We start from the raw sequence: 45,364 nt of genomic DNA on the forward strand, positions 1-45,364 counted from the left end.
AACGCCGCTGTCGGGGTCGGGTTGGCCCTGGTGGTTGCGGCAACCGCGATCGGCTGGGCCGGCGCGGTATTCGAGTGGTACAGAGTCGAATCGGTGCTGTTGCTCACCGCGGGTGTCGCGGCGTTCGGCATCTACGCCGGTCTCGGCGGCGCCCTGTCCGGCCTGGGACGGTGGGGACCGTTTGCCACCCTGCTCATCGTTGACGCGCTGATCCGGCTGGTACTCACCGTCATTGCCGTCATCGCCGGATGGGGTTTGTTCGCGTTTTTGGTGATGACCATCGCGGGCACGATCTCGTCGGCGGTTGTCGTCCTGTGTCTGCGGCCGGCCCGCGCAGCGCTGGGTGCCCGCGGCGATGTCCCGGTCCGGGCATTGGCCCGAAACACCTTCACGGCCATGGCCGCAGCATTGGCCAGTGCGGTCCTGGTGATGGGCTTCCCGGTGCTGATCAAGCTGTCCACCTCCGGCGACCTCGACTCGGTGGCCGGTGCCGTGATCTTGGCGGTGACCCTGACCCGAGCCCCGTTACTGGTGCCGCTGAACAGCTTTCAGGGTGTTCTGATCAGCCGGTTTGTCGAGAATCGCGACCGGGTCACGGCGTCTCTGATGGCCCCGCTACTGACTGTGACCGGTGTCGGCGTGATCGGTGCGATCGCGGCGTGGCTGGTCGGGCCGTGGCTACTCGAGACCATCTTCGGCGCCGACTACCGACTCTCCGGTGCCACCATCGCCGCGCTGACAATCGGTGCGGTGGCAATGGCGGTCCTCACGCTGACCGGCGCGATGGCCCTGGCCGTCGGAGCGCACCGCCTCTACGCAACCGGCTGGTGGGTGGCCACCAGCGCAAGCGTCGGCCTGCTGTTCGTGCCTGCAGACCTCGAGGTGCGGGTCTCGATCGCCCTCATCGCCGGACCGTTGATCGGGATGGCCGTCCACCTGTGGGCCGCGCGGTCCACCTCAACCGACGACGTGTCGCACGAGCGTGGAGACAATCGGCCACTGCCTGCCGAGTAGCGCTCCGGGCACCAACGTCGCCGCATTCAGCCGTGAGGTCGGGTGGCGACGCGCGGCACGGGCCGCATCGGGCCAGCCGATCTCGCAACACCGCTGTGCCTCGTCCGAAAAGAAGGCGCGTTCCTCATCGAATCGCCTGCCGTCGACCGCCTGCAGTGAACTCACCGATTCGGTGTGCCTGCGGTAGGAAAAGGTGACGCCTTCGGTGAGGACCAGCGCCCCACCGGCCCGCGCGATGTCGAGGAGCAGGGCCAGGTCGAGCACGATCTCCAGGCCGGGCCGGAATCCGATCGGCTTCGCGACCGAGGTCCGCCAGACCAGGGCCGGGAAGTACGTCCAGTTGCCGCGGTACAGACTCGCGGCCAGCTCCTCACCTTGTAGAACGGCAGGCGCCTGCGGTGTCATACGGGCCTTCACCCGGTCACCCAGCGGGTGGACGACGGAGTCCTCGGCATCGATGACCTGCACGCCCAGTTGCACCACAGCTGCGGCGGGATGCGCGTCGAGAGCGGCCACCGCGTTGGCCAAATGCTGCGGCGCCATGACGTCGTCGCAGCCCATGAGGGTGAATGCAGGTGCCTCGACAAGGTCCACACAGCGCCGGAAGTTGCCGTTGACGCCGAGATTCACCTCGTTGCGCAGATAGTGCACGCGGGCATCGCCGAGCGACTGCAGCCAACGCGCGGGCTCGGGGTCGGGGTACTGATCGTCGACAACCACCAGCCGAAAGTCGGTGAAGGTCTGATCCAGCACGCTGCGGACCGCGGCTTTCAGTTGATCCACGTCACCGTAGAACGGCAACATGACGTCGACAGCGAGCACGCTCCGCAGCGTACAGCGGCGATACCGATAGACTGCCTATCGGCCCGACAGCGGTTGGGTTGTCCGGGACCTGGTTCGGTACCCGGTCGACGTGTGCGTGGAGGTGTGGTCATCACTGTCTCACCCCTTGCCACCCCGCCTGCGGCCACCGGTAATTCCGATGTCTGGCTGATCGTTCCCGTGTTCAACGAGGAGCCGGTGATCCGCTCGGTGATCACCGCGGCCAAGAAGACATTCCCGAACATCGTCTGCGTCGACGACGGCAGCAAGGACGATTCCGTCTCCGAGATCCGGGCCTCGGGCGCCGATCTCGTCCGTCACCCGGTGAACCTCGGCCAAGGGGCCGCGATCCAGACCGGTGTCGAATATGCGCGGGCACAGCCGGGCGCGCAGTACTTCGTGACGTTCGATGCCGACGGCCAACACCAGGTCGACGATGTTGTCGCGATGCTCGCACGGCTGCGCAACGAGCCGCTCGACATCGTGATCGGCACCCGCTTTGCCGAAGACCGCAGCAAGAGCGTCCCGCTGTTCAAGCGGATGGCACTGCGCACCATCGTCTTCCTCAGTCCCCGGACCCGCCGGATGGGTCTGACCGACGCCCACAACGGTCTGCGGGTTTTCAACGCCACGGTGGCAGGCCAACTCGACCTGATCATGAACGGGATGAGCCACGCGTCAGAGTTCGTCGCACTCATCGATGAGCACAAGTGGCGTGTGTCCGAACAGCCGGTCACCATCCTCTACACCGAGTATTCGATGGCCAAAGGCCAGTCGCTGCTCAACGGTGTCAACATCTTGAGCGACGGTCTGCTCGGTGGCCGGATGAGGCGGTAGCACCCAATGCTGGTCATCCAGATACTTCTGATCCTTGCCGTGCTCCTGATGGTCGGCTACTTCATCACCCGCCGCGGCAGTGCCCGGGCCTCGGCGTGGGTGAAGTTGATCTTCTTGGCATTCCTGGCCTTTGGCGTCTACGCGCTGTTGCGGCCGGACGATCTGACGGTGATAGCGGGCTGGGTCGGGGTCGGTCGTGGTACCGACCTGGTGCTGTACGGACTGGTGGTGGCCTTTGCCTTCACCACGATCAGCACCTACCTGCGGTTCCGGGACGTCGAGATCAAATACGCGCGGCTCGCGCGGTCGGTGGCGCTGCAGAACGCTGCGCGCGAGAACGACCACGAGCCACCGGACCCACCCGCCGATCCGGCTCAGTGATGGTGCGGGTGCTCGGCGCCCATGATGTCGTGCAGGATTCGGTGCACGATGGCATCGGCCACCACGCGATAGTGGACGGAACGACCGGTCTTCGTGGTGGTCACCCAGCCCTGATCCCGTAGCGCCCGTAGAGACTGCGATGCAGCGTTCTCGGTGATCCCGGCCGCCTCGGCGAGTTCGGCCACCACCGCCCCGGGATGTTCGTGCATGTGGGTGATCAGGCGTAAGCGGGTGGAATCAGACAGCAGGGCAAAGCGTTTGGCCCACTCGTCCACATTCTCCCGCTGGGGTTCACTCACGGTGTTACGATACTGCACACCGCACATGTGTCTATAGCGACATATGTCTTTCTAGACATATATGAGAGGGTTCCACGTTGGCCTCGCCGCGACGCCCGATACTGCTCATGACCGCCTGTGCGCTGATCCTTGCCGGATGTTCATCACCTTCGGTCGACGACACCGACCGCGTGGTACTCGCCGACAGCCAGGAACTCGGCGGCTACAACCCGATATCGGGTTACGGCGCGCTGGGCGTATCCCCGATCTACGAGGGCCTGTTGCGCCCTGAGTCGGTCACCGACACCGGGTTACCAGCACTTGTCCCTTCGCTTGCCGAGAGCGCCCCCGAGCCGGTCGGTCCTCGCCGATGGCGTTTGGCGCTGCGCCCGGATGTCACCTTTTCCGACGGCTCGGGGTTCGATGCGGCAGATGTGATCGCCACCTATGCCGCGGTCCGCAATCCGGTTGTCGCATCCGAGATCTCGGCCGGCCTGGCACCTGTCGTCGATGTCGCCGCCGACGGACCGGATGCCGTGACCGTCACCATGAACACCGACGCCGACCCTTCGCCGTATCTCCTGCTCGGTATCGCGCCGTCGGAGATGGTCGAGGATGCACCGGCGGCCGACTGGGCGCTGAACACCAAACCTGTTGGTACCGGCCCGTATGAGCTGGAAAGCCTGGACGCCGATCAGGCCGTGATGGTCGCCCGCTCCGACTACCGGGGGGCGCTTCCCCAGGTGACCACACTGGTTTTCACGCACAGCCCCGACGACAACAGTCGGTCCGCACAGATTTCGACCGGTGAGGTCGACGGCGGTCCCCTTCCCCCGAAGATGCTCGCCGCCCTCGACGGCCGCGACGGCATCGAGACCGTCGGAGTCCAGTCGGCCGATTGGCGCGGGGTGTCCTTTCCCAGCGGCAACGCCTTCACCGCCGATCCACGGACGCGGCTCGCCATGAACCACGGCGTCGACCGCGCTGCCATGATCACCGATGTCCTGGCCGGTCACGGTCGGCCCGCCAGCACCCCGGTGGCGGCCGTCTACGGGGACGCCTACAACCCGGATGCGGTGTTCGACTACGACCCGGCGCAGGCCTCCACGATGCTCGACGCTGCCGGCTGGCGGATTGCAGGGGCCGGGGATGTCCGCGAAAAAGATGGCGTCCAAGCATCATTCGAGTTGCTCTACAACGCGCAGGACACCCTTCGACGCGACCTTGCCGTCGCATTTGCCGCGGCCATGCAGCCGTTGGGCATCAAGGTCACACCCCGTGGCAGTAGCTGGGACGACATCGAAACCAGAATGGGCACTTCGGCAGTCCTGCTCGGCGGCGGAGATACGCCGTACAGCATCGACTCTCAGGTCTACAACACACTGCACACCCGGGTTCCGGATTCGTCGCCCTACTCCAACCCGGGCAACTTCACCGCCCCCGGATTGGACAAGCTCCTGGAGCAGGCCCGCGAATCGGCGACCTCGCCGGAGAACGACGCCCGGTACCGCGAGATCCAGACCATGTACATGACGCAGCCGTCGTCGGTTTTCCTGGCATTCCTCGACCACACGTACGCATACCGCGACCTCGGCTGGCAACAGAGCGCGCCAATCCTCGAACCGCACTCCCACGGGGTGACGTGGGGTCCGTGGTGGCGCATCTCCGCCTGGCAACGGTGAATGCGACACGGCGCCGGATGATCCCGGCGGTTCGCTTGCTGGGACTTCGCGCACTGATAGCGATCCCGGTGACCGTTGCGGTCTCGGCCGCGATCTTCCTGCTGGCGTCGCTGTCGCCATTTGATCCACTGGCCGCCTATCTGGGCGACAACTATCAAAGCGCCACCCAGTCGCAGCGACAGGCAACTGCCGATGCCTACCACACCGACCAGTCCTGGTACGGCGCGTGGTGGCAGTGGATTCGCGATCTGCTTCACGGCGATCTGGGGTGGTCATCGACCCAATCTCTGCCGGTGGCAGAGGTTCTCACCAGCAGGTTACCGTTCACCCTCGGCCTGTCCGCGGCCGCGTTGCTCGCCGCAACGCTCATCGCCGTCGGGCTCGGTGCGGTGGCCGGTATGCGCCGCGGTGGCCTCGTCGACAGGCTCTGCTCGGGTGCATCCGCACTGTTCGCATCGGTTCCGCCGTTTGTGGTGTCCCTCGTCCTGGTGTCGGTACTGGCCGTGGGGCTGCGGTGGTTCCCCACCTCAGGGGCCCGCGATCCCGGAGATCCGTACACCGCGTCCGGCATACTCATGCACGCCGTGTTGCCCTTTGTGGCACTGACACTTTCACAGATTCCGTGGCTGCTCCTCACCACCCGGGCGTCGGTTGTCGAATCAATCGGCTCCGATGCGGTCCGAGCCGCAAGGGCACGGGGCATCGGCGGCGCGGCCCTGATGCGCGGTCACGTTCTTCCGACCTCGGTGGTTCCGACCCTTGCCCTGCTCGGGACCCGGTTGCCCGAGGTCATTGCCGGCGCGGCCATCGTCGAGACCATATTCGGCTGGCCGGGCGTGGCATCGGTCCTGGTCGACTCTGCTGCCGCACTGGACTTTCCCCTGATGGCCGCGCTCGCGGTCGGCTCCGCACTGGCCGTGCTGCTGGGATCCGCATTGTCCGATGCCGCCGCGACGGCGCTGGATCCCCGGATCGGGATGGCGGCATGATCGCGCAGTCACTGATGCGGCGGCGGACGGTCCGGCACTGGCCGTGGTTGCTGCTGTCGGCTATCGCGGTGTTCGCCGTCGTGGTACCGATCGTGGCAGGCGAGCAGGTGGCCGACTTCAGCCGGGCACTACTGGCTCCCGGCGCCGATCAGCTACTGGGGACCGACCATTCCGGCTACGACCTACTCGTCCGAACGGCAGAAGGTCTGCGCATCTCACTGGCGATGGCGGCGATATGTGCCGTCGTCGCAACACTTCTGGGTGTTGCCATCGGACTCTTGTCGGTGACCGCAGGCGGCTGGATCGATGCCGTGGTGATGCGGGTCGTCGACGGATTCAACGCCCTGCCCCATCTGGTGGTCGGAATCGTCATCGCCGCACTGTGGCGCGGGGAACCGCTCGCGATCCTCGCCTCCATCGCCCTGACCCACTGGCCCGCCGTGGCGAGGGTCGTCCGCGCAGAACTGTTGGCGGGCGCCGAATCCGGCTGGGTGCACACGGCTCGTCTGGCCGGCGCCTCACGCCGGTTTGTGGCGCGACACCACCTCTTACCTGCGGTCGGCGGTCAGGCGTTGGTGGCGATGGTGATGTTGTTGCCCCATGCGGTGTGGCATGAGTCGACGCTGTCGTTCCTGGGTGTCGGACTGTCGCCGGATCGGGCCAGTCTGGGCACTCTGCTCGGGCAGGCACGCGGCGACGTGATGCTCGGTGCCTGGTGGACGTTGGCCGTCCCCGCCTGCGCGCTTGTCCTCACGGCTCTGGCCATAGCGGCCGCCGCCTCCGGGCTACGGCGGCGGATGGAACCACCACAGGGAGTGATCTGGTGAATGCCGGCGCTGATATCCGAGGCCTGAAGGTGCAGATCGCCACGCGGGGTGGTCGGGATTCGCCGAGTGTGACCGGCCTGGCCGGTGTCGACCTGACGCTGGCGCACGGGGAACTGACCGCACTCATGGGCGAATCCGGTTGCGGCAAATCACTTGTCGCGGTGGCGCTCTGCGGCCTCCTCCCACCCGGATGCAAAGTCAGTGGCGCCGTCGAGATCAAAGGCGAAGCGATCGCCGCCGACGACGAGAAGCGCTGGCGCCGGATCCGCGGGCATCACGTTGGCCTGGTTCCCCAATCCCCTGCCACCTCCTTCACCCCGGTGCGGACTGTCGGTTCTCAGATCGAAGAGTGCATTCGCGTCTTGGATGGCACCCGCAGTGCCATCGAATTGGCCGAACTGGTCGAACTTCCGGTTTCGGCGCTGGAGCTGTTTCCACACGAATTGTCGGGCGGCATGGCTCAACGTGCCGCGATTGCTGCTGCACTGGTCGGCAATCCGTCGGTGGTGGTGGCCGACGAACCGACCTCCGCGCTCGATCCCGACCTCGCCGCAGCGACCTGGAGACTCTTACGTTCGACCGCTGATGCCGGCGCAGCCGTCCTTGTCATCACCCATGACGTGACAAGCCTTTTCGCAGCAGACATCTGCGATTCCGTCGCACTGATGCGCGCCGGACGGATTGTTGCCGACGGTCCGCCCGCGTCGGTGCTACGCATCGACAACACCTATGTCAGCCAGTTCTTCGATGGAGTTGCGGTGTGAACAGCCATATCCTGCAGGCCAAGTCGATCTCTGTTCGATTCGGCGACCAGAACGTTCTGGAAAACGTCGACCTCGAGATGAGATCAGGCGAGATCACCGGCGTCGTCGGGCCTTCCGGAACTGGAAAGACAACCCTGCTTCGGGTGATGGCGGGTCTGCAGACGCCAGATTCGGGGACGGTCTCCTACAACGGCAGTCCCGATACGGCGCCCGGGTCATTGGCCATGCTCGACCAGCATCCGCGCCTGGTCTGCAATCCTCGCTGGACACTGTCGCAGATCATCACCGAACCTGCCGACATCGCCGGTCGCACTGTTGATCTCGTCGCGGTCGCCGAACGCGTCGGCCTCGATCTGCAATTGCTCACCAGATTTCCGACCCAGGTCAGCGGAGGACAACTCCAACGCGCCTGCATCGCACGGGTGCTCGTCGGCGAGCCGGCATTTCTTCTCTGCGACGAACCCACCGCCATGCTCGATCCCATCGCCACCACCGCCGTCGTCTCGCTCCTACGACAGCTATCCGAGGACGGCACGGCCATCGCACTCGTCAGCCACGACCATGCACTGCTCGATCGGCTCTGCACCTCGGCGAGAGTGCAGTTGTGAAGGCGCCGACCCAGTAGGTTCCTTCACAACTGCAGTCTCAACCAGGTGGAGACGGTGCTGCTACAGGCGTGCGTTTCGACCACACTGGTGCCCGTAACCTTAGCATTCACCTGCGGGAGGACCTCGAATGGTCAACAAAGCCGACTGGCAGCAACAACTGGAGCAGTTGGACCGGTCAGCGTGGCCGGCATTCCTCGATTCGAATTCCGGGCTTCCTGGACCACGGGGCAACATCGAGTTGGCGATGGCACTGGCAGAAGTGGCCGACAGCGACTGTGTCGACGACCTGCTCGGCAGCGGTGACGAGTACCGGATGTTCTGCGGCGCAATCTGCCTCGGCGCTCGCACCGCAGAAAATGAAGTGGCAACGCGCATGCGGGCTTTGGCCACCGACGACCGGTGGCGGATACGCGAAGGAGTCGCAATCGGTCTGCAGCGCCTCGGCGATACCGACTCGGCTGCACTGAAACTCATCGTCAACGACTGGGTAGACGATTCCGACCCATTGGTGCAGCGGGCAGCCATTGCCGCGATCTGCGAGCCACGCCTGCTGCGCAATCCGGTCGCTGCCGCGGCGGCGATCGACGCCTGCAAACGCGCCAGTGAGCATTTGGCGGCGCGACCGCTGCAGACACGTCGAGATCCAGGGGTACGCACTCTCCGGCAAGCGCTCGGCTACTGCTGGAGCGTAGCCGTCGCTGCCAATCCCCTACCGGGCCTGACCGAGTTCGGGAGCCTTGATGATTCAGACCCCGACGTCGCGTGGATCATCACCAACAACCTTCGCAAAAAGCGGCTCGCCCGCCTGCTGTGAACCGGACTCCCGACGTCGTAGCCAACGGTCGGTTCCGTCAGTGCCTGAAGGAATGCAGTGACGTCGCGTCGTAGCCTTGGGAGATTGCGCATTCGGTGAGTATGGGGAGAATCGCCGGCCAGGATACGACCCCTTGTGATCCGCACCACAGCTATGCTACTCATGAAACAGCGATACAACACACGTTTCATTGCTTCAGCCTGCACGGCCCGACAGGACAATCCGGAAAACCGGAGAGTTGTCGCTTCATGCTCGGCAGTGAGATCACCAACAGGCTCCGCATACCCACCGGGTACGGGATATGCAGCGGGGCCAGGTCTCGACACTGCGCAGAAAGGACACCACCCATGGACCAGAACCTACTCCAGCAAAGCCTGACACTGGTGGCCGCGGACGATCCCGACTTCACGGTTCGCTTCTACGAGCGTCTGTTCTCCGAACATCCTTCGGTAAAGCAGCTTTTCGGAGAAAACATCCGCCCACAGGCGGCGATGCTACAACAAGCGATAGTTTCCGTCCTGGACCATCTTGACGACCCGAGTTGGCTCCAATCGACCCTGGGATCACTCGGCAGGGTGCACGCCACACTCGGAGTCACACCGCAGATGTATGGCTGGGTAGCAACAACATTGATCACGACCATGGCTGACATCGGTGGCAGTGAGTGGACCGATGCCATGTCCGGGGCCTGGACAGAGGCCCTGGACGCGGTGGCCGAGATGATGCTCGATGCCTACCCGCCAGAATCACCTGGCGTTGAAACCGGCACTGACAACAAGCAACTACTCAGCAGTCTGGACCGGGAACGAAGGTAAGGCATGGAGATTGGGTGAGTGCCATCTATGCGACATCGTTGGTAGTTGAACTCGCCCGCATTGATTGACAACAATTCATGGACGAGAAAGGACCACTATGCTGCTTACGCTCTTTTACTTCATCGAATCCATCGACAACGCCCTCTGGGACCTCGCCGAGTCGGTGATTACTGGCAGCTCCGCCTAGCATCGACGTGCCGGTTGGCCCGCCTCGTACGTTGCGGGCCAACACACTCGTGTTCGTCGAGCACTTGCACGAACGGTGTTCGGTCAACCCCCACCGTCCTAGCCGACGGCATCCGGATCAGCCAGACCACGAAGGAATGCAGTGACGTCGTCGAAGTCCGGAAGCAGGCCGGACTGCCGCGCTTGAGCCAATGTTGGTGCGGTGGTGTCTTTGTCGGAGAGTGTGAAGGTCAGCGGACTGCCGTCGCGGGCTGCGCTGGGTAGGTTGAGGCCAAGTGCTGGGTCCAGTGGTGAAATGCCGTGTTCGCCGGTGGGGTTGTAGCCGGCCGAGCACAGGTAGGTGACCACCGAGTCATCTTCGAGGCAGACGAATGCGTGGCCGAGGCCTTCGCCGACGTAGACCGCTTTGCGGTTGGAGTCGTCGAGCAAGACACCTTCGGATTGGCCGAAAGTCAGTGAGCCCACACGGATGTCGACGACGATGTCGTAGATGGCGCCTTTGGGGCAGCTGACATATTTGGCTTGTCCGGGTGGGACATCGGCGAAGTGCACACCGCGCAGCACGCCGGCCGCCGAGACCGAAAGGTTTGCCTGTTGCAGGTCGAACGGGTGGCCGATGGCTTCGGAGAGCAGGTCGGCGCGGAACGATTCCATGAACAGTCCACGAGGATCGCCGAACATGGTGGGGGTGACGACAAAGGCACCGTCGATGGACAGGGTTTCGATCTGCATGATGTCAGTTTTCCATCTCGTCAGCGTTCAATTGTCGTCAGCGTTCAATTGCCGTCAGTGGTCTTTGCCGCGCTGCAGCAAGTCCAAGAGGTAGTTGCCGTACCCGGATTTGAGCAGTTTCGTTGCGGCGGCTTCGAGTTGGTTGTCGTCGATGAATCCGCGACGCCAGGCAACCTCTTCTGGGACAGCGATTTTCAGTCCCTGCCGTTGTTCTACGGTGCGCACGAAGTTCCCGGCGTCGAGCAGGGAGTCGAAGGTGCCGGTGTCGAGCCAGGCGGTGCCGCGGGGCAGGACTTCGACCTGTAGGCGGCCCTGGTCGAGGTAAGTGCGGTTGACGTCGGTGATCTCGTATTCGCCCCGTGCGCTGGGCTTGAGGTTGGCGGCGATGTCGATGACGTCGTTGTCGTAGAAGTACAGGCCCGGGACCGCGTAGTTGGATTTGGGGTGTTCGGGTTTTTCTTGCAGGTCAACAGCTTTGCCGTCGGAATCGAAATCGACAACGCCATAGTCTTCGGGGTTGCGGACCCAGTAGGCGAACACCGCACCGCCGTCGATGGACTGGAAACGGTTGAGTTGTTCACCCAGGCCGGCCCCGTAGAAGATGTTGTCGCCCAGGACCAGGGCCACCGAGTCGTTGCCGATGTGATCGGCACCCAATACGAACGCCTGCGCCAGACCGTCCGGCTTGGCCTGGACCTGATAGGTCAACGACAGACCGAACTGGGAGCCGTCACCGAGGAGAGCCTTGAACGCGGCTTCGTCATGGGGGGTGGTGATGATCAGGATGTCTCGGATTCCGGCGAGCATCAGCGTGCTCAGCGGGTAATAGATCATCGGTTTGTCGTATACCGGCACCAGCTGTTTACTGACACCCTGAGTGATCGGATGCAACCTCGATCCGGTTCCCCCGGCCAGAATGATTCCGCGCATGGTTCACACCATAGGGTGCGGGTCCTGTAACTGCCCGGAACTGACCCGGTCGGTAGGGTTGCACCAGCGAATGGAGGCAGCAAATGCGGGTATTGATCACCGGTGGCGCCGGATTCATCGGCGCCAATTTCGTGCACCGCACCCTGGCCACCAGGCCCGATGCACAGATAGTCGTCCTGGATGCGATGACCTACGCCGCCAATGCCCAATCATTGGAACCAGTTGCCGACCGCATCGAGTTCGTCAAAGGCGACATCGCCGACAACGGCCTCGTCGACACACTGGTCGCCGAGGCCGACCTGGTGGTCCACTTCGCGGCCGAATCCCACAACGACAACTCGCTGGCCGACCCCACCAGCTTTGTCCACACCAATATCGTCGGCACCTTCTCGCTGCTCGAAGCGGTCCGCAAACACAACGTCCGCTACCACCACATCAGCACCGACGAGGTCTACGGCGACCTCGAACTCGACGACCCACACCGCTTCACCGAAGCCACCCCCTACAACCCCTCGAGCCCCTACTCCTCCACCAAAGCCGGAAGCGACCTACTCGTACGCGCCTGGGTCCGCTCCTTCGGAGTACAAGCCACCATCTCCAACTGCTCCAACAACTACGGGCCCTACCAACACATCGAAAAGTTCATCCCCCGACAGATCACCAACGTCCTGAGCGGCATCCGCCCCAAGCTCTACGGCACCGGCACCAACGTCCGCGACTGGATCCACGTCAACGACCACAACGACGCCGTCTGGACCATCATCGACAAAGGCCAGATCGGCGAAACCTACCTGATCGGCGCCGACGGCGAAGCCGACAACCGCACCGTCATCGAAACCATCCTCGAACTCACCGGCCAACCCAAAAACGCCTTCGACTTCGTCACCGACCGACCCGGCCACGACCTGCGCTACGCCATCGACTCCACCCGCCTGCGCACCGAACTCGGCTGGCAACCACAATTTCTCGACTTCCGCGCCGGCCTGGCCGACACCATCAACTGGTACCGCGACAACCCCCAATGGTGGCAACCCCTCAAACAAGCCACCGAAAACAAATACGCCACCACCGAAAAAGTGGTTGAGTAGCGATCGTCAGGTATCTCGGCAATCCGCCGCGAACTGAGCTCCCAACTCAGACATGGTTGCGTGGATACAACGCGCGAAATCGTCCCCCGAATCGTCGCTCAGCCACATTTCGAAACCGACCTTGAACACCGTGACCCCGACTTCGGCGAGCAGCGCGGCCGCGGTATCTGCGACACCTCGGGCGCGTAGCGCTTCGGCGATCGCCGACGCAAGTCTGGCAAGTTTGAGGAGTTCGCGTTCCTCCAAGCTGGAGTTCGCCGCGATGACGGCGGCCCGTCGACGTGCATCGTCCCGGTCGAGCAGAACCTCCCCGATGGCCTCGATCGCGGCGACCACCACATCGATCGCATCCAGTTCAGACGAGGCCGACGAGATCGCGCCGACAACAAAGTTCTGCAACTCATCGGACTTCCCGAACAACACCTCCCGCTTGTCCGCGAAGTGGCGAAAGAACGTGCGTTCGGTGACGCCCGCCCGCTGCGCGATCTCCAGCGCCGTCGTCTGCTCGAATCCGCGCTCGCCAAAGAGATCGACGGCAGCGCCGATCATGCGGCCGCGCGCGTCCGGTTCCCATCGTGCCATCGCAGAAGCTTAGCGATGTCAGCACCTGACATCATATGCTACTCTGATGACAGTTACTGACATCAGGCCCGGGAGTTCCGGACCATTGACAAGGAGAGATTCATGCGCGTATTTGTGACCGGGGCCTCCGGTTGGATCGGTTCGGCCGTGGTACCCGAACTACTCAACGCCGGACACGAGGTGGTCGGCCTCGCCCGTTCCGACACTTCCGCGGCAGCACTGGGCACCGCGGGCGTCGAGGTACATCGCGGCAGCCTCGACGACCTCGAGGTCCTACGCAAAGCAGCCGACGCCGCCGACGGCGTCATCCATCTCGCCTTCAAACACGATTTCTCCGACTTCGCGGGCGCCGGCCGCACCGAGCGCGCGGCCCTGGAAACGCTGAGCGAAACGCTCGTCGGCTCCGATCGCCCCCTGCTCTTCGCGTCCGGCGTTGCCCTCATTCGCCCGGGACATGTTGCGACAGAATATGATTCCACTCCGATGAGCGGTCCCGACGCACCCCGCGGCGGTGGCGAGGCACTGGCGCTGGGCTATGCGGCGCGAGGCGTGCGATCGGTGGCCCTTCGGTTCGCTCCCACCGTGCACGGCGACGGCGACCACGGCTTCATGTCGACGATCGTCGGGGTCGCACGCGAGCGCGGCGTATCCGGGTACATCGGAGACGGATCGAACCGCTGGCCTGCGGTGCACGTGCGCGACGCCGCTCGAATGACGCGACTGGCCCTCGAGAAGGCACCGGCGGGTTCGGTGGTCCACGGTACGGCGGAAGAAGGCATCACCGCGCGAGAGATCGCAAACGTCATCGGCCGTCACCTCGACGTCCCCGCGCTGTCGGTGGCCCCGGAAGACGTTGCAGCACACTTCGGTTGGATCGGAGCCATCTTTGGGCTCGACATACCCGCCTCGAGCACGATCACAGGACAGCTCTTGGATTGGACCCCGACACACACCGGGTTACTCGATGACCTCGAGGCAGGGCACTACTTCCGAAAGTAGTCGACGGTCGCCGCTATGCCTTCGGTCAACGACACCGCAGGCGTCCAGCCGAGTACCTTGCCGGCGTGTGAACCATCGATCGACGAATCCCGGACGTCGCCGAGCCGAGCCGGTTCGAAGGTGGGTGCGTCTGCGGCACCGGCCGCGGCAGCCACCATCGTGTGCAGGTCACGGTCGGAGGTCTGGACTCCGGTACCGATGTTGAACCGTTGTCCCCCACCATCTTCGGCGGAAGCCAACACAAACCCGGCGACCACATCGTCGACGTACACGTAGTCGCGGGTGTTGCCGCCGTCGCCGAACAACTTGGTCGGCGCCCCGGAGAGAAGATGCTTGGCGAAGATCGCGACCACGCCCGCCTCACCATGTGGATCCTGGCGTGGCCCATACACATTCGCGGGTGCGATGTGGGTGCAGTCGAGTCCGTAGAGCGACCGGTACATGTTGAGGTAGATCTCTCCGCTGACCTTGGCCGCGGCGTAGGGACTCATCGGCGCCAACGCAGCCGTCTCTGCCACCGGCAGATGCTCGGGTGAGCCGTAGATCGAACCGCCCGACGACGTGAAGACGATCTTGCGGACGCCCGCGAGCCGGGCCGCCTCGGCGAGCCGAATCGTCCCCAGCACGTTCACGTTTGCGTCATGCAGCGGATCGGTCACCGACGCCCGGACATCGATCTGCGCGGCGAGGTGGAAGACGACCTCCGGCTTGGCTTGTGCGACCACCTCATTGAGGTCGATTGTGGTGATATCACCTTCGATGATCGTCGCACCGCGCTCGATTGCGTCGGTCAGGTTCGCACGGCGGCCCCGCGAGAAGTCGTCGAGGACAACCACTTCGTGCCCCTGGTCGAGAAGCCGATCGACCAGCGTCGATCCGATGAAACCGGCTCCGCCGGTGACCAATGTGCGCATTACCGCGTCCCGTTCCGTACTTCCTCGGTGACCTCGTAGATGGTCACGTTTCCTTGGGAAAAGATCTTCCGCAAACCCGGCGCTCCGGTCTCACGGAGCTGCAGGTAGGGGTCTCCGAAGATGCCCTCTTCTGGTCGCGGAGGGCCCTGTTGGAACGACCAGTAGCTCGGCGGTGCGTCGATGACGTAGCGGATGTTCAGGTCGCGCACGATCTGATCGATCTCCGGGTCGCTGCCGATCTTTGCCACATTCCAGTGGAGATCGGCCTGACGCTCACTGAAATCGTTGGCGCGATAGAACGGGAAGAGCGGCGTCAGACCTGCCACCGGGTACATCCATCCGGTGCCCTGATCAAGATTGTTGAGGATCACCGTGTCGCGGGCATCCGGTTGCTGCGCAAGCCATTTGTAGGCATCGACGTCTTCGACGCCGATACGCAACTCGCTCCGGTACTGCGTGGCGATCTTGCCGTTGTCTGCGTAGCGCCAGACCCCGGCACCCAGGACCAGCAACAAGCCGACCATGGTCACCGCCGGAATCACCAGGACGTTGTCGCGGAACCGCTCTCGTCTGCTCAGCAGACCCGCCGCCCACAAGACCGCAACGCCCACACCGATTCCCGCGGCCGTCGCGGTGAACATCGACGCCACAAAGGTGAGTCGGTGCGGCGAATTGTAGAAATATCCGCCGAAGGTACCCAACAGCTTCGACGGCAGCCCACCGAAGTCGTAGATGGCATTTGCGGTGGTCGCGACGAACACGATCCACGCCGCAACCATGCCCCAGCTTCTGGACCACAACAACCAGATCAGACCAATTGCAGCCGGGATCAGCAGGTAGAACAGCGGATAGTCGTTCTCGAGCAAGTCGGTGCCCTGAAAAGCCGCGCGCGCCAGCGCATCGCCCGCGGTCGCGTCCGCTTCGCGGAACCCGTAGCCGGAGAGCTCGTTGTTGTCCGACATCTTGAGGGTGCCGATGATCACCGGGCTGATCAGCACCAGCGCCGATGCGCCGACCGCAGCCAGACCGGCGAAGTCGCCCAGTCTGCCGCGGACCGGCGACCACAGTCGCTGCAGGAGCCACCACAGTCCGACGATGACCGCCACGACAACAAGCCCGGACGGATGCGTCGCGGCGGTACCGGCGATGGCCAGCGCTGCGGCCAGAATCCGTCGTCGATCGGTCAGCGCCGAGGCGACCAGAACCGCGGTGACCGGCGCCAGGGACACACCCACCGCGTTCGGGACGGCGGTGAAGGCCAATTCGACGTACGGAAGCGAGGGGAAAACGGCGGTGATCGCGGCGGCCAGTGCGGCGAACACCGCGGCCCGATCGGGATCAAGTCGGCTGCGGCCGAGCCAGTAGGCCAGCGCCCCGATACTGATCGGCAGCGTAAAGGCCAGCACCGCGGGTGAATAGACGTTGTAGATCTCCACCGTGTTGGCGCCGGTCAGCGGATACAGCAGAGATCCCAGCGAGTGCCACGTATTCGGGTAGTAGTTGAACCCGCCCGTGTCGTAGTTCATCAGCTCGCCCATGTGCAGCGCTGACGCATCGCCGCTCTCGTGGATCCAGCGCAGCGCATCGGCATGCCAAAGCGCATCCCACACCTGCGAGATGTTGTTCAGGCCGAGGAACGTGGTGCCCATCAGCCGCCGGATCGACGACATCATGATGATCACCGCGCCCAGCAGCACACCCCCGGCCATCAGCAGCAGTGCCCGCCTGCTCGGACCCGGAGTGTCGCTGACCGGCGTCGGCGCGAGCCATCCCAAACGGCGGGCGCCACGATCGTGGCCCCACGCGATCAGCCAGCACAGCACCACCATGAGCAGCGCGGTGAGCAGATTCCACGGTATGGAGACGATGCCGTACAGCACCGTGAACACGCCGACCATGCCGAAAGTGAGGGGCGCGCCCGCGGCCACGGCAACCGGCCACGGCAACGACATCCGCCGGCCGACGAGTGCGCCGGGCACGAACATGATCACCGCGGTGACCACCGTGACCCATGCGGCCAGCAGCATTCAGATCCCATCCGTCGCTTGTGAGTCTCGCTATCAGGTTTGGTTAGACCTTAAACGAGGCTTGTGCACACTAAGTTGGAGCATATGGACTGGCCACGTCATATCCCGACATTGACCGATCGGGTTATCACCTTGCGGCCACTGACCAGCGCCGATGCCCCGTCCGTGCAGGCTGCGAGTCAGGATCCGCTGACCGTGGCGTACACCGTGGTGCCGAGCCCGTACACCGCGGCCGATGCCCGCGACTTCGTGGAGAGCCGGTCGGTGCGGGTCTGGCCCGGATTCGACCTGGCCATCGTCGACGACGCGAACAGCTTCCTCGGCCTGTGTGGTCTGCACGCCGAAGACGACGACGCGATCACCACCATCGGGTACGCGGTGGCCCCATGGGCCCGCAGCCGGGGCATCGCCACCCGCGCGACCCGGCTGCTCATCGACTATTCATGGCAGATCGGTGCCGCCCGGGTGAGCCTGGACGCCTACGCCGAGAATGCCGGATCTCGCGCAGTCGCCCGAAAGTGCGGATTCGTCGAGGAGGGCATCGCGCGGTCGGCCGCCCAAGGCAAGAACGGCCGTCGCCACGACGTGGTGATGCACGGACTACTACGTACCGATCCAGGCGCGTGACCACTCCGAGTCAGACGACGTCATAGGTCACGTGGATCGCTGTCGAGGTCGGGGTCACGCTGCGCCGTACCAACGTGCGCGTGGGTCCGTCGGCGAACAACGGCGTCCCGGCACCCAGGATCACCGGCGCGTGGTGCAGGCTCAGCACGTCGACCAAACCGGCTGCGATCGCCGAACCGGTCGTGGCACCGCCTCCCATCAGGACGACGTCGAGATCCCCGGCTCGTTCACGTGCCGCGGCGACGGCGTCGGACAGGCCGGTCGTGACAAACGTCCAATCGAGGTCGGTGAGCCGAACCGACTCGGGCGGTGTACTGGTGACCACCACAAACGGGGGCTTGCCGACCTCCCCGGCACCGTACCCGACGTCGTCGTCCCAACCACCCGGACCGTCGACCACGTCGAAGAGCCTGCGACCCATGACAACAGCCCCCGAACGAGCGGTCCCTTCACCCAGAACCCGTTTGTCGTCGGGATCGCCGGAAAACGCCCAGGTGTGCAGGGCGTGGCCACCGACGCCAAGCCCGTCGTCCGGACCGGCGCCGGGCCCGGTGACGAAGCCATCAAGGGAAACCGAGATGTCCGCGATGATTCGAGTCATGCCACGGTAGACCTGAACCGCCGCCCGAACTCATCGCTCACACCTCGCGAGCGGCCAGGATGTCGAGGACCTTTTTGACCAGCGTGTCCGAATCCGCGCCGGTCGTATCGATCACGAGGTCCGGATTCTCCGGAGCCTCGTAAGGCGTGTCAATCCCGGTCAGCCCCTTGAGTTCACCGGCCCGGGCCCGCGCATACAACCCCTTCGGGTCACGGCGCTCGCACTCCGCCAGTGGCGTGGCGACATGGACTTCGATGAACGGCAGGTCCGCTGCCGCACTGAGCGCCCGCGGAATCTCCCGGTCCGAGCGCAGCGGCGAGACGAGGGACGCGATGGCCACCACCCCGGCGTCGGCGAACAATCGGGTCAGATGACCGACCCGGCGGATGTTTTCGGCCCGGTCACCCGCCGAGAACCCGAGGTCGTCGGAGAGTCCGTGGCGGACGTTGTCACCGTCCAGCAGGTATGCCACCCGCCCGGCCTCGACCAGTTCGCGTTCCAGGGCAACCGCCACAGTCGATTTGCCCGACGCCGGCAGTCCGGTCAGCCAGATCACCGCACCGCGCTGACCGACCGCGCTCCAGCGATGATTTCGTTCCAGCGCCGACGGATGCCATTTGATGTCGCTGCGTTTGCGTTCACCGGGTTTGACCACCCGGGCCTCGGTGATCGTGCCGGCACCGACGGTGTCGTTGGAATTTTCGTCGATCAGGATGAACGCGCCGACGTCCTTGTTCGACGAATACGGGTCGGCCACCACTATCGAACTGGTGCGCAGGGTCACGGTTCCGACGTCGTTGAGGGCGAGTTCAACCGGGTTCTGCTCTTCACCAAGGGTTTCCGGGTCAAGACGACTGCTGATCTCCTGCACCGTTGCACGCACGGTCCGGGTGGTCTGCTTGAGTCCGATCCGGTCCCCGGCCCGCAACGGGGTCTTGGAGAACCAGCAGACCGTGACGTCGAGCTCGCGGGCGGACACCGGCAGGTGCGCGTCGTCGGAGCCGCTGACGATCATGTCGCCGCGACCGACGTCGATGTTGTCGGCCAGTTCCACCGACACCGACAACGGCGCCACCGCGATGGTGCGATCGGCGTCCAGGGTGTCGAGGGCGGTGACAGTGCTCCGCGATCCGGAGGGCAACACCAGGACCGGATCCCCCACCTGCAGGGTTCCGGCCGACAAACGTCCGGTATAGCGGCGCCGATCCTTGTCGTCCGGTCGCGAAACCCATTGCACGGCAAGGCGAACCTCGGTGGGCAGTGGAGCCGGAGCGGTCAGTTCGACACCTTCGAGGAACTCCAGCAGGGTCGGACCGGTATACCAGGGCGTGTTGTCGGAGCGGGTGACCACGTTGTCGCCGATCTTCGCCGCCAACGGGACCACCGTCAACCCCTTGACGCCGAGTCGTGCAGCGAGCGTGTGCAACTCGGCCTCGACCTCGTCGAACCGCTCTTCGCTGTAGTCGACGAGATCGATCTTGTTCACGGCTGCGACAAGATGCGGGACGCCGAGGAGCGTCGCGATCCGGGCATGGCGGCGGGTCTGTCGCACCACGCCGGTGCGGGCGTCCACGAGCAGCACCGCAACGTGGGCATTCGACGCACCGGTGAACATGTTGCGCGTATACCGCTCATGACCTGGCGTGTCGGCCAGGATGAAATTGCGTGTGGCCGTGGAGAAGAAGCGATAGGCGACGTCGATCGTGATGCCCTGCTCGCGTTCGGCCCGCAGGCCGTCGGACAGTGCCGCGAGGTCGGCAACACCTTCCGTGTCGGTCACGGATTCGAGGTGGTCGGTGGGCAGGCTGTCGGTGTCGTGCAGCAGGCGCCCGATCAGGGTGCTCTTACCGTCGTCCACCGATCCGGCGGTGGCGAGCCGCAACAGTTGGCGAGTCATCAGAAGTACCCCTCTCGTTTGCGGTCTTCCATCGCCGCGGCGGAGGTCCGGTCATCGGCGCGGGTCTCACCACGCTCGGACACCGTCGACGCCGAGATCTCGGTGACCACATCTGCAATGGTCCTCGCCCGGGAACGGACCGCGCCGGTGATGGTCAGGTCACCGACCGTCCGATAACGAACCCACTCGACACGTGCGATCTCTTCGTCGGCGGGACCGGTGTACTCCGAGGTGGCCAGCAGGATGCCGTCGCGCTCGAACACCTCTCGCTCATGGGCGAAGTAGATCGGCGGCAGTTCAAGACCTTCGAGTTCGATGTACCGCCAGATGTCGAGTTCGGTCCAGTTGCTCAGCGGAAACACCCGAACCTGTTCACCTTTCCGGATCCGGCCGTTGTACAGCGACCACGGTTCGGGCCTTTGCGACCGGGGATCCCACTGACCGAACTCGTCGCGGAAGCTCAGTACCCGTTCCTTGGCCCGCGCCCGTTCCTCATCACGGCGGGCGCCCCCGAACGCGGCATCGAACCTGCCTGCCTCGAGAGCGTCGAGGAGGGTCCTGGTCTGCAGTCGGTTACGCGATCCGGCGCGGCCCCCGATCTCCTGCACCCGACCGGAGTCGATGGATTCCTGCACCGAACCCACGATCAGTCGATGTCCGTCCGCCGCGAGTCGCCGATCCCGAAACTCGATGACCTCGGGGAAGTTGTGGCCGGTGTCGATGTGCAGTACCGGAAATGGCAGCGGCGACGGACGAAAGGCCTTCTCCGCCAACCGCAACAGAACGATGGAGTCTTTACCCGCGGAGAACAGCAAGACCGGCCGTTCGAGTTCGGCCACCACCTCCCGGATGATGTGCACGGCCTCAGCTTCGAGTATCCGCAGTTCGTCGACGTGCGTGACGTCCCCGGTGACCTCCGTGCTGCTGCTCATGTGGGCAATCCCCTTTGTTCTGCGTCTTCGCGATAGCGCTGTACCCACTCATTCGAACGACCGTTGGCCTGCCGTTCCAGAACGGGCGGCGGCGCGGAGGCGGGATCGAGACCCAGTGCGGTCAGGATCCCCGCGATGACCGTTGTGGTGTCGCGGGCCAGATCGCGATAGTTCACCTCGATCGGCGTTATCGCCTCGTCGGCGAACCACTTTCGCCAGCCATCTTCCTGGTTGCGCAGGATGGACACGAGATGCGCAATACCGTCGGCGTTGTACTCCGCGGTGTCGTCGAGTGCCGGCGGCGCCTGGCCACGCCAGACCTGGGTCTGCACCGCCCGCCAGAACGAAACCGCCTGCGGCACCGGGTCCTCGCGGTTCACCTTGATGAACAGGGGATCCTCACCGAGGACATCGAACAGCGCGGATCGCAGCCCGGTTCCACTACGACCGGTCAGGCCCGCAGCACGCTCGATGACCAACGGGGTCTGATTCCACATCAATTTGCCTCCCCAGACACCGTTTCCGGTGCGGCCATGACTGGAGATCCGAGTTCGCCACTCGTCGCTGGTCTCCGTTGTCGGGGTACCTGGTTCCAGTGGCGCAAGGAGTTTCAGGATCAGTGGGTCGTCGATCCCGGCAAACCACTGCCGGGGCTGCGGTGCGCGCGACGTGCTCGGCAGATACTGGAAGTACTCCTCGGGCTCACCGGCAATACCGGTGTACCGCAAGCACTCCACAAGCAACGTGCTGCCGCTGCGCTGCGATGCGCAGACAAGGTAAGACCGGGGACGGTTTGCCATGGCACTGAATATAGAGATATCTAGCGTCGGCGCAATTGATGAGAGCAGCTGTTAATCAGAACGATTCAAAGTATTGACTTTGTCAGGATTTGAGTCTGACGGACAGCAGGTGCGCCTGTTCGAGCAGCAGAACACCCATCTCGCCGATCCGCTCATCCCGAAAGCGGGTCTGCACCCCCGTCAGACTCAATGCCCACGCGGGTCGACCGGTCCGGTCGAACACCGCCGCGCCGATGCCCCAACTCCCGTCCACGATCAGCGCCGGATTGACGGCGTAGCCGGTGCGTTTGGTCAACGCGATGCGCTCCCGAATTTTCTCCTCTGAATGCGCTGGGCCCCAATCTTTCTCGGGCTTCATCCGCGAGAAATAGTCGTCGACGTCGCGGTCCGGGAGGTGACTGAGAATCGACAGACCCGCCGAGGCCACACCCAACGGGAACCGGATCCCCTCGTGCAGCACATGGGACCGGAGCGGGAAGCTGCCCTCTTCCCAGAGCAGACAGACGGTTTCATCACCGCGCCGAGCCGACAGGAACGCGCTCTCCCCGGTCTCACGAGCGAGCTTGATCAGCACGTCGTGGGCCTGATCGCTGATGTCGTATCGATTGGCCGCACCCACCCCGAGCAGATACAACTCGGGGCCGAGTCGCCACCTTCCGGTCTCCAGGTCCCGGTCGATGAGTCCTTCCTCGGCCAGCGAGGTCAACAGGCGGTGGGCCGTGGGCCGCGCGAGGTCGGTCGCTTTACCGAGATCGGTGGTCGAGGCACCGCCCGGCTCGGCAGAACCCACCGCTCGCAGGAGCGCACCCACCCGGGCGACCACGTGCGAGCGAGTCGGCGTATTCGCGTTCATCAGATGAACGTACCGGACGATACCGATCGCTCCGCGACCACTTTCGCGACGATTTGACGGTTCCCTTGATCCCCCTAGCTGCGAGGTTGTTGACTGAAACCCGACATCGTCGGCGTTTGCTCTATGAACGTGGCCGATTGCCCGGTGAAGCGAATGGGAGAAATAGTGAGTTCAAAGGTGTACGAGTCGGCCGCGAGCGCAGTCGCCGACATCAAGGACGGCGCATCACTGGCCGTCGGAGGATTCGGGTTGTGTGGCATCCCCGACGCGCTGATCGAAGCACTGGCGGAAACGAAGGCCGCCGAGCTCGAGGTGTTCTCCAACAACTGCGGTGTCGACAACCAAGGGCTCGGCATCCTGCTGGGTCTCGGCCGGATCCGCCGGGTCACCGCCTCCTACGTCGGTGAGAACAAGGAGTTCGCCCGGCAGTACCTGGCCGGCGAACTGGAGGTCGAACTGACCCCGCAGGGCACCTTGGCCGAGCGCCTGCGTGCCGGTGGCGCAGGCATCCCCGGCTTCTACACCCCGGCCGGCGTCGGCAGCCCCATCTCGGACGGTGGCATGCCCTGGCGTTATGCACCCGATGGTTCCGTCGCCATTTCGTCCCCGCCCAAGGAGACCCGCGTTTTCGGCGACAAGCGGTACGTCCTGGAAGAGGGCATCAATGCCGACTTCGCGCTCGTGCATGCAGAACTCGGCGACACCGACGGCAACCTCGTCTTCAACAAGACCGCCATGAACTTCAATCCCCTGGCCGCGATGGCCGGCAAGATCACGATCGCCCAGGTCGAGCGACTCGTCGAACCGGGCGAGATCGACCCTGGAGCGGTACATCTGCCGGGCGTCTTCGTCCAGCGCATCGTGCACACCGGACCGCAGGACAAGAAGATCGAAAAGCGCACCGTCGCAACCGAAGGAGCCAAGTGATGTCTGCCCCCACGGCCACCGGATGGACCCGCGACCAGATGGCCGCCCGCGCGGCGGCCGAGATGATCGACGGCGAGTACGTCAATCTCGGCATCGGTCTGCCCACCCTGATCCCGACGTATCTCGGCAACGACGTCCGAGTCACCCTGCATTCGGAGAACGGCATCCTCGGCACCGGCGGCTACCCCACCGATGACGCTGTCGACGCCGACCTCATCAACGCCGGAAAAGAAACGGTCACCGTCAATCCCGGTGCGGCATTCTTTGATTCGGCCCTGTCGTTCGGCATGATCCGCGGCGGCCACATCGACACCGCAGTGCTGGGTGGCATGCAGGTCTCCAAAACCGGCGACCTCGCCAACTGGATGGTCCCCGGCAAGATGGTCAAGGGCATGGGCGGGGCGATGGACCTCGTTCACGGCGCCGCCCGCGTCATCGTTCTGATGGAGCACACCGACCGCTCCGGCAACCCGAAGATCCTCGAGACCTGCACCCTGCCGTTGACCGGTCAGGGTGTGGTCAATCAGATCATCACCAACCTGGGCATCATCGACATCGTCGGCGACGGCACGCTGGTGCTGAAGGAGCTCGCACCAGGCGTGACCGCCGACGACGTTGTCGCGGCCACCGGAGCACACCTCACGGTTGAGTTGGCGCCGCCGGCCTAAAGCGGAAGCGCGGTTTCCTTCGGCCCGGAGTGGTGCGTGTCGCCGACGCGGCGGAACCACTCCAGGCCGAAGGCGGCCCGCAACTCGTCGGTGGGCATGTCCAGGAACGGTCCGAAGTCGCCGACCTGCGTGGCGTGCGCGACCATCGCCGCCCTCTTGGCCTCGATGAACTCCCCTACCTGGACTTCCGTGGTGATCTGATCCCCCGGGACCCCGATCTTGTCGATGTTGGGTGCGTCCTCGGCATCCCACTGGGCGTTGGCCTTGACCAGCGCGCGGAAGTGGTCCCGGTTCATCACGCTCTCGTACGCATGGGGCGTCCCGGCGATCTGCGAGGCCCGCAGCCCCACGTGATGTACCTGGATGTGGTCGGGGTGGCCGTAGCCGCCGTAGCTGTCGTAGAACGTCACGACATCGGCCCGCTCTTCGGTCAAGATGTCTGCCAACGCCTGCGCCGAAGTCTCCACCGGGAGATTCGCAAACGCCTGCGGGTTGTCGTTCTCCGGTGTCCCGGCCATACCGGAATCCGAAAAGCCCAGCATCACAACACGGTCCACACCCAGCGCCTCCGCCGACTTCGCCAGCTCATCGCGCCGCCGTTCGATCAGCGATTCACCCTCGGCCAAGATTCCCTCCGGGAACTCCCCGGCAGCACCGTCGGTGGCGGTGACGAGCACAACCCGATGTCCGGCCTCAGAGGCTTGACGCATGGTGCCGCCGGTCCCGAACACCTCATCGTCGGGATGCGCGTGAAAACATACAAGAACACTCATGACCTAACCCCTTGCTCAGCGGTACCGCAGAACCAAAGACTGCAGTCTAGCCACTGAAGCAATTCACCCGAATCCGCGCGAACAAACATTAATCTCGGTTAACCTGTGCGCGAAGTCGCCACCATGAGATCACCTTGGGGGATAGCACTCATGCCGCGTTCGCACATCAGCCACCGATACCGCCTGTCAACGACGTCTCTGACCCTGTGCATTGCCGTGTTCATCGGGGCGCTCATGTCCCCTGCAACGGCCGGAGCAGCACCGCTGTACCCGACGCCGCTACCGGACCGGTTCTACCAGCAACCCTCGGACCTCGCGGACAAGTCACCGGGGGACGTCCTCGCGGCCCGCCCGATGCCCGCTTTGCCCGCATTCCCTGACACCACAGTCACTCTCATCAAGTTCCGGTCCACGAGCTCCGAGGGTGAACCGATCGCGGCGACCACCACACTGCTCACCCCGCGAAGCCACCAGAACAACGGGCCCTTACTGTCGTATCAGCACATCATCAACGGCCTGGGCACCAAATGTGCTGTGTCGCAAGAGTTGTACACCTCCGATCCGAATCTCACGATCCGGGAGGCACCTGGCCTGAACGTCGCCCTTGCCCGCGGCTGGAGCGTGGTCCTGCCCGACCACCTCGGTCCGAACAGTGCCTACGGTGCCGCCAAGCTGGGTGGACAGATCACCCTCGACAGCATCCGGGCAGTCCAGGCGCTGCCGCAGTCGAATACCGACCAGAGCCCGGTGGCGATGGTCGGATACTCCGGCGGTGGGATGGCCACCGCCTGGGCGGCCGCTCTGCAACCCACCTACGCGCCGGACCTCGATATCGTGGGAGCCGCCGAGGGCGGCGTACCGATGAACCTCACCCAGATGGCCGAAGGTCTTGGCCTGCAACCCCATCCGGCGTTCGGACTGGCGTTTGCGGCGGCCCTCGGCCTGGAGAGGGAGTATCCTGACCGGCTGCCCATCAGCGAGCAGCTCAACGCCCGAGGTTTGGCGTTGCGCAACCAGATGGCCAACGGGTGCACCAACGACATCCTCGCGGGCGGAGCGGGCTTGAGCGCACGAATGGTCGCGACATCGGAGTCGCTGGCCTCGGACCCAGGGGCTCGCGCGGTGCTCGATGAGAACAGCGTCGAACTGTACGACGGTGTCCCGACCATCCCCATTTTCGAATGGCACGCGCCGAATGACGCCCTGATCCCTGTCGCAGCGATCGAGAACACCATTCGGCGTTACTGCGCTGCGGGAACAAAGGTCTACTCCGCCCAGATCCCGAGCCCCGACCACCTGACGACTGCGGTCTTGGGCGCACCCGTGGCCTTGAACTATCTCGATGAGCGCTTCCGCGGGATCCCGGCACCGAGCACCTGCTGACGCTCTCAGAACAGATAGATCACCAGGATCGCGGTCCAGAGCACAAAGAGCCAGGCGTCGGTTGCCGTCTTCAGCCACTTCGGAGCCGATCGCACCTCCATGAAGTACCGGATGATCAGCCGGCCCTTGATGAAACCCAGCACGATCACGGTGACCGTGATCGCGACACTGGCGCCGGTCGAATCGCCGGCATGCCCAGGTGCCAGCCACCATGATCCGATCGTGATGCCACACAACACGATCCACGCATAGTTGATGGCACGGGTCGACCGATCGCCACGCTCGACCCGATCAGTTGTCGTCGTCACCGGTTCACCTCATCACATAGAGCAATGCGAAAATGACAACCCACAGCAGGTCGACCATGTGCCAATAAGTGGCCCCGGACTCGACCATCGAGACGCGTCGACGTCGGGGGTTACGAAGTTCTCGCACAACAACTCCCAGCACCACCAGACCGATGACCACGTGGAGCAGGTGCACGCCGGTGAGCACGTAGTAGAACGAGAAGAACTCATCTGAGTTGGTGTAGCCCTGCGTGATCTTCGACCACCACTCGTATGCCTTGATGGCAATGAACGCAACACCGAGCCCACCACAGGCGTAGATCAGGCGCACGGCCCGGTCCGGATCACCGGCCCGCGCGCTGAGGACGCTGCGCGCGACGAACCATGAACTCGTCAGCAGCACAATCGTATTCACCACTCCGAGGTTGATGTCGAGATGCTGTTGCGACGCCAGATAGGCGTCCGGAGACATGGACCGGTGCACCATGAAAACGATGAAGTAGCCACCGAAGATGACCATGTCGCCGAGCACCATGACCCACATGTGGCCATCGCCGGGCAGGTGTCCGTCCCGCTCGTTTGCGGCAATCGGTTCCGATGACAGATGTTTTGTCACTGACGAAGTCCTTGGTTGTTCAGTCGAGCGGCGGGGAATCGACGGGTTCTCTCGCGGTGGCGACCCTGAGCAGGACGATCATTCCGCACAGCCACACACTGAACACCACCACCGCCCACCAGAACGAGATCGAGCCGTTCCAGGCGAACGGTCCCGAATCGAAGACAAACATCTGGGTTGCGATGACTTCGGTGATGATCTGCCAAATAGTCACGTAGGCAAACCATTTGGGGAAGATCTCGTTCTTGTCGTACAAAATTGCCACAGCCAGCGCAAAGTATGCGGCCGTGAAACATCCCAACGATCCGTTGTACGAGAGTAGGCCGAGGTCGTACAGCATCCCCAATTGCTGCGGATCCCGATCGGCACGGAACGTCGCGGTCAGGAAGACGACCGCAACAAGAAGGAATCCCGGCACCGCCCCAACTGCCATGCCGCCCATGTAGCCGTAGGCGAACACGGACCCGCACGACATCCGCTTCATGTGGTAGAAAATCAGGCCATTGGTCAGCGCCGCACCGCCGAGAATCACCAGCAGCAGCGTGAACCCGATCTGAATGGTGGTGGCGTGGGTGTGGAAGAAGTCCACCGCCTGCTGATCACTGACGTCGGGACGCGGCGGCGGAGTGACCCTGGCCAGCAGCACGAAGACGGCCCCGAAGATCGCGTAGAACGCAGGGAAGATCCAATAGACGATCCAGACATCGGGCTTACCCGCGCGCTCGGGTCGGTCCGCGTCAGACAGTCCCCGACCCGGCAGCAGGATGCTCATTGCGACACACCTTCTTCGACTGCCTGGCGCCGCAGCGCTGCGCGGAGCACGAAGAACATCACAACCACAAAGGCGGCGACGGCGCCGTTGCGCAGCCAGAACGACAGCAGACCATCCCAGGCCAGCGGCCCGGTCTTGGCCACTGCGGCACCGGCGGCGGGGAGCATCGCAATCGCGGTCGCAAGCGAGTAGTGACCCACCCAGCGCGGAAAGACCGGGTTGGGTCCGTTGTCGAAATAGACGGCGATCGCCAGGAGCAAGAACTGCGCGACCACCATGCCGATCGGCGCGATGAACGTGATCCACGCGAGGTCATTCAGCAGAAGGACCAGTTCCGGGTTGCGATCCGGCCGGAACGCCGCGACCAGGAAGAAGATGTTCGAGAGGGCGAAAATGGTGGCACCGCTGACCGCCGCGGCGAGGTAGCAATAGGCAAACACGTGACTCTGCGTGGCCATCCGCTTCATCTGCACCACGATCACCAGGAAGAACGGCAGAAGCATGACGCCGCAGAGGTTGTAGGTGACCATGCTGAATCGGATCCAGGCGGTGTTGTCGCGGTAGAACGCCGCGACCTCCTCGGCCGGCATCGTGGGCGGCATCGGCGGCCAGAAGCCCGGGAAAGCGATGAACGCAATCAGCATCACCACCGCGAACACCGGCCCCGTCCACAGTGCGACAAGCTGTGTTCGGATATTGGCGGTCTTCGGTAGATCTTCGGCCTCGACGAGGAACTGCATGTGTCGAGGAAACCACGTGTCGCTGACTGAAGTCAGTGAATTCGCTAGACTCGTGCCGGGCTCGAGCAGGAGGTGGACCATTTCGGTTACGGACAAGGTGTCGATGCGCGAGACCAAGCGACTTGCCACCCGCGAGCGGTTACTGGAGGCAGCGGTCGCCGAGTTTCGACGCGACGGGATGGCGTCGGCCGACATCGGCACCATCGTCGCTGCGGCCGGCGTGGCACACGGGACGTTTTTCTTCCACTTCCCCACCAAAGAACATGTCCTGCTCGAACTCGAACGGCGCGAAGAACTTCGGATCGCGCACAGCTTGGCAAAGTTCTTCGACACCCCCCACACCGTTCAAGACACGTTGACCCAGATGGTCCGCGAGCTCGAGGACCTCGAAGAGCGACTGGGCAGCAGGCTGTTCAAAGACTTCCTGGCACTGCACTTCTCGACCACTCGACCGCCCCAGGAGGAGTGGGAGCATCACCCCGTCATCATTGCGGTGATCCAGGAGCTGGAACGAGCCCGCGACCGCGGCGAACTGCCACCAGAAACCGACGTCTTTCACCACGGGGTGTTCTACCTACTCGGCATGTACGCCCTCTTGGTCACCATTCCCGAATCCCCCGAGGCACGTACGCCGATCGTCGAGAAATACGTGACCATCGCCTTGCAAGGCATGGCCGGCCCTACCGTGAGGACCAGATGAGACGACTCTTGCGTCCGTACTCGGCGGGACTCTTCCTTCTCGCGATCCCGGCGAGCTATGTGCTCTTCGTGTCCATTCTCATCGTGTTGGTCATGGTGGTCGATCGCACCTATGCCGACGTATCTGACGGCATATTCGTTTTCAGCATCTGGTACACAGTCTCTTGTTATCTCTGGATACCCGGCACGTGGCTGATGCTGTCGGTTATCGGTCGCGCTGCAACGAAGCGACGGAACAGGGAGCGACCGCAGGTCTAAGACCGACAAGGCCTACTCCGCACAGCTTCCGCACGACGAGTTCCTCTGGAGAGCAGGGGCGGATGCGGTGGACCCGTGACTACCTAGTACTCGAGTGCGTTCAGAACCGAATCGCACGGGAAGATCCGGTCGTATCGCCCAATTTCAAGGTTGATCCGCGAACCTTGAAATTGGGGCGCTGGTTTTCAAGGTCAACGGTCTTGTAGCCCCAGCCTCGACGCACGAATGGCCAAAACGCATTTAGGCCCGCCCCCAGTGGGAGCGGGCCTAGCAACGTATTTCGTGGAGCCGCCTGCGAGAATCGAACTCGCGACCTTTTCATTACGAGTGAAGCGCTCTACCGACTGAGCTAAGGCGGCGTGCTGCACGAGGCAGCGCCAGCCAGTCTATCCAGCGGTCACGCCGAGGACCAAACCGGCTCAGGTGACCGGCACACGAGGGGGAACCAAACCCAGGTCAAAGGACTTTTGGGCGAGGTACTGCGCCGCCGCGATCTTGTCCGCGACATCGGTGCTCGCGTCTGCAACCTCGAACGCGTTTCGGATCACCGCAGAACCGACAAAGCCGGCCCACACGGTCGACGCGTCGACGTTCATCCCACGGGCGACCAGCCCGGCGGTGTACGCGTCGACGATCCGATCGATGACGTCCTCCCCCAACCCCAGCACCGGACTGTGACGTCCGAACACCAACTGACCGAGATCGAATCCCACCGCATGACGTGGCATTTGCGCCAGGTCGATGAGCACGGTCGTCCCACCGCCACTCGGATCGGCGACAAGGTTGTCCGGCGCGGCGTCGCCGTGCACCGGCGTCTGGGGGAGCTCCGCCAGGTCGGCAAGGAGGAGCTCGACGTGATCGCCGACCCACAGCAGGTCGTTGATGAGGTCCGTCGGGATTGGGGTGTCGCGGGGTTCGGCCAGCATCTCGGCAAGAAGATTCAGGTCCGACTCCTGAACGCGACTGCGCGCGATCATCGATAGCGCAAACCCGTCGTCGAACTCCTGCGACAACGGCGATCCCGCTGCTGCCCGGTTGCCTGACAACTCGCCCAACAGGCGCGCTGCATTCTCGAATTCACCTGCGGTGGAGAATAGTTGGACATCACCGAGATCCTCCAGCCACATCGATCGCATATGCGAACCGTGCCACTGCGTGCCCAACAGTGTCACCGTCCGCAACCCTTCGGGGCAGCGTGCCGCCACCTCTGCCAGCACGTCCGGGTCCTGCGACCAGGGAAACGTGCGCAGAAAGAACTCTTGAACCGGCGGAGCCAGCTCGGCCAGCACCGGCCACTTCGCCGGGTGGCGTAACACCTTGACCACCGCCGACGCCTGTCCCTGCTCTCCGCGCAGGTGGACCCGCCACAGACCGGCGGTCCCCGGCGCTGCGACGTCGAATTCGAGCGGCTCCGAACGGTGGTCGACGTACTGCCCGATCTTCAACCGCCGCGCGACGTCACACAGTGTGGATTCGTCGGGCGTTGGCAGCTCGATCATGGCCGGCTCCAGGGCATCTGCTGAGTTGATGAACTCCTCCGATGGTAAGACGCCGACCACCTCGATGAGCGGGTTCGGCCTGATCAGTAGGGTTGCTCAGAGGAGGTTCGATGGCCGAGAACGCGGAACTGCGGGTGGTGGCCTTGTCGATTGCGGCACTGGCCGAACTCGGTGTCGAGGTGCGCCCCGTCGACGACCCCGAGTACGACGACATCTATCTACTCGGCCCCGACGCCGAGCGCTACTTTCTCCACACCCTGCTCCGCACCTGCCAGTCCATGCCGGAGAACGAATGGGCCGACTACGTCGCGTTCTACTTCCATCAGCACGCCGAAGGTATGAACGCACCCGACGCCGAGGAGTTGACCGAACCCGCGTTGCTCGCCGAGGTGCGCACCCGGCTGCAAACGGACACCGCCGCCGACCCCCTACTGACGACGAATTATGCGCGTCCGTTCGTCGGTGACCTGGTGGTACATCTGTGCCGCGACTTGTCGACCACCGTCGAAACCCTGACCGACCAGAGCATCGCTTCCCGTGACCTCGACCTGCTGTACCAGGCCGGCCAGCGCAACACCGACGCCGAGACCTTTGACGCCATGGAGCACCGGGTTGCCGGCACCGGCGCGATCACCGTTCTGCAAGGTCCATCATTTTTTGTTGCCGCCAAAGCCCTGAACATGTCGAAGGTGATCGACACCGTCCTCGGCAGTGCAGAACACGGTGTCTTGTTCAGCGTCCCGCACCGACACGTCCTGATGCTCCACCCGGTGACCAATCTGCAGTCAACCGTCGCCCTTCGAGAGATGATCGGTTCAACCCACAGGCAGGCCGCCGACGCACCCGGCGGCAGCATCAGCCCCCACACCTTTTTCTGGTACGGCGGTCGGGTACAACAGATCACGCGGTACGACCCCGTCAAAAAGGCCGTCGCAATCGAGAATCACGGCATGTTCTTCGACGCGCTCAGTCGATTCGTCTGAGCCGTGCGCGCGTCAATGCCCCCGAATGATCAATGCCGCAGAGCCGTACCGATTTTGGCGACCATCGCGTCGACGGCGAACTTGGGTTTCACGTTGAGCCCGAGCACCTCTCGGCATTCGAGCACCGCCTCCACGCAGGTCAGCAGCTCTTCCCGGGATGCGTAACGCGCCATCCCCTGAGTCTGTTCGGCCATATCCGGATGCATCGCAACCACTCTGGCACCGTAGGACGCGGTCAGCGCATCACGGAACAGCGCTGCCAGATCCACCAACGCCCGATCGAGAAGATCGCGGCTGGTGCGCGTCTGCCGCGATTTCTGTCGCTTCTCGAGGTCCTTCAGGATGCCTGCCGATCCGCGTAGCGCCCCGGCCGCACCCTTACCGGTGCCGCCGGCGCCCAGCGCCATTCGCATCTCCTCGGTTTCGGCCTCGTCCAGCTTGGCGCTGATCGCCTTCGCGGCCGCCTCCGCGGACTTCACGAGCTCTTCGGCCGCCTGATACGCCCGCGCACTCGATGTCGCGGCTCTGGCCAACCCCAACGCCTGCGTACGCTCGTCGCGCGACTGCTGATCGGTGGCCAGACGGCGGGCCCGACCGACGTGGCCACCGCACACCGACGCCGCCCACTGAGCGAGTGAGGGCTCGATGGAGTCCTGCGCGATGAGAACTTCACTGATGGCTGCGGCGCTGGGCATCACCAGCGGCACGTGCCGGCTGCGCGAGCGAAGGGTCACCGAGATGTCCTCGGGGTCGATACTCGGCGCACACAGAAGGAACACGGTGCGTGGTGGCGGCTCTTCCACGGCCTTGAGCAACGCATTGCCTGCCGCCTCGGTGAGTCGATCGGCATCCTCGATCAGAACAACCTGCCACCGACCGACACTCGGCCGACGCGCCGCGGTCTGGACGATGTCCCGCATGCCCTTGACACTGATCGACAGACCCTCCGGGACGATCCGCCGGACATCGGAGTGGGTCCCGGCCATCACCGTCGTGCAGGCGTGACACCGTCCGCACCCCGGCGCGTCCGGCGTCTCGCACTGCAATGCCGCGGCAAAACACTGCGCAGCGATCGAACGCCCCGACCCCGGTGGCCCGGTGAAGAGCCAGGCGTGGGTCATCGCCGACGAGCCGTGTCGCGGTCCATCGTGGTCCGTGGCCGGAACCTCACCGTGAGACTCGCGCTCACGGATCGCGGCCAGCTGGGCTGCGGCGATGGCCGCAGATGTGAGTTCGGCCACGACCGCATGCTGGCCGACGAGCCGATCGAACACTGTTGTCACAGGTCAACCCTATCTCGAAGGCCGGACAGCGATGCTTAACTCCTGCAAGCGGCCAGCTACCGTATGCACGTGGTAGAGAGACAGTCACAGCTGCAACATGCGTGGCACACGTTGCGCTGGCTGGTGCGCACACCGTGGCCGGTGTTGGCACTGGACATGCTTCGGGCCAACATCGCCGGAGCCCTGTTCACCTTTGCTTTCCTCCGTTTCGGACTCCCCGAAAAGACTTCTGTCAGCCTGTCCCAGATCAGTGGAGTCGGCCAGCTGATCTTTGTCATCTATCTCGTCCTGGCCGGCATGGTCAGCGCATACGCGACAATCCGGCTTTCCCTGCCGGTGCTGGTCTGGCATCGACGACGATCCCGTCCCGACAACGAAGCCGCCCGGCGCCGCGCTCTTCGACTGCCCCTGCTGCTGATGCTCGTCCACGGTGGGCTGTGGCTGGTCGGCGGCGTGGTGTTCTCGTTGCTGAGTCTGTCCCAATCAGGTCGCACCGCGATCGTGGTGGCCCTGGGGTCCTTTGTCGGCGCCCTGGTGACGTCGGTGCTGGGCTATATGCAGTCCGAGAAGATCCTGCGCCCGATCACCGTCGCCGCGATGGCCAACAATCCCGAGGCCGCCACCGCACCCAGCGTCACCCAGCGCATCATCCTGTTCTGGGTGATCAGTGTGGCCGCCCCGCTGGCCGTGATCATCGCGCTGGTCGTCGGCCAGAAGATCGGCATCATCGACACCGACGCCGAAGGCCTGCAACGGCCCATCCTGTGGATGGCAGGCGCCGCCCTGGTGTTCGGATCGATCGGTGTGGTGCGTGTCGTCTCCGCCATCGCCGACCCGATCAAGCAGCTGACTCTGGCACAACACGAGGTGCGCGAAGGCAACCTCGACACCTCCGTCCGCATTTACGACGGCAGCGATCTGGGCCTGCTGCAGGCCGGCTTCAACGAGATGGTCGCCGACGTTCGCGAACGACAGGAACTGCGCAACCTGTTCGGCCGCTACGTGGGCGAGGACGTCGCTCGGCGGGCCATCGAGAGCGGCACCGAGCTCGGCGGCGAAGAGCGCTATGTCGGCGTGCTATTCGTCGACATCGTCGGTTCGACCAGCCTGGCCGTCAACCTGCCTCCGCGTGAAGTCGTCGACCTGCTCAACGAGTTCTTCCGGGTGATCGTCGATGTGGTCGGGCGACACGGCGGCTTTGTCAACAAGTTCCAGGGTGACGCGGCGCTGGCCGTCTTCGGCGCGCCACTCGATCAGGAGGACTTCGCCGGCCAGGCCCTCGCGGCGGCCCGCATCCTGCGCGAGGAACTCGACGCGGCCCTTGGCGACACCGACATCGGCATCGGGGTTTCGGCGGGCAAGGCCATCGCCGGGCACATCGGCTCACAGCAACGCTTCGAATACACAGTCATCGGCGACCCGGTGAACGAGGCCGCCCGACTGACCGACCTGGCCAAATACGAACCGAGCCGCGTCCTCGGATCAGCCCGCGCGGTCTATCTCGCCTCTGCTGCCGAGGCCGCACACTGGGACATCGGCGAAGGCATTGAGTTGCGCGGCCGCGGGATCGAAACCCGCTTGGCCAGACCGAACTACGCCATCAACCCGTAATCCCACATCGTCCCCGCAGGGGGGTGCCGAGGGAGATGGTCCCTCGGCGCCCGCCCTCGGGGCCGATCATGGGGTCATTCTGATTCGGGTGCAGCCTTCTTGGCCGCGGCCTTTTTCGCCGGAGCTTTCTTGGCGGTGGCCTTCTTGGCCGCCGTCTTCTTTGCTGCAGCCTTTTTGGCCGGAGCCTTCTTCGCGGCCTTTTTGGCGGTCTTCTTCGCCGGACCGCGAGCGCGCCGGTCCGCCAGCAACTCCGACGCACGTTCGTCGGTGATCGACGCGACGTCGTCATCCTTGCGCAGGCTCGCGTTGGTCTCACCGTCGGTGACGTACGGACCGAAACGGCCGTCCTTGATCACCATCGGGCTCTCCGACACCGGATCGTTCCCCAGCTCACGCAACGGCGGCGCGGCAGCTGCCCGGCCCCGGCGCTTCGGCTCGGAATAGATCTTGAGCGCCTCGTCGAGCGTGATGTCGAAGATCTGGTCTTCGGACGTCAGTGAACGAGAGTCGGTGCCGCGCTTGAGGTACGGCCCATACCGCCCGTTCTGCGCGGTGATCTCTTGACCTTCTTCGTCTTTGCCGACAAGTCGGGGCAACGACAGCAACTTGAGTGCGTCGTCGAGGGTCACCGTCGCGATATCCATCGACTTGAACAGCGATCCGGTCCGCGGCTTGGGTCCGGCCTTCTTGGCTGCCTTTTTGGCAGTCTTCTTGGCCGTCGCCTTCTTGGTGGCGGTCAACGTGTCACCGGACGGGGCGTCCAGTGGCGTGACACCCTCGTCGAGCGGAGTCGGAGCCGGCGGCGGGGTCAGGGCGGGCACGGTGCCGCCCTCTCCACCTTCGTCTTCGGGCTCCGGCAGGATCTCGGTGACGTACGGTCCGAAACGCCCTTCCTTGGCAACGATTTCGTTGCCGGAAAGCGGATCGACACCGAGCACGCGGCCCTCTTGCGGTGTGCTGAAGAGCTTTTCGGCCAGATCCAGCGTCAGCTCATCCGGGGTGATGTCGTCAGGCAGGTTGGCCCGCTGAGATTCCGGCTCGCCCCCACCCTCCGGTGTGATCGTGCGCTCCAGGTACGGACCGAACCGGCCGACCCTCACGAACACCGGGCGACCCTGCTCGTCGTCGAACAGGCGGATCGAGTTGACCTCGCGCGCGTCGATCTCTTCGAGGTTCACACCGACGAGCTTCTTGAGTCCGGTGCCTTCTTGGCCTTCGGCGCCGTCCTTCCCGAAGTAGAAGCGGGTCAACCAATCTGTGCGATTCTCGGCACCCCGCGCGATCTGATCCAGATCGTCTTCGAGGGTGGCCGTGAAGTCGTAGTCGACAAGGCGCTTGAAGTACGCCTCGAGCAAACCGACAACCGCAAACGCAATCCAGGACGGCACCAGGGCCGAGCCCTTCTTGTGCACGTACCCGCGGTCCTGGATGGTGCCGATGATCGACGCGTACGTCGACGGACGACCAATCCCCAACTCCTCCAACGTCTTCACCAGAGATGCCTCGGTGTAGCGCGCCGGCGGATTGGTGGTGTGGCCGTCCGGGTTCAGTTCGGTCGCCGTGAGCGACTGTCCCTGAACAAGATTCGGCAGACGACTCTCGGCGTCGTCGGCGGTGCCACCGGCCTGCTCGTCGACGGTCTCCACGTACGCCGAAAGGAATCCGGGGAACGTGATGGTGCGACCGGACGCAGCGAAAGTACAGGTCTCACCGGTATTGGCGTTGCCACTGATCCGCAGGCTCATCGTGGTGCCACGCGCGTCGGCCATCTGAGAGGCGACCGTGCGCTGCCAGATCAGCTCGTAGAGCTTGAACTCGTCGGACTGCAGCGCGGAGGCAACCTGGCCGGGGGTCCGGAACGATTCACCGGCCGGACGGATGGCCTCGTGCGCCTCTTGGGCGTTCTTGACCTTGCGGGTGTACTGCCGAGGCGTCGGATGAACGAAATCGGCACCGTAGAGGTCCCGTGCCTGGTTCCGGGCAGCGGTGATCGCCGATTCCGACAACGTGGTCGAGTCGGTACGCATATAGGTGATGTAGCCGTTTTCGTACAACCGCTGCGCCACCCGCATGGTGCGATCGGAGGTGAACCGCAGCTTGCGGCCGGCCTCCTGCTGCAGGGTCGAGGTCATGAACGGCGCATACGGCTTGCGGGTGTAGGGCTTTTCCTCCACCGAGGTGACCGAGAGCGACGCACCCTGCAGACCCGAGGCCAACGCCACCGCGCGGGCTTCGTCCAGAACAGTGACGTCGTCCTTCTTCAGGCCGCCGGTCGAATCGAAATCGCGACCGCTGGCCACCCTCGCACCGTCGACACTGACCAGGCGAGCACCGAAACTGCGCGGCTTCGCCGACTCTCCGGCGTCCAGCGTGGCGGCAATATCCCAGTATTCAGCCGACCGGAACGCCATCCGCTCGCGTTCGCGTTCGACGATGACTCGTGTGGCGACCGACTGCACACGGCCCGCCGACAGCTTCGGCATGACCTTCTTCCACAGGACCGGCGAGACCTCGTAGCCGTAAAGACGGTCCAGGATACGTCGGGTTTCCTGCGCGTCGACCAGATCTTCGTCGAGGTCACGCGGACTTTCGGCAGCAGCACGGATAGCCGATTCGGTGATCTCGTGGAAGACCATCCGCTTGACCGGAACCTTGGGCTTGAGTGTCTCGAGCAGGTGCCACGCGATGGCCTCACCCTCGCGGTCACCGTCTGTCGCGAGGTAGAGCTCGTCGACATCCTTCAACAGAGCCTTGAGCTCGGTGACGGTCGACTTCTTGTCCGGCGAGACCACGTACAGCGGTTCGAAGTTCTCGTCGACGTTCACACCGAGCCGAGCCCACGGCTGGCCCTTGTACTTGGCCGGCACGTCGGCGGCGCCACGCGGCAGGTCACGAATGTGACCGCGCGAGGACTCCACCACGTAATTCGGCCCGAGGTACGACGAGATCTTGCGGGCCTTTGTCGGGGACTCGACGATCACGAGACGGCGCACTGCCTTACCTGTCCCGCGAGCTGCTGTATCTGAATCCGCCACCGTAGTTGCCTGCACCTTTCATGGTTCTTCTGGCCGTTTGTACCTTATGTATAGCGGTAGTGACATCCGAGTATGCCGCCTGGCACCCGAGAAGAGCCTGATCAGGCCGCTGGTAACGCACCTTTGAACAGGGTGTATCCGCAGTTCAGAGAGCAAATCGCCGGAAATTTGATCAAATTAATGGCCAATGTGCCGCCGCGCCCGAAATGTCCGGTGGTTCACCGATCGACTCGATCAGGCGCGACAACCGCCGTTTCCCGGCGATGCGCAATGCCGGATTGGCGCCGCGTGTACCCACCAGCGTCGGCGCGATCCCCGCCCGCATCACCGCTGTCGCCAGAGATCCATGCGAGTCGGGAGCGTGCGGATCAAGGCCCAGTACGTACCGCTCGGCGTCGCGGCGACCCGCCGCAATGACCCACAACCGCAGCGCGCGGGGTCCCGGCACCCAGTTCGGGGGCATCGTTTTGATCGCGCCCTTGGTCCAGGCGCGGTACAGATCCTCGAGTTCGGTGGTGGTGACCGTGCCGACCAGGGGTGAACCTTCGGACGACAACGAGATCTCTGCAGCAACACCGCTGCGCTCGAACTCTTCGGCCAGGGCCTGAGCGCGCCAGTCCTCGGGAACGACCACCGACAGACGCGCGCCCTGGGTATTCACCGCGATCTGGCCGGCGGTCGCCAAAATCCCGGCGAGATCGTCAAGCGACGGCTCGTCGGTCTCCGCGGAGAACATCGACAGCTGACCCACGTTAGAACCGTACGGTATTTTCACCCGAAAACGACTCACCCCCGACGCCGTGGTCACGACATTCGGGGGTCAGACGCCGACACCAGATCGCGGTGCCGGATAGAAATCAGAGGTACTTCACGCAGTGAAGATCCTCGATGGAATGCCCTCGATGGGCGAACTCATTAAAGGGTGCCGCTACACTCCTCGAACACCCGTGGCCTGCGGACCTTTCGTCCCCTGACCGACCTCGAACTCGACCCGCTGGTTCTCCTCGAGAGTGCGGAAACCGGATCCCTGGATCTCGGAGTAGTGGACAAACACATCGTCGGGTCCGTCATCTGGCGCAATGAAGCCGAAGCCCTTTTCCGCGTTGAACCACTTCACAGTTCCCTGTGCCATTCTTTGTATTCCTTACTTTCACCGGATACGACGGGGAGTTACCCACGTCGGGCCGGTTCCGACCGCCATACCTACTGGCGCCGTTTACGGGTGCCCCCGCACACTGACCTTTCAGTACCACGCCCGCAACACGTTCCCAAGAGACTGGCCATTATCTTGAACGCCCCCCAGAAGCTGCGACCACAACAAGTCAATCATGTTCTGTGCGTACACAACAGTCAGGAAGTCAAACTGATTCAAATCATGGCCGACTTCGCAATCAACACTTCACAGTAGGTAATATTACGAGGTGATGAACTGGATCGATGAGTAGCTCCGACTTCGGCTCCCAACTGCTCGCGCGCACGTTGGCGGGTGTCGGCCCCGACGAATCGCCTCTGACCCATAAGGCCTTAATTCAAAGTCGGACAGCGAGTTTCGCCGACTGGCCGACATGGGTCAGCGATCCGGTCCGCGAGGCATTGATCGATTCCGGCATCCGCCGACCGTGGTCCCATCAGGTCGCCGCCGCGGAACACGCTCGCGCCGGACGCCATGTGGTGCTCGCGACCGGTACCGCCTCGGGCAAATCCCTTGCGTACCAGGTCCCCATCCTCACCCGACTCCTGGAAGATCCGCGAGCAACCGCTCTCTATCTGTCTCCCACCAAGGCGCTCGGCTCCGACCAGTTACGTTCCGTGAGTTCGTTACTGGCCGGACATAAAGAGTTTCTGCACCTACAACCGTGCGCCTACGACGGCGATACCGAACCGGCCATTCGACAATGGGCGCGTGAACATTCGCGGTGGATATTCACAAATCCGGACATGCTCCATATCGGCATCCTCTCTTCGCACGCACGATGGCGGCATTTCATGAGAGGCCTGGCGTTCATCGTCGTCGACGAATGCCACCATTACCGTGGTGTATTCGGCTCACACACCGCACTGGTCATACGCCGTCTACTGCGGATTGCGCGAGCGGCGGGAGCCAATCCCGTGGTGATCGGCGCGAGTGCGACGTCGGGCAGTCCGGGCGCAGCGATGAGCCGCATGATCGGAGCCGACTGCGCTGAGATCACCGAGGACGGTTCGCCGCATGGCGCCCGCACGGTGGCATTGTGGGAGCCCGCCTTCATCCCGGGGATCAGCGGCGAACATGGCGCCCCGGTCCGGCGGCAGGCAGGTGCCGAAGCCGCGCGCATTCTCGCCGACCTGGTACTCGAAGGTGCGCGGACGCTCTGCTTCGTGCGCAGCCGGCGCGGCGTTGAACTCACGGCGCTGTCGGCCAAACGCATTCTCGAACAGGTTGACCCGGAGTTGGCGCCGCGGGTGGCGGCCTATCGTGCGGGTTACCTTGCTGACGATCGGCGGGCGCTCGAACGCGATCTGGCCGACGGAAAGCTGCTCGGCGTTGCCACCACCAATGCCTTGGAACTCGGTGTGGACATCAGTGGACTCGATGCCATTGTGGTGGCTGGGTTCCCGGGCACGGTCGCATCCTTCTGGCAACAGGCCGGGCGAGCCGGGCGACGTGGCGAGGGATCATTGGTGGTCCTCGTCGCGCGCGACGACCCTCTCGATACGTACCTGGTCAATCACCCGGAAGCGTTATTGGACAAGCCTGTTGAGGCCACCGTCACCGATCCGACCAATCCCTACGTCCTCGGTCCGCAATTGCTCTGCGCAGCAGCAGAATTGCCACTCAAGGAATCCGAGGTCGACGCCTTCGGCGCACGTGAGCTACTCGAAGAGATGGCGACCCGCGGACTCATCCGGCACCGCAAGGCAGGCTGGTATGTCGCGCCCGGCGTCGAACCACACGCTGACGTCGACATCCGTGGCGGCATCGGCGGCCAGGTGATGATCGTCGACGAGACCACCGCCCAACTACTCGGAACCGTCGACTCTGGTCGGGCGATGTCGACCGTGCACCCGGGGGCTGTTCACATCCATCGGGGCGAGAGCTATGTCGTGGATGAACTCGACCTCGAGGACGGCCTCGCGCTGGTTCACCCGGAGGAGCCCGACTGGACCACCAGCGCCCGAGAGACCACGCTGGTCGAGATCACAGACGTGATGAAGACCAGCACATTCGGGCCGCTGACCGTGGCCTTGGTCAGGGTCGACGTGACGCACCAGGTGGTCGGATACCTGCGCAAACTGCACACCGGAGAGATTCTCGACTCGGTCGAATTGGACATGCCCGCGCAGACGCTCTCGACACGTGCGGTGATGTACACGATCGAGCCCGACACACTCGAGGCCGTCGGGGTCACGGTCGGCATGTTCCCCGGCGCTCTGCACGCCGCCGAGCACGCCGCCATCGGACTGTTGCCGCTCGTTGCCACCTGCGATCGGTGGGACATCGGCGGGCTGTCGACGAATCTCCACCCTGATACCGGTCTGCCGACGGTCTTCGTCTACGACGGATACCCCGGCGGTGCCGGATTTGCCGATCGTGGTCACGAGGCGTTTGACATCTGGATCCGCGCGACTCGAGATGCCGTGTCGCACTGCGCTTGCGAGTCGGGCTGCCCGTCATGTGTGCAATCACCCAAATGCGGAAACGGCAACGACCCGCTGGACAAGGCCGGCGCAATTCGCGTACTCGATCTGATTCTGAGAGAACTGCCGAATTCTGAGGCCTCCGACTCCGACACCCGGTGACGGACGTGGAAATGAACAAATGTTCCCGGGTGTCGATCACCCGCATGAAATGCAGATCGGATGTCGCTCGATCGGCGGAGAAAGTGGTGTTCTGAAGGCCCGAACTGGTTTACCGTGAGGAATCCGATCAGCCGAAAAAGGTAAAGCCAATGACGCAACCACCCGGGCAGCCCGACCCCTACGATCAGACTCGCATCAGGCCCACTTCGACTCCACCACCGGCAACCCCACCACCCGCCGCTTCCGGACAGGGGCAAGCACCGGGTCAATTTGGTGGGCCGCCACAGCAGCCCTATGGCGCGCCGCAGCCGCAGTACGGCGGGCAACCCCGACCTCAGCAGCCGCAGTACGGCCAGAGCCCCTACGGCGGCACGCCACAACAACAGCCGGGTCAGTCGCCTCAGTACAGTCAGGCACCGCAATACGGGCAAGCACCGCAGTACGCACAGTCCCAACCGGATTCGGCCGGACCGGTGTCTTCTGCGGTCCGGATCATCGGCTGGATGATCGCAGGTTTTGCGGTCCTCGCGATCATCGCCGCGTTCTTGCCGTGGATCTCCGGCACCGTGACCGTCAACGGCATCGGTGATTCCGATACCGGGGCCACCGACGGTGTTCTGACCGCGACCCTAGGTGTCGTCGCAGGCATCTTCGGTGTTGTCAGTGCGGCGATCGCCAAGCGCTCGGCCCTACACCTCACCGCAGGCATCATCGCCATTGTGACCGGTGCTCTGATCACCTTGATCGCCGTCATCGACATCGCCGACGTACTCGACGCCGAGAACACCTGGGGATTTGGGTTCGAGGTCGGCTTCGGCTTGTGGCTCACCTTGGTTGCCGGCATCGCAATAGTGATCTCCGGCATCGCCGCCGTCGTGAAACGAACCTGAGGTCAGATCGCCCGGAAGCCGCTGCCCACGGTATTCCGGCCGTTCAGATCGGCCAGGATCGTTGTCATCGGCGTGCTGATGGCGGGGTTGTGGACCGGGAAGTTCGGGTTGGTACAGGGGACATCGATTTCCAGGCCCGTCCCGCCGATGTCGCGGATGACGCGACCACCGTTGAGTAGTCCGACAACCTTGTCCCCGACCACGATCGGCGCGCCGGAGTCACCGTGGTTGGAGCAGACCTGGCTCAGGGTGAAGGTCGGCACCTGCGGGTCGTTGCCCCACACGACGCCACAGGTGGTCCCGGTGGTGCGACCCGCCTTGCAAGCTGTCTGCCCGAAGGACGGCCGTGGGCCAGGCCCCGTGATGGTGAGCCCCCGGTAACTGCGTTGAGGCGTCACCTTCGACTTGTCGAACTCGATGACCGCGTAGTCCCACCCGAAGTTGGACTGCTTCACCACCCCGAGTACGCCTGAACCCATGCTCTTCTCGGCCTTGACCGTGTTGCCAATCCCGCCGCAGTGCCCGGCGGTCAGACCCACCAACCGTCCCGCACCGTCGTAGCCGATGGTGGTCAGCGTGCACAGTGCGTTGTCGGCGATGACGATCCCAGCGCCGCCACCGAGCCCAACCGGTGGGGCCGCACTGGCAGTTGAGGCGGTCATACCGGACACCCCGATCAACGCGATAAATCCGGTCACGATTGCCAACAGTCGCCGCATCAAGCCCCCACCAATTCCCTGTAGTCGTCCGAGTCTCCCCGCACCCTATGCTGCCGCCGCATCCGACCGCCACCCGCAGGCAAGACTTCGACATCCACGGCCTACGACCAAGAACGCAACATCCATGAAAGCTCTTGCTACAGGGCATCTTTCAGGAGTCGGATCCCGCCAGCTCACGAGCTTCATTCCTGCCTTGTCCATCGGCACCTTGCGGTTGTCCATTTCGACAGGCCGTGATTCCCTACGTCATTCGATCCACGTTCGCCTGATCGACGTCGGTCGCATTTTGACCGGTGCGCATGTCCGTCGTTCGACAACAATTGCGAAGCACTCGAATACTGCAGTATTCCTAGAATTGATTCCCTGACCGCTCGCGATCGGCTCGCGACCTGTTTGATCAAGCCGCACTTGGAATTACGAGATATTTTGGCACTCCAAACCGGACACCTATACGACGCGAATGCAGGGACAGCTGACCCAAAACCCCAGTACAGGGCATTTCCAGGGTGTTCAATGTCAGTATGTCCGATGACACGGAGCCCTCCGTTTCGGAGGGTCTTCGAGCATACGAGATAGACCGCCGACCGCATCTGACCAGAAATCAGACGATCGCGTCGACTGCCGGGATCATCATAATTTCCATGCCGATGGTCCTCGTCCTTATCGATGGCGTCATTGCCCCGATCTATCACGACGGCGGCATATTCATCCACGCTCCGTTGATCGCGGTCTATGTCATTGCGGCACTCGCAACAGCCCTAGCGATCTGGATCTATTCGTGGCGCGCGATCATGAAGTACAACGGGATCCGTGCCGAAACCAACGCAGCGCTGGCCGATCTCGAGAGCTCCCAGACCGACGGAAAGGACTTCAACGCGCTCTGGCAGGACAACCGCAAGCGCCTCAACATCTACCACGATCTCGTGACAAGCTATGCGCACTCAACGAGGCTCGCGACCATTGCGACCATCGCTGTAGGGTTCGCGTTCATCATCATCGTCAGTTCGATCGCTGTATTCGCGAAAGAGACCAGTGGAGCCGTGGCCTCATCGATCATCGGCACCGGGGGTGCGTTGCTCACCGGGTTCATCGCGAACGCCGTGCTCAAGAATGCCTCGAGTTCTCAGAGCGAGTTGCTGTCGTTCTTCTCCCACCCGCTGGAGGTCGAACGGGCTCTGAGCGCAGAGCGGATCATCGGCGACATTCAGGACCCGCAAGAGAAGGCAGCGTCACAACGGCTTCTCATCGAGTACCTCACCCAACGCCGGCCGACCGAACGGCAGGCCGACGCCCAGTCGCAGAAGAACTAGAATCGGGTGGAGATAGCAAAATACCCTGTATTCGAGACCATTGCTGGTATCGAATACAGGGTATTCGCAAATTGTGTTCGGCGGTGTCCTACTCTCCCACACTGATTAGGGTGCAGTACCATCGGCGCTGGT

At 63.8% G+C, this 45,364-nt stretch carries 46 protein-coding genes and 1 tRNA gene (1 of these 47 running past the window's edge); 23 read left to right on the top strand and 24 right to left on the bottom strand.

Features of this window, described 5'->3' with window-relative positions:
- A protein-coding gene (locus tag AC56PL_RS27320; RefSeq protein WP_497155779.1) for a polysaccharide biosynthesis protein crosses the window boundary here: on the top strand, window positions 1–1,014 show its 3' portion. The gene continues 231 nt to the left of window position 1, outside the view; only the last 1,014 of its 1,245 coding nucleotides appear in the window; its start codon lies beyond the left edge, outside the window; its stop codon occupies window positions 1,012–1,014.
- Here AC56PL_RS27320 and AC56PL_RS27325 read toward each other — a convergent pair.
- Window positions 958–1,818, bottom strand: coding sequence for a glycosyltransferase family 2 protein (locus AC56PL_RS27325; RefSeq protein ID WP_497155815.1), 861 nt, complete (start codon window positions 1,816–1,818; stop codon window positions 958–960). The genes AC56PL_RS27320 and AC56PL_RS27325 overlap by 57 nt on opposite strands.
- 123 nt (window positions 1,819–1,941) lie before the next feature.
- Here AC56PL_RS27325 and ppgS point away from each other — a divergent pair, with 123 nt between their 5' ends.
- Both ppgS and AC56PL_RS27335 read left to right on the top strand, forming a co-directional pair.
- Window positions 1,942–2,673, top strand: coding sequence for a polyprenyl-phospho-N-acetylgalactosaminyl synthase PpgS (ppgS, locus tag AC56PL_RS27330; RefSeq protein ID WP_495516973.1), 732 nt, complete (start codon window positions 1,942–1,944; stop codon window positions 2,671–2,673).
- Window positions 2,674–2,679: 6 nt separating this feature from the next.
- On the top strand, window positions 2,680–3,054 hold the full coding sequence (locus AC56PL_RS27335) for a DUF2304 family protein (protein ID WP_495516972.1): 375 nt from the start codon (window positions 2,680–2,682) through the stop codon (window positions 3,052–3,054).
- Here the strand turns inward: AC56PL_RS27335 and AC56PL_RS27340 are convergent.
- Window positions 3,048–3,353, bottom strand: a complete 306-nt coding sequence (locus tag AC56PL_RS27340) for a metalloregulator ArsR/SmtB family transcription factor (protein WP_495516971.1) — start codon at window positions 3,351–3,353, stop codon at window positions 3,048–3,050. The genes AC56PL_RS27335 and AC56PL_RS27340 overlap by 7 nt on opposite strands.
- Window positions 3,354–3,460: 107 nt before the next feature.
- On the opposite strand from AC56PL_RS27340, the gene AC56PL_RS27345 reads away from it, so the two are divergent.
- The 7 genes from AC56PL_RS27345 (at window position 3,461) to AC56PL_RS27375 (ending at window position 9,831) form a co-directional block, all read left to right on the top strand.
- A complete protein-coding gene (locus tag AC56PL_RS27345; protein ID WP_497155816.1) occupies window positions 3,461–5,014 on the top strand; it encodes an ABC transporter substrate-binding protein in 1,554 nt (517 codons plus the stop codon).
- A gap of 17 nt (window positions 5,015–5,031) precedes the next feature.
- Complete coding sequence (locus AC56PL_RS27350) at window positions 5,032–6,003, top strand: ABC transporter permease (protein WP_497155817.1); 972 nt, start codon at window positions 5,032–5,034, stop codon at window positions 6,001–6,003.
- Window positions 6,000–6,830 (top strand): ABC transporter permease, encoded by an 831-nt coding sequence (locus AC56PL_RS27355; protein ID WP_497155780.1) that lies wholly within the window; start codon window positions 6,000–6,002, stop codon window positions 6,828–6,830. The genes AC56PL_RS27350 and AC56PL_RS27355 overlap by 4 nt, the downstream gene beginning before the upstream one ends.
- Entirely contained in the window at window positions 6,827–7,594 is a 768-nt protein-coding gene (locus tag AC56PL_RS27360; RefSeq protein WP_497155781.1) for an ATP-binding cassette domain-containing protein, read from the top strand. Before AC56PL_RS27355 ends, AC56PL_RS27360 begins: the two co-directional genes overlap by 4 nt.
- Window positions 7,591–8,202, top strand: a complete 612-nt coding sequence (locus tag AC56PL_RS27365) for an ABC transporter ATP-binding protein (protein WP_497155782.1) — start codon at window positions 7,591–7,593, stop codon at window positions 8,200–8,202. Before AC56PL_RS27360 ends, AC56PL_RS27365 begins: the two co-directional genes overlap by 4 nt.
- 127 nt (window positions 8,203–8,329) lie before the next feature.
- Window positions 8,330–9,016, top strand: a complete 687-nt coding sequence (locus AC56PL_RS27370; protein WP_497155783.1) for a HEAT repeat domain-containing protein — start codon at window positions 8,330–8,332, stop codon at window positions 9,014–9,016.
- A gap of 383 nt (window positions 9,017–9,399) precedes the next feature.
- Window positions 9,400–9,831, top strand: coding sequence for a globin domain-containing protein (locus AC56PL_RS27375; RefSeq protein WP_497155784.1), 432 nt, complete (start codon window positions 9,400–9,402; stop codon window positions 9,829–9,831).
- 285 nt (window positions 9,832–10,116) lie between these two features.
- Here AC56PL_RS27375 and AC56PL_RS27380 read toward each other — a convergent pair whose 3' ends face one another.
- The gene (locus AC56PL_RS27380) at window positions 10,117–10,749 is read right to left on the bottom strand and encodes a dTDP-4-dehydrorhamnose 3,5-epimerase family protein (protein ID WP_497155785.1); all 633 of its coding nucleotides are present in this window, start codon (window positions 10,747–10,749) and stop codon (window positions 10,117–10,119) included.
- A gap of 54 nt (window positions 10,750–10,803) precedes the next feature.
- The gene (gene rfbA / locus AC56PL_RS27385; RefSeq protein WP_495516964.1) at window positions 10,804–11,679 is read right to left on the bottom strand and encodes a glucose-1-phosphate thymidylyltransferase RfbA; all 876 of its coding nucleotides are present in this window, start codon (window positions 11,677–11,679) and stop codon (window positions 10,804–10,806) included.
- Between the two features lie 83 nt (window positions 11,680–11,762).
- Between rfbA and rfbB the strand changes: the two genes are divergently transcribed.
- Complete coding sequence (gene rfbB, locus AC56PL_RS27390; protein ID WP_497155786.1) at window positions 11,763–12,767, top strand: dTDP-glucose 4,6-dehydratase; 1,005 nt, start codon at window positions 11,763–11,765, stop codon at window positions 12,765–12,767.
- A 6-nt stretch (window positions 12,768–12,773) separates the two neighbouring features.
- Here the strand turns inward: rfbB and AC56PL_RS27395 are convergent, their stop codons facing one another.
- A complete protein-coding gene (locus AC56PL_RS27395; RefSeq protein WP_482141322.1) occupies window positions 12,774–13,349 on the bottom strand; it encodes a TetR family transcriptional regulator in 576 nt (191 codons plus the stop codon).
- Between the two features lie 102 nt (window positions 13,350–13,451).
- Between AC56PL_RS27395 and AC56PL_RS27400 the strand changes: the two genes are divergently transcribed.
- A complete protein-coding gene (locus AC56PL_RS27400; protein WP_497155787.1) occupies window positions 13,452–14,348 on the top strand; it encodes an SDR family oxidoreductase in 897 nt (298 codons plus the stop codon).
- Here AC56PL_RS27400 and AC56PL_RS27405 read toward each other — a convergent pair.
- Window positions 14,333–15,262 carry an NAD-dependent epimerase/dehydratase family protein gene (locus AC56PL_RS27405; RefSeq protein ID WP_497155788.1) on the bottom strand — a complete coding sequence of 310 codons (930 nt, stop codon included), beginning with the start codon at window positions 15,260–15,262 and terminating at the stop codon, window positions 14,333–14,335. The two genes, AC56PL_RS27400 and AC56PL_RS27405, sit on opposite strands and share 16 nt — an antisense overlap.
- Window positions 15,262–17,289, bottom strand: a complete 2,028-nt coding sequence (locus tag AC56PL_RS27410; RefSeq protein WP_497155789.1) for a DUF6541 family protein — start codon at window positions 17,287–17,289, stop codon at window positions 15,262–15,264. Before AC56PL_RS27410 ends, AC56PL_RS27405 begins: the two co-directional genes overlap by 1 nt.
- 84 nt (window positions 17,290–17,373) lie before the next feature.
- On the opposite strand from AC56PL_RS27410, the gene AC56PL_RS27415 reads away from it, so the two are divergent.
- Entirely contained in the window at window positions 17,374–17,916 is a 543-nt protein-coding gene (locus AC56PL_RS27415; RefSeq protein ID WP_497155790.1) for a GNAT family N-acetyltransferase, read from the top strand.
- A 10-nt stretch (window positions 17,917–17,926) separates the two neighbouring features.
- Here AC56PL_RS27415 and AC56PL_RS27420 read toward each other — a convergent pair whose 3' ends face one another.
- From AC56PL_RS27420 to AC56PL_RS27440, 5 genes are all read right to left on the bottom strand, one after another.
- Window positions 17,927–18,517 (bottom strand): dihydrofolate reductase family protein, encoded by a 591-nt coding sequence (locus AC56PL_RS27420; RefSeq protein ID WP_497155791.1) that lies wholly within the window; start codon window positions 18,515–18,517, stop codon window positions 17,927–17,929.
- Window positions 18,518–18,554: 37 nt separating this feature from the next.
- A complete protein-coding gene (gene cysC / locus AC56PL_RS27425) occupies window positions 18,555–20,414 on the bottom strand; it encodes an adenylyl-sulfate kinase (RefSeq protein ID WP_497155792.1) in 1,860 nt (619 codons plus the stop codon).
- On the bottom strand, window positions 20,414–21,346 hold the full coding sequence (cysD, locus tag AC56PL_RS27430; protein ID WP_497155793.1) for a sulfate adenylyltransferase subunit CysD: 933 nt from the start codon (window positions 21,344–21,346) through the stop codon (window positions 20,414–20,416). The genes cysC and cysD overlap by 1 nt, the downstream gene beginning before the upstream one ends.
- Window positions 21,343–22,146 carry a trehalose 2-sulfotransferase gene (gene stf0 / locus AC56PL_RS27435; protein ID WP_497155794.1) on the bottom strand — a complete coding sequence of 268 codons (804 nt, stop codon included), beginning with the start codon at window positions 22,144–22,146 and terminating at the stop codon, window positions 21,343–21,345. The genes cysD and stf0 overlap by 4 nt, the downstream gene beginning before the upstream one ends.
- An 82-nt stretch (window positions 22,147–22,228) precedes the next feature.
- The gene (locus AC56PL_RS27440; protein WP_497155795.1) at window positions 22,229–22,999 is read right to left on the bottom strand and encodes an IclR family transcriptional regulator; all 771 of its coding nucleotides are present in this window, start codon (window positions 22,997–22,999) and stop codon (window positions 22,229–22,231) included.
- A gap of 153 nt (window positions 23,000–23,152) precedes the next feature.
- Between AC56PL_RS27440 and AC56PL_RS27445 the strand changes: the two genes are divergently transcribed.
- The gene (locus tag AC56PL_RS27445; protein WP_495516953.1) at window positions 23,153–23,926 is read left to right on the top strand and encodes a 3-oxoacid CoA-transferase subunit A; all 774 of its coding nucleotides are present in this window, start codon (window positions 23,153–23,155) and stop codon (window positions 23,924–23,926) included.
- Window positions 23,926–24,594, top strand: a complete 669-nt coding sequence (locus AC56PL_RS27450; RefSeq protein ID WP_497155796.1) for a 3-oxoacid CoA-transferase subunit B — start codon at window positions 23,926–23,928, stop codon at window positions 24,592–24,594. Before AC56PL_RS27445 ends, AC56PL_RS27450 begins: the two co-directional genes overlap by 1 nt.
- Here the strand turns inward: AC56PL_RS27450 and AC56PL_RS27455 are convergent.
- Window positions 24,591–25,367, bottom strand: coding sequence for a PIG-L family deacetylase (locus AC56PL_RS27455; protein ID WP_497155797.1), 777 nt, complete (start codon window positions 25,365–25,367; stop codon window positions 24,591–24,593). The genes AC56PL_RS27450 and AC56PL_RS27455 overlap by 4 nt on opposite strands.
- A gap of 150 nt (window positions 25,368–25,517) precedes the next feature.
- Between AC56PL_RS27455 and AC56PL_RS27460 the strand changes: the two genes are divergently transcribed.
- Window positions 25,518–26,750, top strand: coding sequence for a lipase family protein (locus tag AC56PL_RS27460; protein ID WP_497155798.1), 1,233 nt, complete (start codon window positions 25,518–25,520; stop codon window positions 26,748–26,750).
- 5 nt (window positions 26,751–26,755) lie between these two features.
- Here the strand turns inward: AC56PL_RS27460 and AC56PL_RS27465 are convergent, their stop codons facing one another.
- The 4 genes from AC56PL_RS27465 to AC56PL_RS27480 all read right to left on the bottom strand — a co-directional run bounded on the left by AC56PL_RS27465 (window position 26,756) and on the right by AC56PL_RS27480 (window position 29,165).
- Window positions 26,756–27,058, bottom strand: coding sequence for a cytochrome C oxidase subunit IV family protein (locus AC56PL_RS27465; protein WP_495516949.1), 303 nt, complete (start codon window positions 27,056–27,058; stop codon window positions 26,756–26,758).
- A 4-nt stretch (window positions 27,059–27,062) separates the two neighbouring features.
- On the bottom strand, window positions 27,063–27,581 hold the full coding sequence (locus AC56PL_RS27470; protein WP_497155818.1) for a cytochrome c oxidase subunit 3: 519 nt from the start codon (window positions 27,579–27,581) through the stop codon (window positions 27,063–27,065).
- Window positions 27,582–27,672: 91 nt separating this feature from the next.
- Complete coding sequence (locus AC56PL_RS27475; protein WP_497155799.1) at window positions 27,673–28,425, bottom strand: hypothetical protein; 753 nt, start codon at window positions 28,423–28,425, stop codon at window positions 27,673–27,675.
- Complete coding sequence (locus AC56PL_RS27480) at window positions 28,422–29,165, bottom strand: hypothetical protein (RefSeq protein WP_495516947.1); 744 nt, start codon at window positions 29,163–29,165, stop codon at window positions 28,422–28,424. The genes AC56PL_RS27475 and AC56PL_RS27480 overlap by 4 nt, the downstream gene beginning before the upstream one ends.
- A gap of 103 nt (window positions 29,166–29,268) precedes the next feature.
- Between AC56PL_RS27480 and AC56PL_RS27485 the strand changes: the two genes are divergently transcribed.
- Together AC56PL_RS27485 and AC56PL_RS27490 are read left to right on the top strand one after the other, a co-directional pair.
- On the top strand, window positions 29,269–29,865 hold the full coding sequence (locus tag AC56PL_RS27485; RefSeq protein WP_497155800.1) for a TetR family transcriptional regulator: 597 nt from the start codon (window positions 29,269–29,271) through the stop codon (window positions 29,863–29,865).
- The gene (locus AC56PL_RS27490) at window positions 29,862–30,122 is read left to right on the top strand and encodes a hypothetical protein (protein WP_497155801.1); all 261 of its coding nucleotides are present in this window, start codon (window positions 29,862–29,864) and stop codon (window positions 30,120–30,122) included. The genes AC56PL_RS27485 and AC56PL_RS27490 overlap by 4 nt, the downstream gene beginning before the upstream one ends.
- A gap of 283 nt (window positions 30,123–30,405) precedes the next feature.
- Here the strand turns inward: AC56PL_RS27490 and AC56PL_RS27495 are convergent.
- Window positions 30,406–30,481: transfer RNA gene (locus AC56PL_RS27495), tRNA-Thr, on the bottom strand.
- A 60-nt stretch (window positions 30,482–30,541) separates the two neighbouring features.
- Entirely contained in the window at window positions 30,542–31,621 is a 1,080-nt protein-coding gene (locus tag AC56PL_RS27500) for a phosphotransferase (protein WP_497155802.1), read from the bottom strand.
- Window positions 31,622–31,731: 110 nt separating this feature from the next.
- Between AC56PL_RS27500 and AC56PL_RS27505 the strand changes: the two genes are divergently transcribed.
- Window positions 31,732–32,604: a hypothetical protein gene (locus AC56PL_RS27505; protein WP_497155803.1), complete on the top strand. Its 873-nt coding sequence runs from the start codon at window positions 31,732–31,734 to the stop codon at window positions 32,602–32,604.
- Between the two features lie 29 nt (window positions 32,605–32,633).
- On the opposite strand, the gene AC56PL_RS27510 is transcribed toward AC56PL_RS27505, so the two are convergent.
- Window positions 32,634–33,887: a DNA polymerase III subunit delta' gene (locus AC56PL_RS27510; RefSeq protein ID WP_497155804.1), complete on the bottom strand. Its 1,254-nt coding sequence runs from the start codon at window positions 33,885–33,887 to the stop codon at window positions 32,634–32,636.
- Window positions 33,888–33,950: 63 nt separating this feature from the next.
- Between AC56PL_RS27510 and AC56PL_RS27515 the strand changes: the two genes are divergently transcribed.
- Window positions 33,951–35,498, top strand: a complete 1,548-nt coding sequence (locus AC56PL_RS27515; RefSeq protein WP_495516942.1) for an adenylate/guanylate cyclase domain-containing protein — start codon at window positions 33,951–33,953, stop codon at window positions 35,496–35,498.
- Between the two features lie 74 nt (window positions 35,499–35,572).
- Here the strand turns inward: AC56PL_RS27515 and topA are convergent, their stop codons facing one another.
- The 3 genes from topA to AC56PL_RS27530 all read right to left on the bottom strand — a co-directional run bounded on the left by topA (window position 35,573) and on the right by AC56PL_RS27530 (window position 39,665).
- Window positions 35,573–38,533 carry a type I DNA topoisomerase gene (gene topA, locus AC56PL_RS27520; RefSeq protein ID WP_497155805.1) on the bottom strand — a complete coding sequence of 987 codons (2,961 nt, stop codon included), beginning with the start codon at window positions 38,531–38,533 and terminating at the stop codon, window positions 35,573–35,575.
- 172 nt (window positions 38,534–38,705) lie between these two features.
- A complete protein-coding gene (locus AC56PL_RS27525; protein ID WP_495516940.1) occupies window positions 38,706–39,284 on the bottom strand; it encodes a hypothetical protein in 579 nt (192 codons plus the stop codon).
- Between the two features lie 177 nt (window positions 39,285–39,461).
- Window positions 39,462–39,665 (bottom strand): cold shock domain-containing protein, encoded by a 204-nt coding sequence (locus tag AC56PL_RS27530; protein WP_495516939.1) that lies wholly within the window; start codon window positions 39,663–39,665, stop codon window positions 39,462–39,464.
- 305 nt (window positions 39,666–39,970) lie between these two features.
- On the opposite strand from AC56PL_RS27530, the gene AC56PL_RS27535 reads away from it, so the two are divergent.
- Both AC56PL_RS27535 and AC56PL_RS27540 read left to right on the top strand, forming a co-directional pair.
- Window positions 39,971–42,313: a DEAD/DEAH box helicase gene (locus tag AC56PL_RS27535; RefSeq protein ID WP_497155806.1), complete on the top strand. Its 2,343-nt coding sequence runs from the start codon at window positions 39,971–39,973 to the stop codon at window positions 42,311–42,313.
- A 149-nt stretch (window positions 42,314–42,462) separates the two neighbouring features.
- Window positions 42,463–43,203 (top strand): hypothetical protein, encoded by a 741-nt coding sequence (locus tag AC56PL_RS27540; RefSeq protein ID WP_497155807.1) that lies wholly within the window; start codon window positions 42,463–42,465, stop codon window positions 43,201–43,203.
- 2 nt (window positions 43,204–43,205) lie between these two features.
- Here the strand turns inward: AC56PL_RS27540 and AC56PL_RS27545 are convergent, their stop codons facing one another.
- Window positions 43,206–43,865 (bottom strand): S1 family peptidase, encoded by a 660-nt coding sequence (locus tag AC56PL_RS27545; protein WP_495516936.1) that lies wholly within the window; start codon window positions 43,863–43,865, stop codon window positions 43,206–43,208.
- 698 nt (window positions 43,866–44,563) lie between these two features.
- Between AC56PL_RS27545 and AC56PL_RS27550 the strand changes: the two genes are divergently transcribed.
- Window positions 44,564–45,232, top strand: a complete 669-nt coding sequence (locus AC56PL_RS27550) for a hypothetical protein (protein WP_497155808.1) — start codon at window positions 44,564–44,566, stop codon at window positions 45,230–45,232.
- Window positions 45,233–45,364 lie beyond the last annotated feature (132 nt).

This window comes from Williamsia sp. Y721 (assembly GCF_059683565.1).

What these genes read in the sequence shown, in the direction of transcription:
- AC56PL_RS27325 (WP_497155815.1), bottom strand. Translation starts at nt 1,818, where the DNA reads ATGTTGCCGTTCTACGGTGACGTGGATCAACTGAAAGCCGCGGTCCGC.
- AC56PL_RS27335 (WP_495516972.1), top strand. Translation starts at nt 2,680, where the DNA reads ATGCTGGTCATCCAGATACTTCTGATCCTTGCCGTGCTCCTGATGGTC.
- AC56PL_RS27345 (WP_497155816.1), top strand. Translation starts at nt 3,461, where the DNA reads ATGACCGCCTGTGCGCTGATCCTTGCCGGATGTTCATCACCTTCGGTC.
- AC56PL_RS27350 (WP_497155817.1), top strand. Translation starts at nt 5,032, where the DNA reads ATGATCCCGGCGGTTCGCTTGCTGGGACTTCGCGCACTGATAGCGATC.
- AC56PL_RS27355 (WP_497155780.1), top strand. Translation starts at nt 6,000, where the DNA reads ATGATCGCGCAGTCACTGATGCGGCGGCGGACGGTCCGGCACTGGCCG.
- AC56PL_RS27370 (WP_497155783.1), top strand. Translation starts at nt 8,330, where the DNA reads ATGGTCAACAAAGCCGACTGGCAGCAACAACTGGAGCAGTTGGACCGG.
- AC56PL_RS27380 (WP_497155785.1), bottom strand. Translation starts at nt 10,749, where the DNA reads ATGCAGATCGAAACCCTGTCCATCGACGGTGCCTTTGTCGTCACCCCC.
- rfbA (WP_495516964.1), bottom strand. Translation starts at nt 11,679, where the DNA reads ATGCGCGGAATCATTCTGGCCGGGGGAACCGGATCGAGGTTGCATCCG.
- rfbB (WP_497155786.1), top strand. Translation starts at nt 11,763, where the DNA reads ATGCGGGTATTGATCACCGGTGGCGCCGGATTCATCGGCGCCAATTTC.
- AC56PL_RS27395 (WP_482141322.1), bottom strand. Translation starts at nt 13,349, where the DNA reads ATGGCACGATGGGAACCGGACGCGCGCGGCCGCATGATCGGCGCTGCC.
- AC56PL_RS27400 (WP_497155787.1), top strand. Translation starts at nt 13,452, where the DNA reads ATGCGCGTATTTGTGACCGGGGCCTCCGGTTGGATCGGTTCGGCCGTG.
- AC56PL_RS27405 (WP_497155788.1), bottom strand. Translation starts at nt 15,262, where the DNA reads ATGCGCACATTGGTCACCGGCGGAGCCGGTTTCATCGGATCGACGCTG.
- AC56PL_RS27410 (WP_497155789.1), bottom strand. Translation starts at nt 17,289, where the DNA reads ATGCTGCTGGCCGCATGGGTCACGGTGGTCACCGCGGTGATCATGTTC.
- AC56PL_RS27415 (WP_497155790.1), top strand. Translation starts at nt 17,374, where the DNA reads ATGGACTGGCCACGTCATATCCCGACATTGACCGATCGGGTTATCACC.
- AC56PL_RS27420 (WP_497155791.1), bottom strand. Translation starts at nt 18,517, where the DNA reads ATGACTCGAATCATCGCGGACATCTCGGTTTCCCTTGATGGCTTCGTC.
- cysC (WP_497155792.1), bottom strand. Translation starts at nt 20,414, where the DNA reads ATGACTCGCCAACTGTTGCGGCTCGCCACCGCCGGATCGGTGGACGAC.
- cysD (WP_497155793.1), bottom strand. Translation starts at nt 21,346, where the DNA reads ATGAGCAGCAGCACGGAGGTCACCGGGGACGTCACGCACGTCGACGAA.
- stf0 (WP_497155794.1), bottom strand. Translation starts at nt 22,146, where the DNA reads ATGGCAAACCGTCCCCGGTCTTACCTTGTCTGCGCATCGCAGCGCAGC.
- AC56PL_RS27440 (WP_497155795.1), bottom strand. Translation starts at nt 22,999, where the DNA reads ATGAACGCGAATACGCCGACTCGCTCGCACGTGGTCGCCCGGGTGGGT.
- AC56PL_RS27445 (WP_495516953.1), top strand. Translation starts at nt 23,153, where the DNA reads ATGGGAGAAATAGTGAGTTCAAAGGTGTACGAGTCGGCCGCGAGCGCA.
- AC56PL_RS27450 (WP_497155796.1), top strand. Translation starts at nt 23,926, where the DNA reads ATGTCTGCCCCCACGGCCACCGGATGGACCCGCGACCAGATGGCCGCC.
- AC56PL_RS27455 (WP_497155797.1), bottom strand. Translation starts at nt 25,367, where the DNA reads ATGAGTGTTCTTGTATGTTTTCACGCGCATCCCGACGATGAGGTGTTC.
- AC56PL_RS27460 (WP_497155798.1), top strand. Translation starts at nt 25,518, where the DNA reads ATGCCGCGTTCGCACATCAGCCACCGATACCGCCTGTCAACGACGTCT.
- AC56PL_RS27470 (WP_497155818.1), bottom strand. Translation starts at nt 27,581, where the DNA reads ATGTGGGTCATGGTGCTCGGCGACATGGTCATCTTCGGTGGCTACTTC.
- AC56PL_RS27475 (WP_497155799.1), bottom strand. Translation starts at nt 28,425, where the DNA reads ATGAGCATCCTGCTGCCGGGTCGGGGACTGTCTGACGCGGACCGACCC.
- AC56PL_RS27480 (WP_495516947.1), bottom strand. Translation starts at nt 29,165, where the DNA reads ATGCAGTTCCTCGTCGAGGCCGAAGATCTACCGAAGACCGCCAATATC.
- AC56PL_RS27485 (WP_497155800.1), top strand. Translation starts at nt 29,269, where the DNA reads ATGCGCGAGACCAAGCGACTTGCCACCCGCGAGCGGTTACTGGAGGCA.
- AC56PL_RS27490 (WP_497155801.1), top strand. Translation starts at nt 29,862, where the DNA reads ATGAGACGACTCTTGCGTCCGTACTCGGCGGGACTCTTCCTTCTCGCG.
- AC56PL_RS27500 (WP_497155802.1), bottom strand. Translation starts at nt 31,621, where the DNA reads ATGATCGAGCTGCCAACGCCCGACGAATCCACACTGTGTGACGTCGCG.
- AC56PL_RS27505 (WP_497155803.1), top strand. Translation starts at nt 31,732, where the DNA reads ATGGCCGAGAACGCGGAACTGCGGGTGGTGGCCTTGTCGATTGCGGCA.
- AC56PL_RS27515 (WP_495516942.1), top strand. Translation starts at nt 33,951, where the DNA reads ATGCACGTGGTAGAGAGACAGTCACAGCTGCAACATGCGTGGCACACG.
- AC56PL_RS27530 (WP_495516939.1), bottom strand. Translation starts at nt 39,665, where the DNA reads ATGGCACAGGGAACTGTGAAGTGGTTCAACGCGGAAAAGGGCTTCGGC.
- AC56PL_RS27535 (WP_497155806.1), top strand. Translation starts at nt 39,971, where the DNA reads ATGAGTAGCTCCGACTTCGGCTCCCAACTGCTCGCGCGCACGTTGGCG.
- AC56PL_RS27540 (WP_497155807.1), top strand. Translation starts at nt 42,463, where the DNA reads ATGACGCAACCACCCGGGCAGCCCGACCCCTACGATCAGACTCGCATC.
- AC56PL_RS27545 (WP_495516936.1), bottom strand. Translation starts at nt 43,865, where the DNA reads ATGACCGCCTCAACTGCCAGTGCGGCCCCACCGGTTGGGCTCGGTGGC.
- AC56PL_RS27550 (WP_497155808.1), top strand. Translation starts at nt 44,564, where the DNA reads ATGCCGATGGTCCTCGTCCTTATCGATGGCGTCATTGCCCCGATCTAT.